This is a genomic window from Micromonospora sp. CPCC 205539 (assembly GCF_036906815.1).
Taxonomy (GTDB): Bacteria; Actinomycetota; Actinomycetes; order Mycobacteriales; family Micromonosporaceae; genus Micromonospora.
The window spans coordinates 1-57,471 of sequence record NZ_JBAKHW010000005.1; the positions used below are offsets into that span (position 1 = coordinate 1).

Below are 57,471 nucleotides of genomic sequence, written 5' to 3' on the forward strand. Positions count from 1 at the left end.
CGCGGAGGCCGACGACGCCCGGCGGCACGCCGAGCGGGCCGGGCAGCAGGCCGCCGCGGCCGACGAACGCGCCGAGCGCGCCGAGGCGGCCCGCGACCAGGCCCGCCGCGACACCAGCGCGGCCGAGGCGCTGCGCACCCAGGCCGAACGCGACCGCGACCAGGCCCGCCACGAGCTGCGCGACCTGCGCGCGCAGCTCGACGCCGAGCGGCAGCGAAGCGCCGACCTGACCGTGGAACGCGACGCCGGGCGCGCCGACGCCGAACGGGCCACCCGGGCCGCCGCGGAGGCGACCGAGCGGGCCGGACGGTGGCAGAGCGAGGTGCAGGACGTCCGCCGCCAGATCGACCAGGCCCGCGCCGACGCCGCGCGGACCCGGGCCGAGGCCGCCGACGCGGCGCGTGCCCGGGAGCAGGCCGACCGGGCCCGCGACCGCGCGCAGGTCGCCGCCCGCGAGGCCGACGACGCGCGGCAGGCCGCCGCCGAGGTGACCGCGCAGGTCCGCGCGGAGTTGGCGGCCACCGCCGCGCAGCGCGACGCGTCCGCCGCCGAACTGGTCACCGCCCGGCAGGCCGCGGCCACCGCCGAGGGCCGGCTCACCGCCCTGACGGTACGGCTCGACGCCGCCGAGGCCGACCGTGACCTGGCTCAGCGGCGGGTGGCGCAGCTCGGCGACCAGGTCAGTGACCTGGCGCTGGCGCTGGCCCGGCTCGGCGCCGCCCCGGCCGCCGAGCAGTGAGGTGCTTCGGGGCGGTCAGTGGATGCCGGCCATCAGCGCGCGGACGTGCCGGGCGAAGAGCACCGCGCCCAGCCCGAACGCCACCGACGCCAGGCCGAAGGTGAGGAAGTAGGTCGGCTCGGACCAGGTCTCGGCGAGCCGCGCCACCTGCCCGCCGAGCGCGTCGCCGACGGCGGTGGCGAGGAACCACAGACCCAGCATCTGGCTGGCGTACTTCACCGGCGCCAGTTTGGTGGTGGCGGACAGGCCGACCGGGCTCAGCGACAGCTCACCGGCGACCTGGATGGCGTAGACCGCCACCAGCCACCACGGAGACACCCGGTCGCCGCCGACGGCGGCCTGCGCGGCGGCGGCCATCAGCACGAACGACAGGCCGTTGAGCACCAGACCGACGGCGAACTTCGTCGGCGTGGACAGCCGGTGGCCCAGCCGCAGCCACAGCAGCGCGAACAGCGGCGCGCCGATGATGATCAGGATGGGGTTGACCGACTGCAGCCAGGACGCCGGGAAGGTGAAGCCGGCGACGTCGCGGTCGGTGCGTTCGGCGGCGAAGATGTTCAGCACCGACCCGGCCTGGTCGTAGATCAGCCAGAACGCGGCGGCGAACACGAACAGCCACAGGTACGCCTTCATCCGGGACCGTTCGGTCGCGCTGAGTTCCCGGTCGGTCATGATCCGGGTGAAGTAGCCGATGGTGACCAGCACGGTGACGGCGGTGAGCAGGTTGACCACCGTGTCGACGGTGAACAGGCCGGCCAGCGCGATCGCGGCGACGAGTACGACGAGCACCGCGACCGCCAGCCCGGCGCGGGTCAACGCCCGACGCAGGTCGACGCCGAGCAGCGGGTCGGCGGGGCGGTCCCCGGCGTCGCCCAGGTTGCGCCGACCCAACACGTACTGGATCACGCCGAGGGTCATCCCGACCGCGGCGACGGCGAACCCCAGATGCCAGTTGATCCTCTCGCCGAGGAAGCCGGTGATCAGCGGGGCGAGGAACGCGCCCAGGTTGATGCCCATGTAGAAGATCGAGAAGCCGGCGTCGCGGCGTGGGGAGTCCCGGTCGTACAGGGCGCCGACCATGGTGGAGATGTTCGGTTTCAGCAGACCGGTGCCCAGCACGATGAGGGTCATCCCGGCGAAGACGCTCCACCGTGTCGGCACCGCCATCACGTAGTGCCCGGCGGCGATCACCACCCCGCCCCACAGCACGCTGCGGCGCGCCCCGATCAGCCGGTCGGCGACCCACCCGCCGGGCAACGCCATCAGGTACACCATCGCGTTGTACGTCCCGTAGACCGCGGTGGCGCTGGATTCGCCCAGGCCCAGCCCGTCGTCGGCGGTTTCGGCGGTCAGGTACAGCACGAGGATCGCCCGCATGCCGTAGAAGCTGAACCGTTCCCACAACTCGGTGAGGAACAGGGTGGCCAGGGCCCGGGGGTGCCCGAAGAACGTCGGGGCGCCCCCGACCGCGACATCACGGGCCATCGCAACCTCCGGTGCGCTCGGGCGGTTAACATCCCCGGTGGCAGCCGAAACACTCCACCGTTCCCACCTGGCCGGGGATCACCTGGCCGGGTCACCGTCGTGGCCGGCTACCCTTGGTCGCGGCCCCACCCGTGGACGCCTCACGCCCTCGGGCGGGAATGGCTCACCGGGGACGCACCGTTACACCCAGAAGACCAGCACCACGAACGAGGGGAAGTCGATCATGGGCGAGCGTATGCTGCGCGGAAGCCGCCTGGGCGCGGTCAGCTACGAATCCGACCGCAACACGGAGCTCGCGCCGCGTCAGACCCGCGAGTACCTCTGTGCCAAGGGCCACCAGTTCGAGGTGCCGTTCGCCGTCGACGCCGAGGTCCCGACGACCTGGGAATGCAAGTTCGACGGCAGCGTCGCCCGACTCGTCGACGGCAGCGAGCCGGAGCAGAAGAAGGCCAAGCCGCCGCGTACCCACTGGGACATGCTGCTCGAGCGTCGCTCGATCGCCGAGCTGGAGGACATCCTCGCTGAGCGGCTGCAGGAGGTCCGTACCCGCCGCGGCCGCGCCTGAGCCGCACACCGCACGACACGGCGCCCCCGGGATGTCCCGGGGGCGCCGTCGTGTCTGTCGGTCAGTTGCGGCCCGGCTCGACGATCTCGCCCTCGATGGCGCGACCACCGTCGACCACCACCGGCTGCTCCGGCTGCTCGGCCTGCGGACGCGGCGTGGGTTGCGGCGCGCCCTGACGCACCCGCACCGTGCGGGGCCCGAACAGGTCACCGGCGACCATCGACGACACCCGCCGCTCCGTGGTGCGTTGCACCCCGACGCGGGCCAGGCGCCGCACCGGCGGCACCAGCAGCAGCAACCCGACCAGGCCGCTGACCAGACCGGGCACCGCCAACAGCAACGCGCCGGCCAACCCCACCAGGCCGTCGGTCACCTGCCGACCCGGCGGCTGCCCCGCGCCGGCCGCGGAGCGGAACCCCCGCCAGGCGCGCATCCCCTCCCGGCGCAGCAGCACCAGCCCGAGCAGCGACGCCGCGAACACCAGCAGCACCGCCGCACCGAACCCCAGCGCCCGCCCCACCAGGACGAACACCGCCAACTCCAGCACCACCGCCAGCAGCAGTGCCAACGGCACGAACCTCAGTCCTCGGCGCATCTCACCTCATCGCACTCGCCGGCACCCCACACGTGCCCCGCCTTCCCAGCATGACACGACCGCGCTCACGGCCACCGCGCCTGACCGGTGGGGGTGCCGTGCAGGCTGCGGCGTACCGCCTGCCGCCGGTCCTGCACACCCCACGCGGTGATCCGCCACAACGCCTCGGCCACGATCCGCGGGCTCATCTTGCTGTCCCCGTGCTCCCGTTCGGCGAACGTGATCGGCACCTCCACGATCCGCACACCGGCCTGGTGCGCCAGCCGGGACAGCTCCACCTGGAACGAGTAGCCCTGCGAGCAGACCGACGCCAGGTCGATGGCCTCCAGGGCGGTGAGCCGGTACACCCGGTAGCCGCCGGTGGCGTCCGCGACCGGCATGCCCAGCGCGAGGCGCGCGTACAGGTTGCCGCAGCGCGACAGCAGCAGCCGCCGCAGCGGCCAGTTCACCAGCCGCGCCCCGCTGGCCCACCGTGACCCGATCACCACGTCCGCGTCGCGGGCGGCCTCCAGCAGGGCCGGCAGGTCCTCCGGGGCGTGCGACCCGTCGGCGTCCATCTCCACCACCGCGTCGAAGCCGCGCTCCCGCGCCCACCCGAAACCGGCCAGGTACGCCGCGCCGAGGCCCTGCTTGCCCTCGCGGTGCAGCACGTGCACCTGCGCGTCGCCGTCAGCGAGGGCGTCGGCGAGCGCGCCGGTGCCGTCGGGGCTGTTGTCGTCGGCGACGAGGATCTCCACGCCCGGGGCCGCGCGGCGGACCCGGGCCACGATCGCGGCGACGTTGTCGGCCTCGTTGTAGGTGGGGATCACCACCAGCACCCGGCCCACGCCGGGCACCCCGGTCGGCCGTCGGACCGTATCGGTCGCCTGGATCACGGTTCCTCCGCTCCCGCCGGCGTACCGGCTGCTGCTATCCGAGCTCGACCCGCTGCCGTCGACGCAGCACCGCCGCGCCGACCAGGGCCGCCACCGCGAGGGCCGCGAGGGCCGCCTCCGGCCACCACCCGAGCCGGGTGGCGAGGGTGCGTCCGTCGCCGAGGCGGAGCTGCCGCACCACCACCTCCCGGGTGTTGAACCCGGTGGCGTCGCTTACCCGCCCGTCGGGGGCCACGAACCCGGACACGCCGACCGTGGAGGCCATCAACGCCGGCCGGCCGTGCTCCACGGCGCGCAGCCGCACCATGGCCAACTGCTGGCGGGCCTCGGCCACGTTGAAGGTGGCGTTGTTGGTCTGCACCACCAGCAGTTGCGCGCCGCCGGTGACGGTGTCGCGGACCACCTCGTCGTAGGCGACCTCGAAGCAGATGACGTCACCGAGCACCGCCGGGCCGGCGCGTACCACGCCCGGGGTGCTGCCCGGCACGAAGTCGGTGCGGATCAGGTCGACCTTGTCGCTGACCATCCGCGCCACGTCGCGCAGCGGCACGTACTCGGCGAACGGCACCGGGTGCCGCTTCGTGTACAGCTGGGGCAGGTCCGGGCCGGTGCCGGGCCGCCACAGGATGCCCGCGTTGCGGACCTGCCCGGCGTCAGGGCCCAGCAGCACCGCGCCGACGAGAATCGGCGCGCGCACGGCGTCGGCGGCCTGAGAGATCCGGGCCCCCGCGGCGGGGTTGCGCAGCGGGTCGATGTCGCTGGAGTTCTCCGGCCACACCACCAGGTCGGGTTGGGGTTGCTCGCCGGCGACGACCCGCGCGGCCAGCAGCAGCGTGGCGTCGACGTGGTTGTTCAGCACGGCCTGCCGTTGGGCGTTGAAGTCCAGCCCCAGGCGCGGCACGTTGCCCTGCACGATCGCCACGGTGACCGGGTGGCCGCCGCCGGCGCTGGCGACGGGGACCAGCAGCCCCACCACGCCCACCGCCACGGCCACGGCGGCCGGTACGGCCACCGGCAGCCACCACTCAGCTTGGGCTGCCCGGCGGGCGGTCCAACCCCACCAGGCGGCGCTGACGAGCAGACCACCGACGAGCGCCACCGCGAACGTGACCAGCGGCGCGCCGCCCAGCGCGGCCAGCCGCAGCAGCGGCGAGGAGTCCTGGCTGAACGCGAGCCGACCCCACGGGAACCCGCCGAACGGGGTGCGGTCGCGCAGCGCCTCCTGGCCCGCCCACAGCAGCCCGGTCAGCGCCGGCCACGCCCAGCGGCCGCGGTCGGCCAGGGGCGACACCCAGGCGGTGGCCGCGCCGAGCAGCGCCAGGTAGCCGGCCTGCAGCAGCGACAGCAACACCCACGGCAGGTAGCCGGTGTGCAGGTTCGTCCACGACAGCATGGGCGCGAACAACGCCACCCCGGTGAGGAAGCCCAGCCCGGCGCCGGCGCGCAGCCGCCGCCGGTGTGCCGCGGCGGCCAGCAACGCCACCCCGACGGGCGCGAGGGGCCACACCCCGTACGGCGGGAACGCCGCCAGCAGGGCCAGCCCGGCGACGACGGCCATCGGCGCGGCCACCCGCAGCGGCAACGGCGCGGCGGCGGCCGGGATGGGCGCCACCGGCGGGGCCTGCGTCTCGTCGCGGTCCAGCGTCGTCACCGCAGCTTCACCTCGATCACGGGGCGAAGGCTACCTGGCCGGCGGGTGAACCGGCCGGTGAGACCGGGCAGCCGGGGACGCGCCGCTCAGCGGACATGAAATCGGGGCGCGGCTCGCGCCGCGCCCCGATGCTCCCAGGCCCTCCCCGGCCGGTGCGGCGAGGATGCGGCACGCCGACCTTCGGACCGACCGGACGCGGACTGGCTGCCCCCGCCGGGCCGTTGTCTACTGGCCGTGCACCTCACCCTGCCCGTACACCGGTAACCGCGACCGGTTCGCGCCGCCCCGCCGACCCCCGCCCGCTGGACCTGGCCGCCGCGACGATGACGCTGAAAATGTCGCTCGGCCAGCGGACGAAGGGACGAAGCGAACAACAGCCGCTTCCCGTGGTAGGACTCAAAGACGGTACGTGTTGCACCCCGCCTCCTGTCAACCCGCCCCCGGCCTGTCGTGTGATGCGCCACGGCGTGTCGGGTCGGCGTGTCTCACTGCGTGGTCAGGTGGTGGCGCAGCAACGCCCCCGCCGCCGCCCGGTGGTCCTCGGCGAGCAGCCCCCCGGCGGCCAGCACGTAGTCGACGTCGACGACCGGGCGGGCGGCGCGCGGCAGCGCCCACCCGCCCGCGTGATCGCTCAGGACGGCCGCCAGGACCCGCCCCGCCGCACCCTCAGGCGCGTGCCGCAGCACCCCACCGGAGCCCACCATGAGCCGCACGTCGCGCAGGTCCCGCCCACCGCGTTCCCCGGTGGCGCCACCGCGGGCGTGCCGCCGCAACGCCACCGTCGCGGCGAGGGTGGCGATCCGGGCGTCCACGGCCCGCTCGGCGTCGTCGACGGCCAGGAACGCGGGGTCTTCGGCGCGCCGCACCGCGGCGGCCGCCAGGTCGTCGGCTTCACCGGCGGCCAGCAACCGCTCCTCGGCGGCGGCACGAACGACCCCGGGGGCGCTCCACCGCATACCCAGGTCCCCCTCCACCGTGCGAGCCCGCCACAGGCTCCCGGCGACCTCCCGGGCGGGCCCCGTGGCCCGCTCGTCGGGGGTGAGCACCGAGTACACATCCGTGGTGGCCCCACCCACGTCCACCACCGCCAGGTCCCCGCCGAGGGTGTCGGCGAGGACCTCCACGCCGGTGAGCACCGCGTCCGGGGTGGCGGCCCGCACCAACCGCGCGAAGCGGCTGCCCCGCGACAGCCGCTTACCGCCGATGACGTGGCGCAGGAACACCGAACGGATCGCCGCCCGCGCCGACGCGGGCGCGAGGACCCCGATGCGGGGCAGCACGTTGTCCGCGGCCGTCACCGGCACCCCGCCGCCCGTCAGCAGCCCGGTCAGCTCGCCGCGCACGTCCTCGTTGCCGGCGAGCACCACCGGCACCCGCCAGCGGGCCCGCGCCAACCGGGTCGCGTTGTGGGTGATCGTCTCGGCGTCACCGCCGTCCGTGCCGCCGACCAGCAGCACCACATCGGGCCGGGCCGCGCGCAGCGCCGCCAGGTCCGCCCCGCCGAGGCGCCCCGCCGCCACGTGCACCACATGCGCGCCAGCGGACAACCCGACGCGGCGGCCCGCCTGCGCGGTCACCAACGCCTCGAAGCCGACCACCGCCAGCCGCAGCCCACCACCCGCCGACGAACACACGTACCACGGCACGTCGCGCGCACCGAGCCCGGCGGTGGCCGCCGTGACCGCGGCGTCCAGGCCGTGCAGCACGTCGCTGCCCACCGTGGTCGGCGCGGCCGCCGCGCCGACCAGGACACCGGCGGCCAGGTCCACCACCGCCACCTTCGTGTACGTCGACCCGACGTCCGCGCAGACCGCCAGGCTCACGACGCGGCGGGAACGACCACGGTGCCGGTGGCGGTGACCGCCACGATCGGCGGGTCCAGGACCTCGGCGGCGGACTCGGAGCGATCCGGGCGGCCCCGGCACACCACGGCGCAGGACAACTCCAGCGTCCGGCTGCGGGTGCCGACCCGCGACACCCGCGCCGTCACCTCCACCACGTCACCGGCCCGGATCGGCGCGTCGAACCGCACGTCGGAGTAGCCCGCGAACAGCCCCTCGTCGCCGTCGGTCCGGATGCACACCTCGGTGGCGACGTCACCGAACAGACCGAGGGCGTACGCCCCGTCGACCAGGTTCCCCGCGTAGTGGGCGTGCGAGTACGGCACGTACCGCCGGTGCGTCACCGTCAACCCGAGCCTGACGTCGGTCATGCGTTCACCTTCCGCTGCGTGATCAGGGCGTGCACCAGATAACTGGCGACCTCACCGGGCGTCGTGCCGCGACCGAAGATCCGGTCCACGCCCAACTCGTCGGTCATCGTCTCGTCGAAGCGGGGACCACCGACGATCAGCAGCGGCCGACGCCCCGCCGGCATCGCCTCCCGGAACGCCGCCGACATCTCCCGCGTGTTGTGCAGGTGCGCGTCGCGTTGCGTGACAACCTGCGACACCAGCACCGCGTCGGCCTTCTCCACCCGGGCGGCCTCCACCAACTCCGGCACGCTCACCTGCGCGCCCAGGTTGGTGACCTTCAACTCCCGGTAGTACTCCAGGCCCTTCTCCCCCGCGATGCCCTTGACGTTGAGGATCGCGTCGATGCCCACGGTGTGCGCGTCCGTTCCGATGCACGCCCCGACCACGGACAACTTGCGCCGCAACCGCTGCTTGATCACCGTGTTGATCTCCTTGGCCGGCAGCAACGCGAAGTCCCGCTCCACCACCTGCACCGCGTTCAGATCCACCAGGTGGTTCACCCGCCCGTACACGACGAAGAACGTGAAGCCGTCCCCCATCGGCTTGGCGTGCACCAACATCGCCGGGTCGATGCCCATCCGGTTGGCCAACTGCACCGCCGCACCCTCGGCCCGCTTGTCATGCGGCACCGGCAGGGTGAACGACACCTGCACCATCCCGTCCCCGGTGGTGTCCCCGTACGGCCGCACGATCGCCTTGTCACTCACGCCGCCGCCTCCAGGATCTCCGTGGCCGGGTTGCAGTAGTCGGACTCGTGCGCGGCGACCCCCGCGAGACCCTTACCGCGATCCGCCGGCCGCTTCATGATCCCGAACGTGCCCTCCGCGATGGCGGTCAGCAGCGTCTGCTCCCCGATGCGCTCCAACAGGTCCAACGCCTCACCGAGGACCTGGTTGGCGCGCCGCCGGATCAGCCCGCCCGGCGCCGGCACGAAGTCCTCGTGCAGCCCACCGGCGGCACCCAGCACGTACCGCACGTTCTGCAGGGCGATGTCCCGGTCCGACAACCACGGCGTCACCACCGCCTCGGTCATCATCCCCACCAGCAGGATGCTCTGCCCGGTCAGCGCACCCGCCAGGTTGAAGAACCCGTCGAGCAGGTTGCCCCGGAACACGTCGCCGGTCATGTGCTTCGTCGGCGGCATCCACTTCAGCGGCGCGTCCGGGAACAACTCCCGCGCCAGCAGCGCGTGCGCCAACTCCAACCGGAACGACTCCGGCACCTCCGGGTTGATCTCGAACGCGTGCCCCAACCCCAACTGCCAGTCCGCCAGACCCGCCTCGTGCGCGAAGAACTCGTTGAGCAGCTGCGACACCGTCACCGTGTGCGCCTCGTCGACCGCGTCGGCCGTGGTCAGGTAGTTGTCCTCACCGGTGTTGATGATGATCCCGGCGCGCGCGTGCACCTGCCGGGAGAACCGCTGGTCCACGAACGTCCGGATCGGGTTGATGTCGCGGAACAGAATCCCGTACATCGAATCGTTCAACATCATGTCGAGGCGTTCCAACCCCGCGAGGGTCGCCATCTCCGGCATGCACAACCCGGACGCGTAGTTCGTCAACCGCACGTAGCGGCCCAACTCCTTCGACGACTCGTCCAACGCCGCCCGCATCAACCGGAAGTTCTCCTGCGTCGCGTACGTCCCGGCGAACCCCTCCCGGGTCGCACCCTCCGGCACGTAGTCCAACAACGACTGCCCCGTCGAGCGGATCACCGCGATCACGTCCGCCCCGGCCCGCGCCGCCGCCTGCGCCTGCGGAATGTCCTCGTAGATGTCCCCCGTCGCCACGATCAGGTAGATCCACGGCCGCTGCGCCGGATCCCCGTACCGCTTGACGAGCCGCTCGCGTTCCGCGCGCCGCCGATCCACCCGCCGGATACCCGCGCCGACCGCCTTACGCGCCGCGGACCGGGCGGCCGTCGCTGCCCGACCCGTCGGCACGGCGAAACGCACCGACCCGGCCGCGGCCTTCTGCGCCAGCAACGTCACATCCGTCAGACCCTCACGGACCAACGCGTCGAACACCGGCACCGCCACCCCGTGGCCCAACCCCACATCCGCGACGACCGCGTCGACGAGACGGTTCACCCACGGAATGCCATCCGGGTCGGCACCACTCACCCCCGCCAGGCGCAACACCGCCCGCTCCACCGACACCGTCGTATGGCTGCGCGCCAGATCCACCACCGGCTGCCCGGCGCGGCGCGCCAACTCCCGCGCCCGCGCCACCAGCACCGGATCAAGGTCAAGTTTCCCGGTCACGACGACCCTTCCTCATAGATGACCTCACCGCGCAGCACCAGGCTCCGACACACCGGCAACGGCGTCGGATCCCCCGGACCCCGCAACTCCGGATCCTCGGCCAGCAGCACCGGCAGACCCCGCTCCACGCCGGCCGGCGTGGACCACACCGCGAACGTCGCCGGCGCACCCAACGCGAGGACCCCCTCGACGTCCAGATGCACCGCCCGCCACCCACCACGGCTGTGCGCCGCGAACGCCGCCCGCACACTCATCCGCTGCGCCGGGTTGTGATGCGCCGCCGCCGCCCGCACCGACCCCCACGGATCCAACGGCGTCACCGGCGAATCCGACCCGAACGCCAACGCCACCCCCACCGAGTGCATCGCACCCATCGGGTTCGACTCCAACGACCGGTCCAGACCCAACCGCGACTCGTACATCCGGCCCGCGCCACCCCACAGCCGGTCGAACGCCGGCTGCATGCTCGCCACGATCCCGTACTCCACGAACCCGGCGATCAACCGCTTACTCATGATCTCCGCATGCTCGATCCGGTGCCGGGCGGCCCGCAGCCGCTCCACACCCACCGTCCGCGCCGCCGCCGCGAAACCGTCGAGGACCGTGGAGATCGCCGCGTCACCGATCGCGTGGAACCCGCCCTGCACCCCATGCGCCGCGCAGTCCACCAGGTGCGCCCGCACCTGCTCCGCGCTCAGGTACCCGTGCCCACACCCGTCGCCGTCGCCGTACGGCACCGACACGTGCGCCGTGCGCGACCCCAACGCCCCGTCGGCGAACAGGTCACCACCGGCACCCACCGCGCCCAACTCCCGGGCCCGTGCCGCGCCACCCAACTCACCCCAGTACCCGTACACCTCCGGCAACCCCGCCCCGGAGATCCCCAACAGGCCGGTGAAGTCCTCCTCGTCGGAAATGTCCGGACCACCACACTCGTGCACCGCCGCGATGCCCAACGACGCCGCGTGGGCGAGGGCCACCCGCTGCGCGGCGACCCGCTGCGCCCGACTCACCGATCCCTGCGCCGCCGCCCGCACCACGTGATGCGCGTCGCGCCGCAACCACCCCGACGCGTCGAAACCCGCCGCGTCCGCCGCCTGCGGGCACGCCGCCAGCAACGCCGACGACACCAACGCCGAGTGGATGGAGGCCTGCGACAGGTACACCCGGCGGCCACCGGCCGCGCGGTCCAACGCCGCCGCGTCCGGCAACGCCGGATCCGACCAGCCCGATTCGTCCCATCCGTGCCCCAGCACCACCGCGTCCGCCGGCAGACCGGCCGCGAACGCCGCCACCGCGTCCAGCAACTGCGCCGCCGACCGCACCCCGGACAACGCCAACCCGGACAACGCCAACCCGGTGTCCGTGGCGTGCACGTGCGCGTCCACGAACGCCGGCGTCACCAACGCACCGCCCAGATCGACCACCCGGTCGGCGGCCGGCGCGTCACCGTCCGCCCCCAGCCAGGTGATCCGCCCACCGGCAACCAGCAGCGCCGTCGCGCTCGGATCGGCGGGGCAGTGCAGCACACCACCGCGGTACAACGTCGAGGGGTTCGTCATGACCTCAGTGTGCCGCCAACCGCGCCGCGAACAGCCGACGCACCCCCGGCTCGGCCCGCAACAACCCCAACGCCAACTCCGCGTGCCCCGGCACGTACCCGTTGCCCACCAGCATCGTCACGTCCGCGGCCAACCCCTCCGCGCCCAACGCCGCCGCCGAGAAGCTCGTCGCCATCGAGAAGAAGATCACCGTGCCGCCGTCCGCGGTGGCCAACACCGCCCCATGCTCACAGCCCGGCACGTCCACGCACACCACCGTGACATCCGCCGGGGCGCTCAGAGCGGTGGTCACCGCCGTGGACAACGCCACCGGGTCCCGCGCGTCGGCCAACGCCACCACCGACGCCAGGTCGGCCGCCGTCAGCGCGTCGCGCTCCGCCTGCACCGGAACCACCCCGACGGTACGCGCGGCACCCGCACGCCGCGCCGCGGCCAGGGACAGCGACCCGCTCTTACCCGCCCCACCGATCACCGCCACCCGCACCGGCGTCGGATCACCGACACGGCGACGATCCTCGACATAACGCGACACCACCCGCGCGGTCAACGCCGGCGCCCCACACACGTCCAGCACCGCCAGGGACAACTGCGGATCCTCGTCCTCCGGCAGCACCGCCGCGATGGACCGGGCGAACAGGATCGCCCACCCCTCACACGGCACCTGCTCGCTGCGCCCGTCCCAGCGCGCCAACCCGTCCGTCACCACCAGCGGAGTCAGCGTCAACGACACCAGCGTCGCGACCCGCTCACCCGCCTTCAGCCCCAGCGGGGAACGCCGACCGGCCTCCTCGACCGTGCCGATCAGCATCCCGCCGGAGCCGGTCACCGGGTTCTGCATCTTCCCCCGGGTCGAGATGATCTCCAGCACCTCGGCGCGGACCGCGGCGCCGTCCCCGCCGTGCTTCTCCGACAACTGCCGGAAACTCGCCGCGTCCAGATTCAGCCGCTCCACCCGGATCCGCACCTCGTTCGGCGCGATCGCAGCGGACGCGTCCAACCGCCAGGCCGCCTGCGGCAACACCCCCGCCGGCTCCACGACACGGTGCAGTCCCACCGGTGACGTCACGCGACCTCCCCTGCTCAGCCGCCCGAAGCCCCGGTCAAGGCTCGCGTAACGGGAAAACTTACGGCAGACTAATTTCTTCGCCGGATATTTTCCAGTAGCCTTCGGGGCCGTTCACCAGCCGCAGCACCAAGGAGGGGCCATGACCCAGACCCAACAGGTCGAGACCATCCCCCAACCCCGCAACGCCCCAGTCGCCGTACCGACCGCAGGGCAGCCCTACGAATACCACCGCCGCCCCCTGGTCGAACCCGACTGGACCCGCTTCCCCGGCTGGCGTCACATCACCCGCGACCAATGGGAATCCGCCCAGTGGCAACGCGTCAACTGCGTCAAGAACACCAAGCAGCTCCGCGCCGTCTTCGGTGACCTCATCGACGAAACCTTCTACGCCGACCTCGAGGCCGACCAGAAGGCCCTGGCCACCATGTCCATGCTGGTGCCACCACAAATGATCAACACGATGGTGCCGTTCGAGCCCCTCACCACCGAAGCGCTGCTCGCCGACCCCATCCGCCGCTACATGATCCCCGTCGCCTCCGACCGGCGCACCGACTGGCCCTCACACCCCTACGCCAGCCGCGACAGCCTCCACGAGCACGACATGTGGGTCGCCGAAGGCCTCACCCACCGCTACCCCACCAAGGTCCTCGCCGAACTGCTCTCCACCTGCCCCCAGTACTGCGGCCACTGCACCCGCATGGACCTGGTCGGCAACTCCACCCCCGCCGTCGACAAACTCAAACTCACCCTCAAGCCCGTCGACCGCTACGACGCCCACATCGCCTACCTCAAGGCCCACCCCGGCGTCCGCGACGTCGTCGTCTCTGGCGGCGACGTGGCCAACGTGCCCTGGCGCAACCTCGAGGCGTACCTCATGCGCCTGCTGGAACTGGAGACGGTCCGCGACATCCGCCTCGCCACCAAGGCCCTCATGGGCCTCCCCCAGCACTGGCTCCAGCCCGACGTCGTCGAAGGCCTCGAACGCGTCGCCCGCACCGCCGCCCGCCGCGGCGTCAATCTCGCCATCCACACCCACGTCAACCACGCCCAGTCACTCACCCCACTGGTCGCCCGCGCCGCCCAGACCGCCCTCGACGTCGGCGTCCGCGACGTCCGCAACCAGGGCGTCCTCATGCGCGGCGTCAACGCCACCACACCCGAGCTGCTCGACCTCTGCTTCGCGCTGCAAGGCGAAGCCGGGATCCTGCCGTACTACTTCTACATGTGCGACATGATCCCCAACGCCGAACACTGGCGCGTCCCGGTCTGGCACGCCCAGCAGCTCCAGCACGACATCATGGGCTACCTCCCCGGCTACGCCACCCCGCGCATCGTCTGCGACGTCCCCTTCGTCGGCAAACGCTGGGTGCACATGCTCACCGACTACGACCGTGAGCACGGCATCTCCTACTGGACCAAGAACTACCGCACCTCCATCGAGTCCGCCGACCTCGCGGCCCTCGACAAGCGCTTCGCCTACTACGACCCGATCGACACCCTGCCCGACAGCGGGCAGCGGTGGTGGGCCGAACACCACGACGACTGACCCACCACCACGGCACCCCGGGAATCCTCTTCCCGGGGTGCCGCCCGTTCGGGGCCGCTACCGTCCCCACCATGCGACGCCCGCGGCCCGCCCCCGCCCCTGACCACGACACAGCCGGGCGGGTCACCCCCATCGAGATATTCTTCGACGTCGTCTTCGTCCTCACCATCACCCAGCTCACCCACGCCCTGGAGGCAGACTTCAGCTGGGCCGGCCTCGGCCGCACCGTACTTATCTTCGGGCTGCTCTGGTACCTCTACACCGGCTACGTCTGGCTCACCAACCACGTCCCACCCCGGCAGAGCACCGCCAAGCTGCTACTCCTCGCCGGCATGGCCAGCTTCCTGCTCACCGCCATCGCACTGCCCGACGCCCTCGCCGAGACCGGCCTGATCTTCGCCATCGGCTACCTGGCCGTGGTCGTCGTCCACCTCATCATGTTCATGCACTCCGACGCCCGCGCCGGCGTCCGCCGGCTCGCCCCCTACAACCTCAGCGCCGCCCTGCTCATCCTGGCCGCCGCCGCCCTCAACGGCCCCGCCGTGCCCGCCCTCTGGACCGCAGCCGTGCTCACCCAGGCCGTCCTGCCCTACCTGCTCCCCCGCCACTCCTGGATCGGCGTCGCCGCCACCTTCCACCTCGCCCCGGCCCACTTCGTCGAACGACACGGCCTGATCGTCATCGTCGCCCTCGGCGAATCCGTCGCCCTCATCGGTGTGGGCGTCCCCGCCGACGCGGTCACCGCCGAGAGGGCCAGCGCGATCCTGCTTGCGCTCGCGTTGTCCGCCGCCCTCTGGTGGACCTACTTCGCCGACACCCGGCCCGCCGAGGCCGCACTCACCGACGCAGCGCCCGCCGACCGCGCCCGGATGGCCGCCCGCGCCTACGTCCTCCCCCACTTCCTGCTACTGCTCGGAGTCATCCCCACCGCCGCCAACCTGCAGGCCACCGCCGCGCACCCCGACCACCCCGCCGACCCCGGCGCCGCCCTCGCCCTCAGCGGCGGCGTCGCGCTCTTCCTGACCGGCGTCTCCGCCGCCCGCCGCGCCCTGGGCCTGCCCATCCCCCTCACCCGGCCCACCGCCGCGCTCGTCGTGCTGGCCACCATCCCCGTCGGAGTCACCCTCCCGGCCACCGCGCAGCTCGTCACCGTCACCGCCGTGCTGGTACTGATGCTCGTGACCGACACCCGGCGACCATGGCCTGTCGTCGGCCGCCGCGGCGAGGCCCCGGTCGGTCCCGGAGAGGCCTGATGACTCAGCGGTATCGTGAAGGCGAGCGTTGTCCCGTGGCTGGCTGCCGGCCGGGCCCAATGGTCGCTCCCACGAAACTGGCAAGTCCTTGCACGATCCTGCCGCTGACCAGCGGTCACCGCGGGACTCGTGCTGCACTCGGGGCATGCCCCTCGACGAGCTACGCGACCTGTTGGAACGGCACGTGCGCCTCGACCTGACCACCGGCATCGAGGGCGTACGGGTCTGCCGGATCGACCACACCGCCTCCCCGGTCTCCTCGATGTCCGGCAAGGTCCTGGCGGTCATCGCCCGGGGCGGCAAGCGACTCGCCCTCGGCGACCAGGTCTACGAGTACGGCCCCGGTCAGTACCTCGTCGCCTCGATCGACCTCCCGGTGACGGGGCACGTCATCGACGCCGCCCCGGGCGACCCCGCGCTCGGCTTCGGAATGACCCTGGACCCCTCCACCATCGCGGAGCTGCTGTTGCAGGCCGGTCCGGGCGATCTGCCACGCTCCCCCAGCACCGCGCGGCCCGGAATCGCGGTCAGTGACGCCCCGGACGAACTGCTCGACGCCATCGTGCGGCTGCTGCGCCTGCTCGACCGGCCACAGGACCGCAAGACACTGGCACCCCTGTTCAAGCGCGAGATCCTCTGGCGGTTGATGACCGGCGAACAGGGTGACATCGTCCGGCAGATCGGCCTCGCTGACAGCAGCCTGAGCCACATCGCCCAGGCGGTCCAATGGATCCGGGAGAACTACACCCGGCCGTTCCGTGTCGACGAGGTGGCACAACGTTCCGGAATGAGTGTCTCCGCGTTCCACCGGAACTTCCAGGCGGTGACGGCGATGAGCCCCATCCAGTTCCAGAAGCACATCCGCCTGCAAACGGCGAGACTGCTGCTGGCAAACAGCCCCAACGAAATCACCCGCGTCGCCCATCGCGTCGGATACGACAGCCCATCCCAATTCAGCCGCGAATACCGGCGGCTGTTCGGTGCTCCGCCCAGCATCGACGCGCTGCGCATCCGCACCGGATCCGAAAATGCCGGCGCCGCACTCCCCTGACTCCAGCGAAGAGGATCGTGCAACCACACGAGACGATCTCGCTAGTTGCCCCCCTGCTGTGGTGCTTCCATGGAGTCATCGGAACAAGAGCAGGAAAGGCCGGTGAAGTGGACGACGCCATCGCACGAGCCCTCGCCATCGGACCGGACTCCACCCCGGCCGAGCGCACCATCGACATCACCACGCTCGGCGCACGCACCGGCGTCCCTGGCCGCATCGAAATTTGGTTCCACCGAGTCGACGGTCACTGGTACCTGACCGGCATGCCCGGACCCCGGAGTTGGTACGCGAACGTGCGCGCCCACCCACGGTTCACGGTGCATCTCAAGCACGGGATCACGGCCGACCTGCCCGCGACAGCGGTGCCGGTCGACGAGCCCACACGACGGCGGGTGATCACCGCGGTCCTCGACCTGCAGAACCGACCCGAGATCGCGGCCCGGGTGCGCCAGCGCCAGACGTTCGGCGACTGGTTCGCCCACAGCCCGCTCGTCGAAATCGTGTTCGACGTCGAGGAGCGGCCCACCGCGTCCTCGACGCACCACGACCAATCACCGAACCAATCCGAAGGACTAGAGTGAAATACCGCAACCTGGGCCGGACCGGTATCCAAGTCAGCCCGTACTGCCTGGGCGCCATGATGTTCGGCGCCATGGGAAACCCCGACCACGACGACTCGATCCGCATCATCCATAAGGCGCTGGACGCAGGAATCAACTTCGTCGACACCGCCGACGTGTACTCCGCTGGCGAATCGGAGGTGCTCGTCGGTAAGGCCCTCAAGGGAGGCCGCCGCGACAACGTCGTACTCGCCAGCAAACTGCACTACCCGATGGGCGACGACCCGAACCACCGCGGGAATTCGCGGCGCTGGATCACCACCGCGGTCGAGAACTCCCTACGCCGATTGCAGACCGACCACCTCGACCTCTACCAGGTCCACCGCCCCGACCCGTCGGTCGATCTGGAGGAGACGCTGTCCGCCCTGTCCGACCTCATCCACAGCGGCAAGGTGCGCGCGATCGGCGCCTCGTCCTTCCCCGCCTCGGACATCGTCGAAGCGCAGTGGGTCGCCGACCGGCGCGGCCTCGAACGCTTCCGGACCGAGCAACCGCCGTATTCGATCATCAACCGGAGCATCGAACGCGAGGTGCTGCCGGTTTGCCAGCGCTACGGGATGGGCGCGCTGGTGTGGAGCCCGCTGGGCCAGGGCCTGCTCACCGGCCGGTATCGCAAGGGTCAGGAGTTTGACAGCCACCGGTCGGGCTACACCCCTCAGCACTTCAGCGACGAGCGCAAGCTCGACGTCGTGGAGCAGCTCGTCCCGCTCGCCGAGCAGGCCGGCCTGCCGATGACCCACCTCGCGATGGCGTTCGCGATCGCGCACCAGGGCGTCACCTCGGCGATCATCGGGCCACGCACCATGGCACAGCTCGACGACCTGCTGGCCGGCGCCGACGTCACCCTGACCGACGACATCCTTGACCGGATCGACGAGATCGCCCCGCCCGGCACCGACGCCGGGCCCAACGACGTGGCCTACGTACCGCCGGCCATCTCGAGCGTGGGCCTGCGCCGCCGACCGGTCCCGGAGCGTTCCGCGGCCTGAACGACGACCGCTGACGCCGCGTACGGGAGTCGCGTCGCGCTAGGCAGAAGCACCGCGCGGGGCGTACATGATGACCGCGACACCGAGCAGGCACAGCGCCGCGCCGGCCAGGTCCCACCGGTCCGGACGGAAGCCGTCGACCAGCATCGCCCAGCCCAGCGAACCCGCCACGAACACCCCGCCGTACGCGGCCAGGATCCGGCCGAAGTGTGCGTCCGGCTGGAACGTGGCGACGAAGCCGTAGCAGCCCAGCGCGACCACCCCGGCGGCGATCCACCAGAGGCCCCGCTGCTCCCGCCAGCCCTGCCAGATCAGCCAGGCGCCGCCGATCTCGGCCAGTGCGGCCAGCGCGAACACCACCAGCGAACGGAGCACGGTCACCCCGCGACCCTAGCCGGACGCCACGACGGGTCCCCGGGCCGTGTACCGCCCGGGGACCCGTGGACCGTTCAGGGTCACTTCGTGAAGGCGTCCTTGGCGTTGCGGCCTGCGTCCTTGACGTTCTGACCAGCCTGCTTGGCGCGCGCACTGCCCTGCTGGCTGGCGCCCTCGCCACGCATCTGCTCGTTGTCGGTCGCGTCGCCGAGCCGCTCCTTGGCGGCACCGGCTACCTGCTCGACCTTGTTCCGTGCCTTTTCGGTGAAGCTCATGGCGCCTCCTCCGTCTGGCGAGTGTCCAGGTCGGTTGCCCGGCTGACCGGTGCCGAAACGTGTGTCACGGTGCGCACACCCCGTAAAGCGTCCTAGGACGATAGTTGTGTGGCGGGAGCGGTTGGGGTGCCGGGCGGCACGACCGCTGGCGCGTCCTAGGAAGATAGGTTGAGAGATGGAGCGGCGGGCGTCCGACCCGGCCTGGTTAACTGGCCGCATGGGAGAGCTCCTGTTGATCCGGCACGGCGAGACCACCTGGAGCGCCAGCCTGCAACACACCTCGTACACCGACCTGGAGCTGACCCCCGGCGGCGAGCGACAGGCCCGCACCCTCGCCGCCTTCCTGGCCGACCGACGCTTCGTCACCGTGCTGTCCAGCCCCCGCTCCCGGGCGCTGCGCACCGCGCAACTGGCCGGCCTCACCGTCGACGCCGTCGACGAGGACCTCAGCGAGTGGGACTACGGCGAATACGAGGGGATCACCACCGCCGACATCCACCAGGAGCGGCCGGACTGGAACATCTGGACCGACGGCTGCCCCGGCGGGGAGTCACCCGACGAGGTGGGTGAGCGGCTCGACCGTGTGCTCGCCCGGGTCACCCCCCTGCTCGACCAGGGCACCGTAGCGCTGGTCGGTCACGCGCACAGCCTGCGCGTGCTCGGCGCCCGCTGGATCGGGCTGCCACCGGCCGACGGCGGACGGCTGCGGCTGGACACCGCCACGGTGAGCGCGCTCGGTCACGAACACGGCCGGCAGGTCATCCTGCGGTGGAACCAGCCGGCTCCTCCGGCGCCCGGGACCGCGACCGACTCGGTGGCCCAGCGCTGATCTTCGGCGGCCGGTTCTCGTAGGGCGTGGACAGCACCACCGTGGTGCGGGTGGTGACGTTCGCCGACGTGCGGATCTCCTGGAGCAACCGCTCCAGGTCGACCGGGCTGGCCACCCGCACCAACAGCAGGTAGAAGTCCTCCCCCGCCACCGAGTAGCACGACTCGATCTCGGGCAGGTGGGCCAGCCGGTCCGGCGCGTCGTCCGGCTGCGACGGATCGAACGGCCGGATCGCCACGAACGCGGTCAACGGCAGGTCCAGAGCCTCGTAGGAGACCCGGGCGGCGTACCCCTTGACCACCCCGCGCTGCTCCAGCCGGCGCACCCGCTGGTGCACGGCGGACACCGACAGGCCCACCTTCTCGGCGAGGTCGGTGTACGACAGCCGGCCGTCAGCGGTCAGCGCGGCGACGATGGCGCGGTCGATCTCCTCCACGGCGAGCAACCTACCGGTTAACCCGCCAAACTGCGACGAGGGACCCGGCACGCACCATCAGTCCTTCGCCAACGCCCGGGCGATCACCAGTCGCTGGATCTGGTTGGTGCCCTCCACGATCTGCAACACCTTGGCCTCCCGCATGTACCGCTCCACCGGGTGGTCCGCCACGTAGCCCGCGCCGCCGAGCACCTGCACGGCGTCGGTGGTCACCCGCATCGCCATGTCGGTGGCGAAGAGCTTCGCCTTGGCCGCCTCGATCGAGTACGGCCGGCCGGCGTCGCGCAGCCGGGCCGCGGCGAGGGTCAGCGCACGGGCGGCCGAGATCTGGGTGGCCGCGTCGGCGAGGCTGAACCCCAGCCCCTGGAAGTCGATGATGGCCCGGCCGAACTGCTGCCGTTCCCGGGCGTAACCGACCGCATAGTCCAGGGCGGCCTGGGCCAGCCCGACCGCGCAGGCCGCGATGCCCAGCCGGCCGGAGTCCAGCGCGGACATCGCGATGGTGAAGCCCGCCCCCTCGCCGCCGATCAGCCGGTCGGCCGGGACGCGCGCCGCGTCGAAGGCGATCTGCGCCACCGGCGACGAGCGCAGGCCCATGGTCCGCTCCGCCGCCTGCGGGGTGATGCCCGCGGTGCCCGAGTCGGCGAGCAGGCAGGAGATGCCCTTCGGGCCGGCGCCGCCGGTGCGGCAGAAGACGTTGTAGAAGTCGGCGGTCCGGGCGTGGGTGATCCACGCCTTGGTGCCGGAGACGACGTACGCGTCGCCGTCCCGGACCGCCCGGGTGCTCAGCGCCGCCGCGTCGGAGCCGCCCTGCGGCTCGGAGAGGCAGTACGCGCCGAGCAGTTCGCCGCCGAGCATGTCGGGCAGCAGTTTGCGCTGCTCGTCGTTGCCGAACGTGGCAACCGGGTAGCAGGACAGCGTGTGCACGCTGACCGCCTCGGCGACCGCGAGCCAGCGGCTGGCCAGGATCTCCAGCACCTGCAGGTACACCTCGTACGGCTGGGCCGCCCCGCCGTGCTCCTCCGGGTACGGGAGGCCGAGCAGGCCGGCCCGGCCGAGGGTACGCAGCACCTCGCGGGGGAACTCGGCGCGCTCCTCGAAGCCGGCGGCCTTCGGCGCGAGCTCGCGGTCGGCGAGCTCGGTGGCGAGGTCCAGCAGGTCGTGGGCCTCGTCGGTGGGGAGGATCCGGTCGACAGTCATAGCGCGATGAGCTCCGTGGGGGTGGTGTTGAGCCGTTGCACGCCGCCTGTCGTGCAGACGACGATGTCCTCGATGCGGGCGCCGTGGCGGCCCGCCAGGTAGATGCCCGGTTCGATGGAGAACGCCATCCCCGGTTCCAGTGCGCGCGGGTTGCCGGCCACCACGTACGGCTCCTCGTGGCCGTCCAGGCCGATGCCGTGCCCGGTGCGGTGCAGGAACGCGGCGCCGAAGCCGGCGTCGGCGATGGGCTTCCGGGCGGCCGCGTCGACGGCCTCGGCGGTGACTCCGGGCCGGACCGCCGCGACGGCCGCCGCCTGGGCGTCGTGCAGCACCGCGTAGTAGTCGAGGAACTCGGCCGGCGCCGGAGCAGCGGCGACGTACGTGCGGGTGCAGTCCGAGCGGTAGCCCGACGCCATGGTGCCGCCGATGTCCACCACGACCGGTTCGCCGGCGCCGATCGGCCGGTCCGAGGTGCCGTGGTGCGGGCTGGCGCCGTTCGGGCCGGCGGCCACGATGACGAAGTCGACGCTCACGTGCCCGGCGGCCCGGATCGCCGCCGCGATGTCGGTGGCCACCTCGGCCTCGGTGCGCCCGGGGCGTAGCCACTCCCCCATCCGTCGGTGCACCTCGTCGATCGCCGCGCCGGCCTCGGCGAGCGCCGTGACCTCCGCCGGTGACTTGCGGATCCGCAGCTCGCGCAGCACCTCGCCGGCGAGCCGCTGTGCGGCGGCGGGCAGCGCGGCGCGCAGCGCGAGGACCTGCTCGGCCCACATCCGGTCGGCCAACCCGACCGCCGCGACCGGGCCGTCGAGGGCGGCCACGACCAGGGGGTACGGGTCGGTGCCGTCGGGATGGTCGACGATGCGTACACCGGTCGCCGGTGCCGGGGACGCCTCGGCGGCGGGGCGCTCCAACCTCGGCACGATGAGCGTCGGCTCGCCCTCGACGGGCAGCACCAGGCAGGTCAGCCGCTCGCCCGCGTGCGCGTCGTAGCCGGTCAGGTAGCGCAGATCCGAGCCGGGGGTGAGCAGTAGGGCGTCCAGGCCGGCGGCCGCGGTGGCGTGCCGCGCGGCGGCCAGCCGGTCCGGCGGATACAGCTCGTCGCTTCCCATTCCGTCAGCTTAACGGTCGTTTGGGGATGGTCGGGTCGCCGGGTCGTCTTCCCGCGTGGGCTGCGGGAAATCCATCAGCATTGATTGACGCAGATAGTTAACACTCTTTAAGATTTGGCTGCCTCGAGGCCCCACCCGTTCCTGCGTCCCGCACCGCCCGCCCGCGACAACCCTGCGCGAGCGGGCACCGTCCCCCGCCCACGGGAAGGCCCCCCGATGTCCTCACCACTGCGCCGCGCCCTCGCCGCCGGCACGCTCGCGCTGGCCACGGCCACCGCCACCCTCGCCATCGTCCCCACCGCCGCGCAGGCCGTGGTGCTGCCCAACAACTTCAAGAGCGTCGGCTACATGCCCTCCTGGGCCGGCAACATCAACACGATCCAGTACAACAAGCTCACCCACATCAACTACGCCTTCATCCTGCCCAACAGCGACGGCAGCCTGCAGGGCGTGGACGGTGGCCGGCTCTCCTCGCTGGTCTCCCAGGGGCACGCCAACAACGTCAAGGTGTCGATCGCCGTCGGCGGCTGGAACGACGGCAACGACTCGGCGTTCGAGGCTCTGGCCGCCAACGCCGGCAGCCGCACCAACTTCGTCAACAACCTGGTGAACTTCGTCAACCAGTACAACCTGGACGGCGTCGACATGGACTGGGAGTACCCGGACCCGGGCGCCTCGGCCAACAACTACACCGCGCTCATGACGCAGCTCGGCAGCGCCATGCACAGCCGCGGCAAGCTGCTCACCGCCGCCGTGGTCTCCGAGGGCGGCAGCGTGCAGGGCGTGCAGACGGCCGTGTTCGCCCAGGTCGACTGGCTCAACATCATGGCGTACGACGGTGGCAGCCCGCACTCCAACTACGACTGGTCGATCAACAGCGTCAACCTGTGGAAGGCCCGTGGCCTGCCCGCCAGCAAGGCGGTGCTCGGCATCCCGTTCTACAGCCGCCCCGTCTACTACAACTACTCGTACCTGGTCGGCCTGGACCCGGCGAACGCCAACCGGGACTGCGCCACCGTCAACGGGTCCCAGCAGTGCTGGAACGGCATCCCGACGGTCAAGCGCAAGACCCAGTGGGCGCTGGCCAACGCCGGCGGCGTGATGAACTGGGAGCTGTCCCAGGACACGTCCGGCTCGACCTCACTGCTCAGCGCCATGTACGACACCATCATGGGCGGCACCACCCCGCCGCCCACCGGCCGTACCGGCCCGATCACCGGCATCGCCGGCAAGTGCGTCGACGTGGCCTCGGCGAGCACCGCCAACGGCACCGCCATCCAGCTCTGGAGCTGCAACGGCACCAACGCGCAGACCTGGACCGTGTCCAGCGACAGCACGCTGCGCGCCCTCGGCAAGTGCGCCGACATCACCAGCGGCTCCACCGCCAACGGCGCCAAGGTCCAGCTGTGGGACTGCAACGGCAGCGGCGCCCAGGTCTGGCAGGCGCAGTCCAACGGCACGCTGCGCAACCCGCAGTCGAACAAGTGCCTGGACGCCAGCGACAACAGCTCGGCCGACGGCACCCGGTTGCAGATCTGGGACTGCTTCGCCGGCGCGAACCAGCGCTGGACCCTCCCGGCCTGACCGCGTCGAGGGGCCCCGGTACCGGGGCCCCTCGTTCGCGCGGCGGTTCAAGCCGGGCGGTGCTCACGGACCAGGTCGAGCATTTCGTCGACCGAGCCGGCCGGGTCGTCGACCGGGAACTGCACCGCCCGCACCACCGCCTGCGGGTCGACCAGCAGGGTCAGCCGCTTGAACCGCGCCACACCGCCCGCGCGGAACGTGGGCAGCAGCAACCCCGCCGCGAGCCGGCCGTCCTGGTCGGACAACAACGGAAACGGCAGCTCGGCGTACGCCGCGAAGGCGGCGAGCTGGTCCGGCCGTTGCGTGCTGATGCCGTACACCCGCGAACCGGCGGCCCGGAAGTCTCCGTGCCGGCCGGCGTAGGTGGTCGACTCCAGGGTGCAGCCACGAGCGCCGGGAATCTCCGCCCAGCCCAGCGGGAGGTCACCCAACCCCGGCGGGTACGCCCCGGGAAAGAAGTAGAGGACGCTCCACGAGTCGGCGGCGTACGGCGCGACCAGACGGCCGTCCGGCGCCGGCAGCGTCACCTCGGGCAGGTGCCGCCCGACCAGGTCGTGCACCCGCCGCGCCTCCGCCGAGGCGGCGTCCGCGGTCGCGGTCAGCTCTCCGTCACCCATGAGATACCGGGTCCCCCAATCCTGTAGGGCGATCAGCACCGGCAGCAGGCCGTCGCCCCTGCTGGTGAGCACGTAGTCGTACCGAGGTGGGCGCGGGGAGTACTGCCGGCGCTCCAACACAGCGTGCTCGACGAGCGCGGCGAGGCGTTCGGTCAGCGCCCGCCGGCTGACGCCCAGCTCGCGCTGGAGCGCGTCGAAGCGGGTCGTCCCACCGGCGACGTCGCGCACGATGAGGAACGTCCACCAGTCGCCCAGTACGCCGAGCGCCTGCGCGATGCCGCAGTCCGCGTCGGCGAGATCAGCACGCCGCACCCGCCACCTCCTCGTCGTCGCGCCGCCGACTGTAGTCCGTTCCAGATCGGAACTGACACGCCGGGTCGAACGAGGGGACGAGATGATCACGTGGCTGGAAAGGAGTGGACGAGGTACCGCGCGAGCTTGTAGCTTGCGGTTGACCGTGACACCACCCGAGGAGGTGAGACCCATGACCGCTGTATCGATGTGGGTGCTCCCCCTTCCCGTCACGGGCGGGCGATCGACGTAGGTGTCGCCGGGAGCGCCTCGCCACCACGGCACTCCCGAAGGGCAACACCTATGCGCTCTCTACCGTTCACCCCCGAGCCGTCCTCGGCTTCCGGCGCCGATCCCGCGCCCCCCATCTTCGACGTGATCATCGCCGGGTGCGGGCCGACCGGTGCGATGCTGGCCGCCGAACTGCGGCTGCACGATGTGCGGGTACTCGTCCTGGAGAAGGAGACCGAGCCGACGTCGTTCGTCCGCATCGTCGGTCTGCACATTCGCAGTCTCGAGCTGCTGGCGATGCGCGGCCTGCTGGATCGCATCCTCCCGCACGGGCGGCAGCGTCCGGCCGCCGGTTTCTTCGCCGCCATCCCCAAGCCCGCGCCCACGGGCCTGGACTCCGCGTACGCCTATCTGCTGGGCATCCCGCAGCCGGTCATCGAACGTCTGCTCGCGGACCACGCGATCGGCCTGGGTGCGCAGGTGCGGCGCGGTTGCGCGGTGGCCGGTGTCGAGCAGGACGACGAGGGTGTGACCGTCGAGCTGGCCGACGGGGAACAGCTGCGTTCGCGCTACCTCGTCGGCTGCGACGGCGGGCGCAGCACGGTCCGTAAACTGCTCGGTGTCGGCTTTCCCGGCGAGCCCGCGCGGACCGAGACCCTGATGGGCGAGATGGCAGTGGGCGTGCCGCAGGAGGAGGTCGCCGCCAGGGTGGCCGGGCTCCGCGAGACCCACCACCGATTCTGGCTCCGGCCCGCAGGCGTCGGGGTCTACAGCGTCGTGGTGCCCGCAAGAGGTGTCAGCGACCGCGCGACACCGCCCACCCTCGAGGACTTCCGACAGCAGTTGCGCGCCGTCGCCGGGACCGATTTCGGCGTGCACTCCCCGCGCTGGATGTCCCGTTTCGGGGACGCCACCCGACTGGTCGACCGTTATCGGGTCGGGCGGGTGCTGCTCGCCGGCGACGCGGCACACATCCACCCGCCCATCGGCGGGCAGGGCCTCAACCTGGGTGTTCAGGACGCGTTCAACCTCGGCTGGAAACTGGCCGCCCAGATCCGCGGCTGGGCCCCCGAGACACTGCTGGACACGTACCAGGCCGAACGTCGTCCGGTCGCCGAGGACGTGCTGGACAACACCCGCGCCCAGATGGAGCTGTCGTCCAGCGAACCGGGCGCACAGGCCGTGCGCAGGCTGCTCACCGAACTGATGGACTTCGACGAGGTGAACCGCCACCTGATCGAGAAGATCACCGCGATCGGCATCCGCTACGACTTCGGCGCGGGCCCCGACCTGCTCGGCCGCCGCCTGCCCGACATCGACGTGAAGCAGGGCCACCTCTACGGTCTGCTGCATCGTGGCCGCGGCCTGCTGCTGGACCGCACCGAACGCCTGACCGTCGGCGGCTGGTCAGACCTGGTCGATCACCTCGCGGATCCCACCGCGGCGCTGGACGTACCGTGCGTTTTGCTGCGCCCCGACGGTCACGTCGCCTGGATCGGCGACGACCAGCAGGACCTGGACGACCACCTGTCCCGCTGGTTCGGCAAGCCCGCCAACTGACGTCGCCCGCACAGCGTCGTCATGCGCCTGCGCTGGCATGGCCGCACGGCCATGCCAGCGTCGGGCGCCGGTGACCGTGCCGGCCGGGCCTCTCCCGGATCGTCGGTGGCCTGTGCCAGGCTGTCGGGCGTGGCACACCGATCCCCGATCCTGCTGATCGACGCACCCAGCCTCTACTTCCGGGCCTACTTCGGCATTCCGGAGTCTGCCGCGCGAGCCGAGGACGGCTCGCCGGTCAACGCGGTGCGCGGCTTCCTCGACATGCTCGCCACCCTGATCCGAGGGCGCAATCCGGACCGGATGGTCTGCGCAATGGACTACGACTGGCGCCCGGCGTGGCGGGTCGACCTGCTGCCGTCGTACAAGGCGCACCGGGTGGCCCCCGAGGGCGGCGAGGTCGTGCCGGACACGCTCTCCCCGCAGGTGCCGCTGATCCTGGAGGTGCTGGCCGCGATCGGCATCCCCGTCGTCGGCGCGACCGGCTACGAGGCCGACGACGTGCTCGGCACGCTGTCGGTGACCCAGCCCGGCCCGGTCGAGGTGGTCTCCGGCGACCGGGACCTGTTCCAGCTCATCGACGACGAGCGCGCGGTGCGGCTGCTCTACATCGGGCGGGGCGTGGCCAAGCTCGACGACTGCGACGACGCGGCGGTCCGGGCGCGCTACGGCGTGCCGGCCGACCGGTACGCCGACTTCGCCGCGCTGCGCGGTGACCCCAGCGACGGGCTGCCCGGTGTCCCGGGCGTCGGCGAGAAGACCGCCGCCCGGCTCATCGAGCGGTACGGCACGATCGCCGGCATCCTGGCCGCCCTGGACGACTCGGACTCGTCCTTCGCGCCGGGCCTGCGGGCGAAACTGGCCGCCTCCCGCGACTACCTGGCCGTCGCGCCGACGGTGGTGCGCGTCGCGCTGGACGTGCCCCTACCGGAGCTGCCCACGGCGCTACCGAGCGCACCCGCCGACCCGGACCGGCTGCTCGAGCTGGCCGAGACGTGGAACCTGGCCGGCTCCGCCCGCCGCCTGGTGGACGCCCTCGCCGCCCGCGCCGACGCCTGACCGCTGGCCCCGCGGCGGGGCTATTTAATCTTGCGCGTCGACCGGGCCACGATGCCCTCGTACTCCGGGTGCTTGACCAGCCATTCGGCGAGAAACGGGCAGATGGGCACGACGGTCCGCCGCTTGGCCCGCGCATCGTCCATCACGGCGCGGGCCAGCGTCGACCCGACACCCTTGCCCTCGAACGCCGGATCGACCTCGGTGTGGGTGTAGGCGATGATGGGGCCGGTCAGCTGGTAGGTGACGAGCCCGGCCACCACACCCGCCTCGTCGCGCGCCTCGAATCGCTCTCGTTCCGGCGCGTCTGTCACGGTGAACTGCACAGGGCCATCCAACCACCCGACCTCGCGGCGGTGACTCCGAGACCGGCTCCCGCGCATTGTCGCCGCCGTACGGGGAAAGGCTGGGCGGTCGGCCGGAACGGGAGGAGACGCGCCAGATGACGAACCCTGCGCCGGACGGCGGCTTCGCCGTCGTCGAGATGTTCACCTCTCAGGGCTGCTCGAGCTGCCCTCCCGCCGAGGAGGTGCTGACCGAGATCGACCACGACGGCCGGGAGCGGGGGCAGCCCGTCTTCGCCCTCGGGTTCCACGTCGACTACTGGGACGACCTGGGCTGGCCCGACCGATTCGCGGCCCCGGCGTACACGGCGCGGCAGGAGGCGTACGCCCGCGCCTTCGGCACCGGCCGTCTGTATACCCCACAGATGGTCGTCAACGGCACCGTCGAGTTCGTCGGTTCCGACCGTCGACGGGCGGCGGGCGCGATCGCGTCCGCCCTGGCGTCGAGCGCCACCACGCCGGTCGCACTGTCCGAGCCGGAGATCGACGACAGTGGTGGTGGGCAGCGGGTGCTGCTGGACTACCGGATCGAGCGACCGGCAGCTGGCGCGGTGCTGAACGTGGCGATCGTGGAACGCGGCCTGGACAGCGAGATCGCCCGCGGGGAGAACGCCGGACGGACGCTCCGGCAGGACAACGTCGTACGCGCCTTCACGTCGGTGGGCCTGGACGCCGAGCGCGGACGGGTGGAGTTGGGGGCGCCGCCTGACCTCGATCCTCGCAACGCCGCGGTCCTCGGCTACGTGCAGCAGGACGGCAACCGGGCCATCGTCGGCGCCGCGGCCGTCGACCTCTCCACCGCGTGATCTCGGCCCCGCGGCGGGACCCACCGGCCAGTAGGATCACGGGCACCTCGGCGAAGACAGTCGCCTCCCTGCGCCCGGAGTCCGCGTGGCCGATCGTCCGTCCCGATTCCTGCGCCGAACCATGGCCGTCGGTTGCCTGATCGCCGCCGCCGGACTGCCGGCCGCACCGCCGGTCGCCGGATCCACGGACACTTCCGGACCCACGATCCTGCGGGTGCTGCAGATGAACCTCTGCAACAGCGGCCGCGCCGGCTGCTACACCGGCCGAGCGGTGACCAGAGCCGCCGAGGTGATCCACGCCGAGGCACCCGACCTGGTCACCCTCAACGAGATCTGTCAGGACGATGTGCCCGCCCTGGAGCGCGTGTTCGCCTCCGTCCACGCCGGTCGGAGCGTCGTGGCCGCGTTCCAGGCCGCCGGCGACCGCACCAGCGGCGCCGACACCCGGTGCCGCAACGGCCAGCCGTACGGCGTCGGGCTGCTGACCCACGTGGGGTCACCCGACACCGCGCACGTCGTACACCGGGGAATCCACCCGACGCAGGACGTCGCGGACCCCGAGGAACGCCCCTGGCTCTGCGTCCGCGTCGACGGCGCCCTGCTCGCGTGCACCACGCACCTGGCGGCCACCGGCTACCGCGTCGCGCTGACGCAGTGCGCCCACCTGCTCGACACGATCCTGCCGACGATCCGCAGGAGCACCGGGTACGTGCCCATGGTGGTGAGTGGTGACCTCAACCTCCGGGACGGCGGCGACCCCGACGTGCGATCCTGCACGCCGTCGGGCTATCAGCGGATCGACGACGGGGCGCTGCAACACATTCTGGCGACCGCCGACATCACGCTCTGTTGCCGCAGGTCGGTGGCGATGCGCGGGGCGACCGACCACCCCGGGCTGCTGGCCACCCTCACCATCGACGGCAGCCGGCCAGCGGGCGAACCGGGCTTCGCGCACGGCTGAGCGCGGAAGGGCGGGGCACCGGGGGCGCCGGCCGGACCGTCCCGCCCCCGGACCACCGCAGGGGTCAGCGGGGCGGGTTCTCCCGCCGGGACGGGAACGGGGTGCCGGGCTGGCCGAGGGTCGAGCGGGCCCGCCGCCCGGCCGGGTCCGCGGTGGCCGGCTGGGCGAGGGTGGTGCGGCCACGCAGTCCGACCGGGTCCGGGGCGGGAGTGGGCGCCGTCGCGGCCGGCTCGGGGATGCGCCGCGCGTCCAGGTACGCCGCGGCTGCCCGGTCGTCGTCCGTCGGCGCGGCGATCAGGGCGTAGACGAGCCCGACCACCCCGAAGATCACCGCCAACACGATCGGCACGAGCAGGGTGCTCACCCCGGCGCCGCTCACCTCACGCTGACCCTCGTGCGCGTGCACCGAGAGGGCGCTCATCCCGGTGAAGTGCATGCCGTTCACGGCCACACCCATGACCAGCGCCGAGGCGGCGATCGCCAGCGCACCGCGAACGGTCATCGCGAGCCACAGCGCCACGGTGGCCGCCACGACCGCGATGATCACCGAGAGCGCGACCCGGAGCGCGTCGTAGCCGAGGCTGCCGTTCAGGCGCATCGCGGCCATGCCGGTGTAGTGCATGGCGGCCACACCGGCACCGGTGAAGACGCCGCCGGCGATCAGCCGGACCGGGTTCAGCCGGCCGGTGCCCACGATGGCCAGACCGATGCCGACCGCCACCACGGCGATGACCGTGCTGGCCGCGGTGAGGGGCACGTCGTACCGGATCCGGGTGCCGCTGACGGCGAAGCCGAGCATGGCCATGAAGTGCATCGCCCAGATGGCGGTGCCGCCGAGCGCCCAGGCGGCCAACAGCCCCCACAGGGCGCGCTGACCGGCGGTCTTGGCCGTACGGATGCGTCCGGCGCAGATCAGCCCGAGGACCGAGCCGAGCACGGACAGGGCGTAGCTCAACGCGGGCGTGATCCACCCGTATTCGAAATGATTGATCTCCGCCACGACGGCCTTCTCTCCCGTTACGTTACCGGCGCGTTAACCACGCCCCGGCAATGATCAGGGGTACGGCGTACAGGCGCAACAGCGCCCCCCGGCCTTTCCGAGGGTGCCGCCGCCGTGACCGTCCGATGCGTCGGTTCGCCGACGACGACGGCCGAAAATGGTGATCAGGCGGTGGTGTGGTACGCCAGCACACCCCGGTTGACGGCGGCGATCGCCTGCCGGGCGGTGGAGCGCAGCTCCGGACCCGTACCGCCGGAATCCGCCAGTTGGCCGAGCAGGTCGACCACCTGCCGCGCCCACCGGACGAAGTCACCGGCCGGCATCTCGCCGTCGATCTCGTGGCCGCTGCCGAGCACCTTGGCCAGCGACTCGCCCCGGGCCCAGCGGTAGACCGGCCAGGCGAAGCCGAAGTCCGGTTCCCGGGTCGCGGTCAGCCCGCGCGCCGCCTCGTCGGCCTCGATCTCACCCCACAGCTTCAGCGTTTCGTCCACCGCGTCGGCCACCGGCCCACGCGGCAACGACGCCCGCTCGTCGACGTCGCGGCGCGCCTCGAAGACCACCACGGACACCGCGGCGGCCAACTCGGCCGGGGACAACCCGTCCCACACACCCCGCCGCAGGCACTCGGCGACCAGCAGGTCCGCTTCGGTCCAGATCCGGCCGAGCATCCGACCGGCGTCGGTGACCGTGCCGTCGCCAGCGAGGTAGCCGCGGTCGGTCAGCAGCGCGACGATCCGGTCGAAGGTCCGCGCGAGAGATCCGGTCCGCCCGGAGACCCGCTCGCGCAGCTCCTCGGTGTCACGCTCCAGCCGCCGGCGCCGCTCCGCCCACCGGGCGTGCTCCTCCCGCTCCGGGCAGGCGTGGCAGGGGTGGCGGCGCAACTCGGAGCGGAGCTGGGTGAGCCGGCCGTCGTCGCCGGTCGTCTGCCGGGAGCGGCCACCGCGCCGGCCACCGTGCCGGTCGAGCCCGGTGCCGCTGACCTCGGCCGCGAGGTCACGCCGGGCGGCGGGTGAGCGGTGGTTGAAGTGCTTGGGCACCCGGATGCGGGCCAGCACCTCCGCCGGGGTGGTGAAGTCACCGGGGCTGACCCGCCCGGCCCAGCGGTCCTGGGTGAGCACCAACGGCCGGGGCTCACCGAAACCGCCGGTCGCCGGGTCCAGCACGACGGCCAGGCCGGCGCGCCGACCCGCCGGCACCCGGATCACGTCGCCGACTCGCAGCCGCTCCAGCGAGGCCACCGCGGCGGCCTTGCGCTGGGTCTGCCCCTGCCGGGCGATGGCCTTCTCGCGGTCGGCGATCGCCACGCGCAGCGCGAAGTACTCGTCGAAGTCGCCGTGGTGGCAGGCGGCTTCCGCGCCGTACGCGTCGATGGTCTCGGTGTTGCGCTGCACCTGCCGGGCCAGGCCGACCACCGACCGGTCCGCCTGGAACTGGGCGAACGAGGACTCCAGCAGGGCCCGGGCTGGCTCCGCGCCGACCGTGCCGACCAGGTTCACCGCCATGTTGTACGAGGGCCGGAAGCTGGAGCGCAGCGGGTAGGTGCGGGTGGAGGCGAGGCCGGCCACGTGCCGCGGGTCGGTCTCCGGGGACCACACCACCACGGCGTGCCCCTCCACGTCGATGCCGCGCCGACCGGCCCGACCGGTGAGCTGCGTGTACTCCCCCGGGGTCAGGTCGACGTGCGCCTCGCCGTTGTACTTGACCAGCCGTTCGAGGACCACGCAGCGGGCCGGCATGTTGATGCCCAGCGCGAGGGTCTCGGTGGCGAACACCGCCTTGACCAGGCCGCGGACGAACAGCTCCTCGACGATCTCCTTGAAGACCGGCAGCATGCCGGCGTGGTGGGCGGCGAGGCCGCGCTCGAGGCCGTCGAGCCACTCCCAGTAGCCCAGCACCGACAGGTCCTCGCCGGGGATGGCGGTGACCCGGGACTCGACCACCCGGCGGATCTCGGCCCGCTCCTCGGGCGAGGTGAGTCGCAGCCCGGCGGCGAGGCACTGCTGCACGGCGGCGGCGCAGCCGGCTCGGCTGAAGATGAACAGGATCGCCGGCAGCAGGCCCTCCCGGTCCAACCGGTCGACGATGTCCGGGCGCATCGGGCCACGCCAGCGGGGGCCGCGTCGGCCGCCGCCGGGACCGCTGCTGCGGCCCTCGCCCAGCTCCAGCCGGCGCATGCTCTCCCGGGTGTAGCGCAGCAGCTCCGGGTGCACGTCGTGCTTGCGGGCCGCGTCGGCGTCGTGGAACAGGTCGAACATCCGCTTGCCGACCAGCATGTGCTGCCACAGCGGGACGGGCCGGTGCTCGCTGACCACCACCGCGGTCTCGCCGCGCACGGTGACCAGCCAGTCGGCGAACTCCTCGGCGTTGGAGACGGTCGCCGACAGCGAGACCAGCGTGACCGAGGCGGGCAGGTGGATGATCACTTCTTCCCACACCCCGCCGCGGAACCGGTCGGCGAGGTAGTGCACCTCGTCCATCACCACGTAGGCCAGCCCCTCCAGGGTGCTGGAACCCGCGTAGAGCATGTTGCGCAGCACCTCGGTGGTCATCACGATCACCGGGGCGTCGCCGTTGATGGCGTTGTCGCCGGTGAGCAGGCCGACCTGCTCGGCGCCGTACCGGTCGACCAGGTCGTGGTACTTCTGGTTGGACAGCGCCTTGATCGGCGTGGTGTAGAAGCACTTGCGCCGGGCCGGTGGCGGCGCTGCGTCGTCGGCCGCCGGCGGCTGGTCGGGCCGTCCGCGCAGCGCCAGGTGTACGGCGAACTCGCCGACCACGGTCTTGCCGGCGCCGGTGGGAGCGCAGACCAGCACACCGCTGCCCCGCTCCAGGGACTGACACGCCTCACGCTGGAAGTCGTCGAGGTCGAACCCCAGGTCAAGGGCGAACTCGTCCAGCGCCGGGAACTCGGAGGCCTGCGCGGCCCGGCGGCGCGCCGCTGCGTACCGCTCGGCGGGACTCGACATGGCACCAAGATTAGTGCGTGCCAGGACACGGCACCCCACAAGGCCGTCCGGCGGGGCCGTCGGCGGCGGTCGGTAGGGTGCACGGCGTGCCGGACCATGCCGAACCGCCCCAGACTCCTCCGCCGGGCAGCGCCGAGGACGCCACCGCCCCCCGCGCGTCCCGCCGGCCCGTCAAGGCGGTGCTCTTCGACTTCCACGGCACCCTGGCACAGGTGGAGGAGCCCCGCCAGTGGGTGCTGGAGGCCGCGGCGGCATGTGGGGTCACCCTGGATCGGGTCCGAGCCACCTCGCTGGCCGACCGGCTGTTGACCGCCGGCCGCGCCGGTGGGCCGCTGCCGGCCCGGGTGCCGCCCCGACTGGCCGAGCTGTGGGCCGACCGGGACCTCTACCCGTACGCCCATCGGGGTGCCTACACCGGGCTGGCGGAGACCGTCGACGCTGGCATCGAGGGGTTCGCCGACGCGCTCTACGAGCGGCTGCTGGTCGCCGAGGGCTGGGTGCCGTACCCGGACGCCGCCCCGACCCTGAGCGCGCTGCGCGACGCCGGAGTGCGGGTGGGTGTGGTCAGCAACATCGGCTTCGACCTGCGGCCGCACTTCGACGCCTGGGGGCTGACCGGGCTGGTCGACGCGTTCGCGCTCTCGTACGAGGTGGGTCGCTGCAAGCCCGACCCGGCGATCTTCTGGCGGGCCTGCGGGATGCTCGGCGTCGAGGCGGAGCAGACCCTCATGGTCGGCGACACGCCGGCGGACGCGGGCGCGGTGGCGGCCGGGTGCGCGGTGCTGGTGCTGCCGGCCGCCGACCCCGGCCGGGAAAATGGGCTGGGCGCCGTGCTGGACCTGGCCCTGTCGGACGAGGGTTGACCAGCCGTAAGCGCAAGAAGCTGCACCAGCGGTTCATGGTGGCCGTGAGCTTCGGCTCCCCGAAGCAGGTGGCGGCGCTGTTGCGGTCGGGAGCGGACCCGAACCAGCCCGACCGGTCCGGCACGACGCCGCTCTACCTGGCCAGCGTGCAAGGCGCGGCCGGCACCGTCCGGGTGTTGCTGGCCAGTGGGGCGCGACCCAACGCGGAGAGTGGCGCTGGAGATGAGGGTCTCCCGCTCTGCGGTGCCGCTGTCTGGGGGCATGACGACTGTGTGCGTGAGCTGCTGGCGGCTGGTGCCGATCCAGACCTCCGGGAGGACGACGGCCAAGGGCGCACCGCGTCGGAGTGGGCAGCGCGTGGTGGTCACCGCTCCACTCTTGCCCTCCTGCAGGCCATGGAGCAGTGACGCAAGAGCAGCCCTCCGAACCCGCGATCTTGCACTTCCTGCCCCGACAAGTCGGGCATCTCACCCAAATCAGCGTCCGCAAGTGCACGATCGCGGAGAGCGGCGCCGCGGTCTGGGGGCATGACGAGACCGCGCGGGAGCTTCCGACGGCCTGGGCGCGGTCAGACGGCGGCGAGGAAGGCCAGCACCCGCGGCCAGGCCGCCGCGGCGGCTTCCGCGTCGTGCTCGGGCAGGTCCGGGTCGGTGAACAGATGTCCCGTGTCCGGATAGCGGTACACCGTCAGGTCGGCGCCCGCGTCGGCCATCGCCCGCTGCCACTCGTCGACCTCGTCCGGCGCGTCATACGGGTCCGGGTCGGCGAGGTGCAACTGCACCGGGAGCCCGGCCCGGGCCGCCGCCGGCGCGCCGCCGGTGCCGTGCAGCAGGAGCAGACCGGCGGTGTCGGGGCGCTCGGCCAGCAGCGCCCCGGCCACGCCAGCGCCCATCGAGAACCCGCCGAGCACGGTCTCCGGCGGCAACTCCCGCAGCGCGGCCCGGGCCCGATCGAGCACCACCTCGTGACCGATCTTGTCCAGCAGCGCGAAGCCCTCCTCGACGCTGTCGGCGGCGGGCACGCCGTACAGGTCGGGGGTGACGACCCGGTGCCCGGCGGCGCGCAACTGGTCGGCGGCGGCCCGGACGGCGGGCCGCAGCCCGTACACGGAGTGGAACAGCACGACGTGGCGCATCCGGTCATCCTGCCCCAGCCCGACGGCCACGCGGGCCGGCCACGCGGAGCGGGGGTCAGACCAGCGCCGCCAGCCGGGCCACCAGCTCCGTCGGTGCCGGCATGTCGGCGATCTCCCGACTGACCTGCCCGGCTGCGGTGCGCAGGGCGTCGTCGGTCAGCAGCCGGGTCAGCGCCTGCGGAGTGATGTCGCGCGGACGCAGCGCCAGGCCCGCGCCCCGGCGGGCCACCAGCTCGGCGTTGTGCCGCCGGTCACCCGGGCCGACGGTGGCCAGTTGCGGCAGGCCGGCGGCGAGGGCGCCGAACACGCTGCCCGCCCCGCCGTGATGGACCAGCGCAGCGCTCGCCGGCAACGCCTCGTCGAGCGGGATCCAGTCCACCACCCGGACGTTGTCGGGCAGAGCACGAGCCGCCGTACGCCGGTCCGGCCGGACCAGCACGAACTCGGCGTCCACCTGGGGGGCGGCCGCCACCACGGCGGGCATCGGCCCCTCGTCACCGGGACCGGTGAGGGTGCTGCGGGTGACCAGAATCCTCGGACGGTCGGCCGGCTCGCGCAGCCAGGCCGGCAACTCACCGCCGCCGACGTAGGAGGTGTAGCGCATCGGCCAGCCGTCCTGAGTGGTCACGCTGGGCGGGGCCACGGCGATAGCCGCGGCGGGCGGCGGCAGCTCGGTCAGGCCGTGCCGGCGCAGCGCGGGGCCGAGCCGGGCAGTGGTGGCGCGCACCAGGTCTCGACCGTCGAAGAGGGAATTTTCCTGCCGGACCGCCGGCACGCCCAGCCGGGCAGCGGCCACCGCGCCGGCCACCGCGAACGGCTCGTGCAGCACCAGATCCGGTCGCCACTCGGTGGCCAGCGCGACGACCGGGTCGGTGAGCTGATCGTTGAGCGCGCCGAAGAGGAGGCCGGCCCCCCGGGTGCCGGCGGTGCCGGCCAGCTCGGCGCGGGCGATCAGCGGATGGCCGAGGGAGACCCGGAGTGCGATGCGGCCGAAGTTGAAGCCCGGCGCCACGTCCCGCATGGGCAGGCCGGCGTCGGCGGCGGCCAGGCCACCGTCGCCGGTCGCCACCAGCACGTCGTGGCCCGCGTCGCGCAGCGCCACGGCGAGCGGCACGAGCGGGAAGACGTGCCCGACGAGCGGCGCCGAGACCACCAGGACACGCATGGCCCCGATCCTATGTCGACGGCGTCGACCTCGGTGCCCCTAGGATCGTGCCGCTATGGCCGGTCAGCCGGCCCGGCGCTGGTCGACGATCCGGCGCATCTTGCCCACCGACCGCTCCACCGAGTCCGGGGCGAGCACGTCGACCGCCACGCTCACGCCGATGGTGTTCTTCACCAGCTCCGCCAGGGCGGCGCCGGCCCGCTCGGCGGCGTCCCCGGCGACCCCGGTCCGCCGCTCCACCCGGACGGTCAGGGTGTCCAGTCGACCCTGCCGGTCGAGGACGCACTGGAAGTGCGGCGACAGCTGCGGGGTGCGCAGGATCAGTTCCTCGATCTGCGTCGGGAAGATGTTCACCCCACGCACGATCATCATGTCGTCCGCACGGCCGGTGATCTTCTCGATCCGGCGCATCGGACGCGCGGTGCCGGGCAGCAGCCGGGTCAGGTCCCGGGTGCGGTAGCGGACGACCGGCATCGCCTCCTTGGTCAGCGAGGTCAGCACCAGCTCGCCCTGCTCGCCGTCGGGCAGCACCGCGCCGGTCAGCGGGTCGATGATCTCCGGATAGAAGTGGTCCTCCCAGAGGTGCAGCCCGTCCTTGGTCTCGACGCACTCGGTGGCCACGCCCGGGCCCATCACCTCACTGAGCCCGTAGATGTCGACCGCGTGGATGTCCAGCCGGTGCTCGATCTCCCGACGCATGTCCTCGGTCCAGGGCTCCGCGCCGAAGATGCCCACCCGCAGCGAGGTGGCCCGTGGGTCGATGCCCTGCCGCTGCATCTCGTCCACGATGGCCAACATGTAGCTGGGCGTGACCATGATGACCTCGGGTTCGAAGTCGCGGATCAGCAGCACCTGGCGTTCGGTCATGCCACCGGAGACCGGGATGACCGTGCAGCCCAACTCCTCGGCCCCGTAGTGCGCGCCGAGCCCACCGGTGAACAACCCGTAGCCGTACGCCACGTGCACGCGATCGCCGGGCCGGCCGCCGGAGGCGCGGATCGACCGGGCCATCAGTCGCGCCCAGGTCCGCAGGTCGTCACGGGTGTAGCCGACCACGGTCGGCCGGCCGGTGGTGCCCGAGGAGGCGTGCAGTCGGGCGACCTGCTCGCGGGGCACGGCGAACATGCCGAACGGGTAGTTGTCCCGCAGCTCGGCCTTGCCGGTGAACGGGAAGCGGGCCAGGTCGGCGAGGTCCCGGCAGTCGTCGGGGTGCACCCCGGCCGCGTCGAACGCCCGGCGGTAGTGCGGCACGTTGTCGTACGCGTGCCGCAGCGACCAGCGCAACCGTTCGCCCTGTAGGGCGCGCAGCTCGTCGACACCGGCCCGCTCGATCGGTTCCAGGGTGTCGGGATGAGGGGTGCGATCCTGCATCGGGTGCCTCCTGTCCGCCGCCGGTCCCACACCAGGCCGATGCCGGGCCGACCCGGGTACCGTACGCCCGTCTCGGAGGCTGCTTCCCTGGGCCGCGGGCCCGCGCGGAGGCGCTCGGCGACGAGCGGTCAGCCCGAGCGGACGCTCGGCGACGAGCGGGTCAGCGGGTCGCCGGCAGCCGGTGCAGCGCGGCCACCAGCGGGGCCAGCTCCGGGGTGGCCTCGGCCTCGGCGAGGGCCCGGGTGAGCACCGCGTCATGGCTGGGTCGGGCACGGGCCAACAGCTCGGAGCCGGCCGGGGTCAGCTCGGTGTAGATGCCCCGCCGGTCGTCGGCGCAGAGGATCCGGGTGAGCAGGTTGCGCTGCTCCAGCCGAGTGACCAGGCGGGTGGTGGCGCTGCCGGAGAGCGCGGCGGCTCGGGCCAGCTGGCTCATCCGCATGTGCCAGCCGTCCTGCCGGGAGAGCGCGTCGAGCACCGTGTATTCCACGACGGAGAGGTCGTGGTCGGCCTGCAGCGCGCGTTCCAGGGCGGTCTCGATCAGCCCGTGCAGGGCGGCGAGCGTGCGCCAACCCTGCGCGCGAATCTCGACCGCGTCGTCGCCGATGCCCATGCCGGCCTCCTGGAATGTGACCCGAACAGCGCCAAGACTAGCACGCTTGCGCCGGTATAACGCTCGTGCAACTATCTGGTTGCCGACGCGTGTAGTTGCACACGCTGGCTATTCGATCCCTCCGCGTTAGGAAGACCATGTCCGTACGCCAACACTCCCTGCCGCCCGGCCTGATCGCCCTGGCCCTCGGCGCCTTCGGCATCGGGCTCACCGAATTCGTGATCATGGGCCTGCTGCCCGAGGTGGCCGCCGACTTCGCGGTCACCGAGCCGGTCGCCGGCTGGTTGATCTCCGGCTACGCGCTCAGCGTGGCCGTCGGCGGGGTGGCCCTCACCGCCGCCGTCACCCAGCTGCCGCGCAAGCCGGTGCTGCTCGGCCTGATGGTGCTCTTCATCATCGGCAACCTGCTCTCCGCGGTCGCCGGTGACTACGCCGTGATGCTGGCCGGCCGGATCGTCGCCGCGCTGTGCCACGGCGCGTTCTTCGGCATCGGCGCCGTGGTGGCCGCCGGGCTGGTCGCACCGGCCCGCCGGGCGGGCGCGATCGCCATGATGTTCGTCGGACTGACCATCGCGAACGTGCTCGGCGTACCCTTCGGCACCCTCCTCGGCCAGCACTTCGGGTGGCGGTCGACGTTCTGGGCGATCACCGGAATCGGGGTGGTCGCACTGGTCGGGCTGGCCGCGCTCGTCCCCGGCCGCGGCAGCGTCGACGCCCAACGACCGGCCGGCGGGCTGGTCGGCGAACTGCGCGCCTTCACCCATCCCCAGGTCTGGCTCTCCCTGGTGATCACGGTGCTGGGCTTCGGCGGCATGTTCGGCGCGTTCACCTACATCGCCTACACGCTCACCGAGGTCAGTGGCTTCGCCACCGGCACGGTGCCGTGGCTGCTGGTGCTCTTCGGGGTGGGACTGTTCGCCGGCAACCTGGTCGGCGGACGGGCGGCGGACGTGTCGCTGTCCCGCACCCTGGTCACCGTCCTGGCGGTGCTCACCGTGGTGCTCGTCGGGTTCGCCCTGACCGCGACGAGCCCGGTGCTGACCATCGTCTCGCTGGTGCTGATGGGCGCGTTCGGCTTCGCCACCGTGCCACCGCTACAGATGCGGATCATGCAGTACGCCCAGCAGGCGCCCACCCTCGCGTCCGGGGCGAACATCGCGGCGTTCAACCTCGGCAACGCCCTGGGCGCGTGGGTCGGCGGGGTGACCATCGCCGCCGGGCTCGGCTACACGGCCCCGATCTGGGCCGGCGCCGCCATCACCCTGGCCGGCCTTGTCGTGCTGCTCGGGGCACTGCGGCTGGCCCGCCGCAGCGCGCCGGCGACGGTCGACGACGACCTGGTGGGCACCGCGGCCTGAGCCGGATCGTGCCGCTCGTGCGGATGGCGCCGGGCCGGGCGGATGACCCGGCCCGACGCCACTCTGGATCATCGCCCTGCCATCTTCTCGCAATTGCAAAATATGTGCAACAAGGTCTGGACAGGCGACTCCACCTGTAACTAGCCTCCTTGGCATGACTCCTTACATCGTGGATTCGTCGGCCTGGCAGGAGAGCTGGGACCGCCAGCAGGAGGCGTACCTGCCGGACCGGGAGCACCGCTTCGCCGCGATGCTCGACGCGGTCGACGCGACCGTCGACGGCCGACCCCCTCGCGTGCTCGACCTGGCCGGCGGCACCGGCACCATCTCGCTGCGGGCGTTGGCGCGCTTCCCCACCGCCGAGGTGACCCTGGTGGACCTCGACCCGGCGCTGCTCGCCATCGCCAGGGCCTCGCTGGCCGACCGGGCCACCATCGTCACCGCCGACCTCAGCACCCCGAACTGGCGGTCCAGCCTGCCGCACCGCGACTACGACGCCGTCCTCACCGCCACCGCGCTGCACTGGCTGCCGGCCGACCGGCTCAGTCGCCTCTACGGCGAGATCAACGACGTGCTGCGGCCGGGCGGCATCTTCGTCAACGCCGACCACATGCCCGACGACACCCTGCCGGAGCTGACCAAGCGGCTGGCCGCCCGGGCGCACTCCCAACGCGCCGCCCGGTACGCCGCCGGCGCGGCCCTCTCCTGGTCGCAGTGGTGGGAGCGAGCCGGGGCGGACCCGGTGCTCGGCCCCCTGGTCGTGCAGCGTCAGGCCATCTACCCGACCGGTCACAGCCCGGAGTGGACCCCACCCGTCTCCTGGCACCTGACCGCGCTCGGCACGGCCGGCTTCACCGAGGTCGGCACGCTCTGGCGCGGGGGCGTGGACGCCGCTGTCACGGCGGTGCGCTGACGCCGCTGTCACGGCGGTGCGCTGACGCCCCTGTCACGGCGGTGCGCTGACGCCCCGGTGATCGCGGCCGCGCCGTCGGGCCGTAATCCCGCCCGATCATCGGGCACGAGCAGCCCGGTGGGCCGGGTCGGCGGTCGGCGCTGAGAGCCGCACCGGCGGCGATATGCTGGCGGCGGAACCGGGTGGTTCCCGGCGGTGGGGCCCGCCGTCCCGCCGGGAAAACCGCGAGCCGTTCGCCAACGGTCCCTGCCAGTGACACCTGTGCTGGTGGGAGGACCCGTGTCAGGACCAGTCGAGCCCCGCACCGACCCCGACGTCGACCTGCGCGTGCCCGGCGACCGCCGGGAGCTGACCACCCGTCCGGCCACGGTGCTCGCCGCGATCGCCGTCGGCGGGGTGCTCGGCGCGCTGGCCCGGGCCGGCCTGCAACAGGCTGTGCCGCACGGGCCGACCGGCTTCCCGTGGGCGACCTTCGGCATCAACCTGACCGGCTGCCTGCTGATCGGCGTGCTGATGGCCGTCCTCGGGCACCTCGGTGGTGGGCATCCGCTGGTCCGTCCCTTTCTCGGGGTCGGGGTGCTGGGCGGTTTCACCACCTTCTCCAGCTACGCGGTCGACGTCCAGCAGGCGGTGGTCGCGGGCGCCCCGGCCACCGCGCTGGCGTACCTGGCCGCGACCGTCCTCGGTGCGCTGATCGCGGTCGCGCTGGGTGACGCCGCCGCCCGGATGCTGAGCCGCACCCGCCGCGCCGACCACCAGGCCGCCCGATGACCGTGCTGCTCATCGCCCTGGGCGCGGCCGTCGGCGCGCCGCTGCGCTACCTCACCGACCGGGCCGTGCAGTCCCGGCACAGCTCGGCGTTCCCGTGGGGCACTTTGACCGTGAACGTGCTCGGGTCGTTGCTGCTCGGCGTGCTCGTCGGGCTGCCGGCCGGCCCGGCTGTCACCGCGCTGCTCGGCACCGGCTTCTGCGGGGCGTTGACCACCTACTCCACCTTCAGCTACGAGACACTGCGGCTGGCGCAGACCGGCAACCGGCTCCTCGCACTGGCCAACGTACTGGCCAGCCTGGCCGCCGGGCTCGCCGCGGCCACCGCCGGCTACGCCCTGACCCGAGCCCTGACCGGCTGACCGCCACGGTACGAGGGCGCGCGGCCGATGGCCGCGGCCGGAGCCGCCGCCGTCGGCCGCACAACATCCTGGTTGTAGTGGCCTCCCTCACCAATGAGGCCACTACAACCAGGATCGAGCGCGATCATGGGGCAGACGACGCGGCCGGGGTCGACGTCGGGGCCGCGGCGGACGGCGAGGCCAGGGCGACCACCGGGCCGAGGACGAAGACGGCGGGTGGGCCGATGCCCTCTCGGGCGGCGACGGCGCCGATCTCGTCCAGCCGGGCCGGCACCGACCGCTGATCGGGCTGCCCGGCGTCCTGCACGGCGAGCACCGGAGTCTCCGGGGCGCGGCCGTGCTCGACCAGGGCTGCGGCGATCTTGGCGATGGTGTCCACCGCCATCAGCAGCACGAGCGTGCCCCGGGCCCGACCCAGCGCCGCCCAGTCGACCAGCGAGTCGGGGTGCCCGGGCGGCAGGTGCCCGGAGACGACGGTGACGTCGTGCGCCACCCCTCGGTGGGTCACCGGCACCCCGGCCAGCGCCGGCGCGGCGATCGCGCTGCTCACTCCGGGGACCACGGTCACCGGTACGCCGGCGGCCCGGCATGCCTGCACCTCCTCGTGCCCCCGACCGAAGACGTACGGGTCGCCGCCCTTGAGCCGGACCACCCGCCGACCGGCGCGGGCGTGTGACACCAGGACCGCGTTGATGTCGTCCTGCGCCATCGACGGACCACGGGGCACCTTGGCGGCGTCGACCACCAGCACGTCGGGGCGCAGCCCGGCGAGCAGCCCCTGAGGGGCCAACCGGTCCACCACGACCACGTCCGCCGCGTCGAGCAGCGCCTTCGCCCGTACCGTGATGAGATCGTCGGGCCCGGGCCCGCCGCCGACCACCGCGACCGACCCGAGGTGGTCGTGGTCGTGGTCGTGGTGGTCGTGGTCGTGGTGGTGATGGTGGCCGCCGACCGGGTCGTCGGGGTGGTCGTGTGGGCGTTGCGGGCGGCCGACCTTGTCGGCGAAGCCGGGCATCAGCACCCGGTACGCGCAGGTGTCGCAGTTCATCCGGATGTCCCCGCCCAGCGCCTCGGCGTGCCGCTCGAGCACCAGGTCGGCAAGCTCGTCGCAGTCGCCGATCAGGTCGGCCACCCGCACGTCCAGATCGGGGTGGGCGGCCGCGAAGTCCGCCGCCTGCGCGACGATGCGGTCCGGCAGCACCCCGGCGAACAGGAAGTACGGTGCGACCACGATCCGCCGCGCGCCGAGCCGGCGCAGCCGGTCCAGCACCGCCGGCACCGACGGCTCGGCGAGGGAGATGAAGCCCGGTTCCACGCCGGCGTAGCCGCGCCCCTCCCAGAGCAGCCGGGCCACCTTGGCCACCTCGGCGTTGGCGTCCGGGTCGGTGGAGCCCCGGCCGATGAGCGCGACCCAGGTGCCGGCCCGGTCGGCGCCATTCAACGCCGCGTCGATCCGCTGTTCGAGGGCGTCGTGCAGCAGCGGGTGCGGCCCGAGCGGGCGGCCGTAGCGGTAGCTCAGCCCCGGATGCCGCTGCTGTTCGCGCCCCATCGCGGCGGGGATGTCGCCCTTGCCGTGCCCGGCGCCGGTGAGCACCAGCGGCAGCGCCACCAGCGCCCGGTGCCCGCGGGCGACGAGCGCGCCGACCGCCTCGGTCAGCGGCGGGCGGGACAGCTCGATGAAGCCACCCTCGACGTCACCCACGCTGCCTCGGCGGCGGACCCGCTCAACGAGCGCGGCGAACTGGTCCACCCCGGCCGCGCTGCGCGTACCGTGCCCGACGATGACCAATCCGGTCATGGCATCTCCTCGACATAGAGCAGGGCGTTGAGAGCGGCCGCGGCGACCGCCGAGCCACCCTTCTCCCCCACGTTGGACACTCCGGGTCGTCCGCTGGCCCGCAGCGCCGCCTTCGACTCGGCGGCGCCCACGAAGCCGACCGGCAGGCCGACGATCAGCGCGGGCGCGGCGTCCAGGGTGAGCAGTTCGACCAGCGCGGTCGGCGCGCAGCCGACCACCCAGACCGCGCCGGGGCCGACCCGGTCCAGCGCGATCCGGACGGCCGCCGCCGAGCGGGTGATCCCGGCCTCCCGGGCCAACTCGGCGGTGGCCGGCTCGCCGACCGGGCAGACCAGCTCCAGGCCGGTCCGGGTGATGCCGGCGGCGACCATCGCCACGTCGGTGACCACCGGTGTACCGGCGCGCAACGCGGCCAACCCCGACTCCAGGGCGGCCTCGTCGCAGACCAGCTCGTCGACGTACGCGAGGTCGGCGCTGGCGTGCACGACCCGCTCGGTCACGGCCCGACTCAGTGGCGGCAGGTGGGACAGGTCGACCCGGTCGCGCAGGATGCGGTACGACTCCACCTCGATCGGGTGCACCACCCGGCTCATCGGGCTCCTCCACGTTCGTCGGGCTCGACGCGGAACGCGTCCAGCGGCTGGGCGACGGGGACCGCGGCCTCGGGCTCGGCGACGCGGATCGCGTCCACCGGGCAGATCTCCAGGCACTCCAGGCAGCCGGTGCAGCGGTCGGCGAGGACCGTGAGCCCGCCCGCGACCGGCCGGATCGCGTGCGTGGGGCAGGTGCGCAGGCAGGCGCCGCAGCCCTGGCAGGCACCGATCGTCACGATCGCCATCGGTACCCCCGAGGGGTCACCATCCGGCCCGCGACCAGCCGGGTGTCGCTGCTGCCGACCACCACCACGCTGTACATGTCGACCACCTCCGGGTCGAGGGTGGCCAGCGTGGCCAGGTGCACCCGTTCCCCGGGGCGGCTGGCGTTGCGCACCACGCCGACCGGGGTGTCCGGCGGCCGGTGCGCGGCGAGGATGCCGAGCGCCTTGCCGAGCTGCCAGTCGCGGGCCCGGCTGCGCGGGTTGTAGAACACCGCCACGAAGTCACCCTGCGCGGCGGCGGTCACCCGGCGTTCGATGACCTCCCACGGAGTGTGCAGATCGGACAGGCTCAGGTAGGCGTGGTCGTGACCGAGCGGGGCACCGAGCAGCGCGCCGGCGGCCAGCGCGGCGGTCACCCCGGGCACGCCGACCACGTCGATCCGCTCGTCGGCGTACTCCAGGGCGGGGCTGGCCATCGCGTACACCCCGGCGTCGCCGGACCCGACCAGCGCGACCGCGCGGCCGGCGGTGGCCTCGGCGACGGCGGCGCGGGCCCGCGCCTCCTCCGCGCCGAGCCCGCTGGAGAGCACGCGGGTGCCCGGCCGGAGCAGGTCGCGGACCTGATCGAGGTACTGGTCGAGGCCGACCACCACGGCGGCGCGGCGCAGCTCGGCCACCGCGCGGGGAGTACGCAGGTCGGCGGCGCCCGGGCCGAGCCCGACGACGGCCAGCCGACCACGCGGCGCGTGCCGGGCCACCGCCACCGTGGCCATCGCCGTCGCGGTCTTCGGCACCAGCAGCGTGGCGTCGCCGGGCCGCCCGGCCGGGCCGAGCAGCGCGGCGGCCTCGGCCACGCTGGGCGTGCCGACCGCGGCACGGACCACCTCGCTGGGGTGCGGCACGTCGACCGCCGCCAGGTCCGCCGCCGGCCAGGTCACCAGGGGTACGCCGAGAGCGTCCGCGGTGCTCAGGATGCCCGCCTCGTCGGCCTTGACGTCGGCGCTGGCCAGGCAGCGCAGGCTGGCTGAGCTGAGGCCGGCCTCGGCGAGCACCCGGTGCAGCAGCTCGGCCACCTCGGCGGCGGGTACGCCACGGCTGGCGCCGACCCCGGCGACCAGCGACGGAGGACGCAGGACGGCGGTCCGCTCGTCCAGCGCTACCAGCCGGTCGGTGACCAGCAGCCGGTACCCGGTCTCCGCCACCCCGCCGCTGCCGCCGTCGGGGTCGGCGCTGCCGACGCTGCTGGCCCTGTCGGCGGGGTCGGCCCTGTCGGCGGGGTCGGCGGCGTCTGGGTGGACGTTCGGTGGTAGGGCGGGCAGCGGCCAGTCGGCGTCGACGATCAGCCGGACCGGTGCACCGTCCAGGATGGCCCGGGACACCGCGGCGACCGCGCCCTGCACCGGCCAGCCGAGGGTGTCCAGCCCGGGCAGGCCGACCGCGTCGGTGGCGGTGGTGACCACCGGCCGGGCGTCGAGCAGCGCGCCGACCCGCTCGGCGAGGTCGTTACCGCCACCGGCGTGCCCGCCGAGCAGCGCCACCGCGTGCCGGGCCGCCTCGTCGACGACGACCACGGCCGGGTCGGTGCGCTTGTCTGCGAGCAGTGGGGCGAGGATGCGTACCACCGCTCCGGTGGCCAGGAAGGCGATCACCGCGTCGCACTGCGCCCAGGCGGTACGTAGGGCGTCGGCGACCGTCTCCCCGTCGACCAGCCGGGCGTGCGGCCAGGCGGCGGCGACGGTGTGGGCGTGCCGGCGGCCGGCGGCGGTGGCCGCGACCAGCCCGATCCGGGCAGGGGACGTCAGGTCGTTCATGGGCGCTCCCCGGTGAGGACGACCACCGGGTTGGTGGCCGCGAGGCGGATCGACCCGCCGGGCAGGTCGGCGAGGCGGGCGGCGGAGAGCTGGGTGCCCTCGACCGTGTAGCCGGCGGCGCGCAGCAGGTTGACGGCCGGCGCGACCCGGTCCAGGGCCGCCAGGGTGAGCACCACCCGGTCGGGCCGGCGGGCCGCCACGGCGGCGAGGACCTCGGCGCCACCACCCCCGACGAAGACGGCATCCGGCGCGGGCAGGTCGGCCAGCGCCGCGGGGGCCGGCCCGGAAACCAGTCGGATGTCGACCGCGTGCGCGGCCGCGTTGGCGCGGATCGTGTCGCTGGCGCGGGGATCCTGCTCGACGGCGAGGACGGCCGCACCGAGCAGCGCGCACTCGATGCCGACCGAGCCGCTGCCCGCGCCGACGTCCCAGATCAGCCGCCCGAGACGGGGGCGCAGTCGGGCCACGGCGAGCGCCCGCACCTCCGACTTGGTGATCATCGAGTGCCGGTGGGCGTAGCTGCTCTCCGGCAGCGCCCAGCCGCCGGCCGGCGCGGCGGCCGGTTGGTTGTCCCACCGCATCCCGTCCGCCACGGCCGGGTCGGCGAGGCTGAGCAGCACGTGCGGGTCGGACCAGGTGCCGGCGGCGGCCTGGGCGGGCGTCACCTCGCGGATCCGTTCGGCGTCGGTGCCCAGGTGCTCGGCGACCAGCAGGCGGCGGGACCAGCCGACGAGCCCGGCACCCAGCTCGGCGGCACCGGCGCCCGGTGCGGTGAGCACGGCGACCAGCGGCAGCGCCCGGCAGGCGTTCAGCGCGGCTCGTGGGTCGCGGCCGTGTGCGGTCACCACGGCGGCGCCGTCCCAGGGCAGCCCGGCGCGGGCGAAGGCGGCGGCCACACTGGACACCGCGGGCACCACCCGCAGCGGCAGTCCGGCCGCGCGCAGCCGCCGGACGATGCCGAACAGGCCCGGATCGCCGCTGGCCAGTACCACGGCCGGCACCCCGGCGGCGACGGCAGCGGTCAGCCGGTGGACGGCGGGGTCGAGCGGCCCGAGGGCGACGGTGGCCGCGTCGGCCGGGACGGGCACCGCGGCCAGATGCCGGGCGGCCCCGACCACCAGCCCGGCGGCGGCCAGCGCCGGCGCCAGGGCGGGATGGTGTGGTGCTCCGGCGGCGTCCAGGCCGACCACGGTCACCGGGGCCGTCGCCGCCGCCGCCACCGCCGCCGTCGGCGTCATCGCGGCCACCGGCCCGAGGAGGCGACCACCTGGGCGCCGGCGAAGTCGACCATCGCCACGTCCACGGTGACAGTCGGCCCGGCGAAGCGCCGCAGCACCTGGCCGACCCGCTGGCAGAGCAGGTCACCCGCCGGGGCGAGCAGCCCGGCGGCCTCCCACAGCTCGTACGCGTGCCGCCCGGTGTTCGCCTCGGTCACGGCGGTGACCAACTCCGGGTCACCACCGGCCTCGGCGGTCACGGCGCCGAGCAGCGACAGGTCGACCTTCGAGCGGGTGTAGTGGGTCATCAGGATGCCGGCGGCGAGCTTGGCCAGCTTGCCGGCCATGCCGACGAAGACCACCCCGGTCATCCCGTCCTCGACGGCAGCGGTGACCGCGGCCCCCGTGAAGTCGCCGACCTCGACGAAACAGACCTCGGGCAGATCGGGCAGCAGGGCGCGGGCGGCCCGTTCGGTACGCCCACCGGTGCAGAGCACCACGGTCCGCTCCCCCTGGGCGGCCATCACGTGCACGGCCTGCACGACGCTGGCCCGCCAGGAGGCGGTGGAGAAGGGTCGGACGATCCCGGTGGTGCCGAGAATCGAGATGCCGCCCAGGATGCCGAGCCGACGGTTGGTGGTCTTGTGGGCCATGACCTCGCCCCGGGGCACACTGATCACCACGTGGACGCCGACCTCGGTGAGGTCGACGACCTCGGCCACCGCCTCGGTGATCATGCGGCGTGGAGTGTCGTTGATCGCCGGGCCGCCGACCGCGAGCCCGAGGCCGGGCTTGGTGACCGTACCGACGCCGGGACCGCCGGCGAGGCGCAGGCCGGGGGCGTCGGCCCAGTCCACGGTGGCGGTCAACTCGGCGCCGTGGGTAACGTCCGGGTCGTCGCCGGCATCCTTGACCACGACCGCCTCCGCCCGCACCGGCGGGTCGCCGGTCAGCTCACAGCGGGCCACCGGGAAGCGCACCCGACGCCCGGCCGGCAACCCGATCTCCACCTCCGGCGGGGCCGTGCCGCTGACCAGCGCGGTGACCGCGGCCTTGGCCGCCGCCGTCGCGCACGCGCCGGTGGTCCAGCCGGTACGCAGCGCGGTGGGCCGGACCTTCGCCGTACGCGGCAGGTCCGGCTCCCGCAGCGGCGGCTCGGCGTACGTCACGGGGTGGTTGTCCCCCCAGTGCGACCACCGGTCTGCCGGCGCAGCTCGGCGCGGGCGGCCGGCTCGGCCCGACGGAAGGTGTGGAAGTGCCCGGGGTGGTACAGGTGTGAGCGGGTGCCTTCGGCCGCCAGGGCCGGCCCGACCAGGAACAGGGTGTGCTTCCAGAGCCGGTGCTCCTTGACCGTCGCCTCGAGGGTGCCGACCGTGCAGCGCACGACCAGTTCGTCCGGCCAGGTCGCCTGGTACGCCACCACGGCCGGAGTGTCCGCCGGGTAGCCGCCGGCCAGCAGCTCGGCCTGCACCTGCCCGGAGCGGGCGGCGGACAGGAACAGCGCCATGGTGGTGCCGTGCCGGGCGAAGTCCCGGACCCGTTCCCCGGGCGGCATCGGGGTCTTGCCGCCTTCGAGGCGGGTGAGGATCACCGACTGGGCCACCTCGGGGACGGTCAGCTCCCGCCCGACGATCGCCGCGACGGCGGTGAACGAGGAGACCCCGGGCACGATCTCGACGGCCAGGTCGAGCGCCCGGCACAGGTCGAGCTGTTCCTGCACCGCACCCCACAGCGCGGGGTCTCCGGAGTGGATCCGGGCCACGGTCAGCCCCCGCTCGGCGGCCCGCCGGTAGAGCGGGAGCACCCCCTCGATGGGCAACTGCGAGGAGTCGACGATCTCGGCGCCGGGCCGGGCGTGAGCGAGCACGTCGGCGTGCACCAGGCTGGCCGCCCAGATCACGATGTCCGCCTCGGTGATCACGCGGGCGGCCCGCAGGGTCAGCAGGTCGGCCGCACCCGGGCCGGCCCCGACGAACCACACCTTGCCGGTGCTGGTCACAGCTTTCCTCCTCGGCGGTCCCGGCGGGCCGGGACCAGCAACGTCGACAGGTACGGCAGGTCCGGCTCGGTGTCGTCGACCGGGCCGATCCGTTCGCCGGGCAGCCCGAGGCTCCGGCCGAGCACCGCGTCGGCGAGCCGGCCCTGCCGACGCAGCTCGGCGAGCAGCTCCGGATGCCGCCGCCAGCCCTTGTAGGCGACCACGGTGCCCGGCCCGGCCAGCGCGTCGGCGAACAGGGCAAGGCCGGCGGTTGCCGGCAGCAGGGTCAGCGGCTCGCGTCCCTCGCAGAGCGGGGTGCCGCTGCGGGCGGCCAACTCCTGCATGGCGGTGACGCCGGGCACGGTGGCCACCCGCACCGCCGGGCGCAGCGCCCGGACGCTCTGCGCCAGGTAGCCGAAGGTGGAGTAGACGTTCGGGTCGCCGATGGTGGCGAAGGCCAGCGCCCGGGCGCCCGCGTCGACCGCCGCGGCCACGGCGCGCGCGGCGTCGTCCCAGGCCGCCGTCCGACGGTCGGTCACGCCGCCCCGGTCGTCCAGGGCGAACGGCAGCCGGCGCAGCCGGTCCGCCGCGACGTACGGGAGTACGGTCTGCTCGGCCCGACCGACGGTCGCGGTCGTGGCGGCCCGGTCCGCCATGACGGGTACGAAGACGACGTCCGCCTCGCGCAGCACCCGCACCGCCTTGACGGTGAGCAGTTCCGGGTCACCGGGCCCGACACCGACGCCGGTCAGCGTGGCGTGCGGCAGTTCGTCGCTCATCGGCACGCCTCCACCAGGCGGCGGGCCGCGCCGGGGTGACCGGCCCAGTGTGTGTGCAGGTAGGAGGCGTGCACCCGGCCGGCGACGAAGCCGTGCTCGGTGCCGTCCCAGCGCCACGCCGGCCGGTCGCCGTGCCCCGGGTCGGTGGCGGTGCGGTGGAACTCGTGGCCGCGGACGAGTTCGCCGGCCCGGGCCACCGGGGAGTCGGTGACCGCCACCGCCTCCCGATAGCCGAGGGTGAGCCGACCGGACATCCGAGCGGTCAGGTCCAGCCGGCCGCACATCGGCGCGTCGTCCAGCGAACGCCCGAGGTAGAGCAGCCCGGCGCACTCGGCCACCAGCGGCCCGTCGAACGCGGCCAGCTCGGCGCGGAGCGTGATGTTGTCGGCCAGCGCCTCCGCGTACGCCTCCGGGAAGCCTCCGCCGATCACCACCGCGCGGGTGCCGGCGGGCAGCGCCGGATCGCGCAGCGGGTCCACGGTCACCACGTCCGCGCCGGCCGCGGTGAGCAGCTCGGCGGTCTCCGCGTACGAGAAGGTGAAGGCGGGACCACCGGCGACCGCGACCGTCGGCCGAGCCGTGCCGGTCGGCCCGCCGACGGCAGCGACCGGGTCCCACTCCGGGGCGGTCAGCGGCGGGGCGGTCCGGGCCAGGTCGAGCACCGCGTCGAGGTCCACGGTGGCCTCCACCAGCTCGGCCAGGGCGGTCACGATGGCCAGAGACTCGGGTGCCCGCTCGGCGACCGGAATCAGCCCGAGGTGCCGGGCCGGGGCGGCCACCTCGGCGGCGCGGGTGACCGCCCCGAGCACCGGTACGCCCACCTCGGCCAGTGCGTCGCGCAGCAGCAGCTCGTGGCGGGGCGAGCCGACCCGGTTGAGGATCACCCCGCCGATCCGCACGCTCAGATCGAACGCGGCCATGCCCAGCGTCAGCGCGGCGGCCGAGCGGCCCTGCGCGGTGGTGTCCAGCACCAGCAGCACGGGGGCGTCGATCAGCCGGGCGACGTGGGCGGTGGAGGCGTAGCCACCGCGGCCGACCGCGCCGTCGTGCAGGCCCATCACGCCCTCCACCACGGCGATGTCGGCGGGCGTCGGCACGGCCGCACCGTGCCGCAGCAGCGGGGCGATCCGGTCCGCGCCGACCAGGAACGGGTCGAGGTTGCGGCCAGGCCGACCGGCGGCGAGGGCGTGGTAGCCGGGGTCGATGTAGTCCGGGCCGACCTTGTGCGGGCTGACCGTCAGGCCACGGCGGCGCAGCGCGGCGAGCAGCCCGGTGGCCACGGTGGTCTTGCCGTGCCCGCTGGCCGGCGCGGCGATCACCACGCGAGGCAGCGGCCACGCCTCGTTGCTCACCACTCGATGCCCTTCTGGCCCTTCTGGCCAGCGTCCATCGGATGCTTGACCTTGGTCAGCTCGGCCACCAGGTCGGCGGCGGCGACCAGCCGTGGGTCGGCGTCCCGGCCGGTGATCACCACGTGCTGGAAACCGGGGCGGTCGGCCAGGGTGGCCACCACCTCCTCGACGTCCACCCAGCCCCACTTCATCGGGTAGGTGAACTCGTCCAGCACGTACAGCCCGTAGCGCTCGGCGGCCAGGTCGCGCTGGATCTGCCGCCAGCCCTCCAGGGCGTCGGCGGCGTGGTCGGCGTCGCCGCCGCGCTGGATCCAGGACCAGCCCTCGCCCATCTTGTGCCAGGCCACCGGGGCGCCCTGGCCGGTGAGCTCGTGCACCTCGCCGAGCGCCCGGAAGGCGTTCTCCTCGCCGACCCGCCACTTGGCGCTCTTGACGAACTGGAACACCCCGACCGGCAGGCCGGCGGTCCAGGCGCGCAGCGCCAGCCCGAAGGCGGCCGTGGACTTCCCCTTCATCTGACCGGTGTGGACGATCACCAGCGGTCGACGACGACGCTGCCGGGTGGTCAACCCGTCATCCGGCACCACATCAGGCTTTCCCTGCGGCATCAGCATGTCCTCCTTCTCGCCCCGACCCCGGCCCACATCCCCGCGATCTTGCACTTTCGGTCTGCCATTTATGCACTTCGTCCGCTATGCCGGGGCAGCAAGTGCAAGATCGCGGGGGCGGTCGCGGTCGCGGGAGCGATCGCGGGCGCGGGGGTGGGTGAGGGTCTCGAGGGGGTGGTGGGGGGCGTCGTTGAGCTGGGTGGCCAGGCGGGCTGCCAGGTGCAGTCGGACCGGGCCCTCTTCGCAGTCGATGACCACGCAGGGCGCTCCGGTCGCGGCCAGCACCGCCGCCGCGCCGGCCGCCCGGTCGAGCGGACGGTTGCCGGCGGTGGCCCGGCCGTCGGTGACGACCAGGACCAGGGGGCGGCGCTTCGGGTCGCGCAGCCGCTCCACCCGCAGCAGGTCGGCGGCCGCGAGCAAGCCTTCGGCCAGCGGGGTACGCCCACCGGTGGGCAGCTCCGCCAGTCGCGTCGAGGCCGCCAGCACCGATGAGGTGGCCGGCAGCAGCGTCCGAGCGCCGGCGCCCCGGAAAGCGATCACCGCGACCTTGTCCCGCCGCTGGTAGGCATCGGTGAGCAGGGCGAGCACCGCGTCCTTGACGGCGGTCATCCGCTGCCGGGCACCCATCGAGCCGCTCGCGTCCACCACGAACAGCACCAGGTTGCCCTCGCGGCCCTCCCGGACGGCCTCGCGTACATCGTCCGGGCGCAACCGCAGCGGCCCGGTGAGTCGCCCCCGGGCCGCCTGGTGCGGCGCGGCGGCGCGCACCGTGGCCGGCAGGTGCAGCACGCCGACCCGACCCGCCGGCAGCCGGGAGCCGGTGGTCCGGCCCCGCCCGGTGCGAGCGCGCGAGCGCCGGCCGGGCACCCCGTCAGCCACGCCGGGCGCGGTGAGCAACCGCGCCGTCAACCCACCCCGGGGTACGGCCACCCGCTCCCCGCCCTGCCCGGAGCGAACGCCGCCGCCGCTCGGGTCGTCGTCGGCCGAGCCGCTGTCGCGTCCGTCGCCACGCGCGCGAGCATCCTGCCCCCGGCCGGCGTCGCTACCGGTGTCGTGCTGCGGCCCCTCGCCGTCGGGCCCGCGATCGGCCCGTCCGTCCCGGTCGGTCGCTCCGTTGCCCGTCGGTGCTGGCTCGGCGTGCGCGTCGCCGGGGTCGCCCCCGCCGGAGCCATCCCCGTCCGGGCCGCCGTCGCCGGCCGGCCCGCCGCCAGCGGGCCCACCGTGCGGGCCGTCGTCCGGGCCCTGGTCGGCGGGGCCGCCGTCCGGGTCGTCGTCGGGGTGGGCGTCCTCGGCGCGCTGCAACGCCTCGTCGAGGCGCTTCTCGTCCAGCCCGGGGGTGTCGAACGGATCGCGGCGACGGCGGTGCGGCAACGCCAGCCGGGCGGCCACCCGTACGTCGTGGATGGTGACCCGGTCCCGGCCGTGCCAGGCGGCGTGCGCCAACGCGGTACGGGCTGTCACGATGTCGGCCCGCATCCCGTCCACGTCGAACGCGGCACAGACCTCGGCGATCTGCCGCAGGGCGGCGTCGGGCAGCCGTACCCCGGGAAGCCGGTGTCGGGCGGCGGCCACCTGTCGGGCGATCTCCGCGTCGGCGTCGGCCCAGCTGGCGGCGAAGCCGGCCGGATCGGCGTCGGCGGCGAGCCGGCGGCGGACCACCTCGACCCGGACCTCGGGATCACGGCTGGCGCCGACCTCGACGGTGAGCCCGAACCGGTCCAGGAGCTGCGGGCGCAGCTCCCCCTCCTCCGGGTTCATGGTGCCGACCAGCAGGAACCGGGCCGCGTGACTGACCGAGACGCCCTCCCGCTCGACGTGGCTGCGACCCATGGCGGCGGCGTCCAGCAGCAGGTCGACGAGGTGGTCGTGCAGCAGGTTGACCTCGTCGACGTAGAGCACGCCCCGGTGGGCGGCGGCGAGCAGCCCAGGCTCGAAGGCGCGTACCCCCTCGCCGAGGGCCTTCTCGAGATCCAGTGCGCCGACCACCCGGTCCTCGGCGGCGCCGACCGGCAGCTCGACGAGGCGGGCCGGCCGGGTCTCGGCGGCCGCACCGGCGGGGTGTGGGCCGTCCGGGCAGGCGGGGTCTGGCTCGGCCGGGTCACAGCCGAACCGGCAGCCGGCGACCCGGGACACCGGGGGCAGCAGCGCGGCCAGGGCGCGGACGGCGGTGGACTTCGCGGTGCCCTTCTCGCCCCGGACCAGCACCCCGCCGATCGCCGGCGAGACCGCGTTGAGCAGCAGCGCCAACCGCATGTCGGCCATGCCGAGCACGGCACTGAACGGGTAGGTCACGGTCACTGGGCCTTCTTTCGATCGCGACTGCGGGGCTCGCAGAACCGGCTCACTCCTCGCGCTCACACCCGGTCCTCCAGGTCACCCTCGCTGGCCAGGTACGTGTCGCGCAGCCGGTCGAGGGTGGTCTGCTCGGGTTTGGCCCACAGCCCCCGGTCGGCGGCCTCCAGCAGCCGCTCGGTGATGCCCCGTAGCGCCCACGGGTTGGACCGCTCCAGGAACTCGCGGGTGGTTTCGTCGAAGAGGTACGCGGCGGCCAGGTGCTCGTACATCCAGTCGTCGACCACGCCGGCTGTGGCGTCGTAGCCGAACAGGTAGTCCACGGTGGCGGCCAGCTCGAACGCGCCCTTGTAGCCGTGCCGGCGCATCGCGGCGATCCACTTCGGGTTGACCACCCGGGCCCGGAACACCCGTCGGGTCTCCTCGCCCAGCGTGCGGGTGCGCACGTCGTGGGGCATCGCCGAGTCACCCACGTACGCCTCCGGCGAGGCGCCCGTGAGGTGCCGGACCATCGCCACCATCCCGCCGTGGTACTGGAAGTAGTCGTCGGAGTCGACGATGTCGTGCTCGCGGGTGTCCTGGTTTTTCACGGCCACCGCGATCCGGGCGAAGGAGCGTTCCATGTCGGCCCGCGCCTCCCGCCCGTCCAGCCCTCGGCCGTAGGCGTAGCCGCCCCAGACCGCGTACACCTCGGCCAGGTCGGCGTCGCTGCGCCACGTCCGGGCGTCGATCAGCGGCAGCAGCCCGGCCCCGTACGCCCCGGGTTTGGAGCCGAAGATCCGGGCGGTGGCCCTTCGCTCGTCGCCGTGCTCGGCGAGGTCGGCGCCGACGTGTGCCCGGACGTAGTTCTCCGCGTCCGGCTCGTCGAGGGCGGCGACCCGGCGTACGGCGTCGTCGAGCAGCGCCACCACGTGCGGGAACGCGTCCCGGAAGAAACCCGAGATGCGGACGGTGACGTCGACGCGGGGCCGGCCCAGCTCGGCCGTCGACACCACCTCGACCCCGGTCACCCGCCGGGACCGGTCGTCCCAGACCGGCCGGCAGCCCAGCAGCGCGAGCACCTCGGCGATGTCGTCGCCCTGGGTTCGCATGGCGCTGGTGCCCCACACGGTCAGACCGACCGAGCGGGGGTACGCGCCGGTGTCCGCGAGGTGCCGGGCCAGCAGCGAGTCGGCGAGGGCCACCCCCACGTCCCAGGCGTTGCGGCTGGGGATGGCCTTGGGGTCGACGGAGTAGAAGTTGCGGCCGGTGGGCAGCACGTTGACCAGGCCCCGGGTGGGTGACCCGGACGGCCCGGGCGGCACGAACCGGCCGTCGAGCGCGCCGAGCGTGTGGGTCAGCTCGTCGGTGGTCCGGTCGAGTCGGGGCACCAGCTCGGTGGCGGCGAAGTGCAGCACCGCGGCGACGTCCGGGATCGACCGGCCGGTGACCTCCTCGACGACCGCGTCGACGGAGTCGGACGCCCAGCCGAGGGTCTCCATCGCGAGGACCAGCCGACGCGCGACCGCCTCGATGAGGTCGACGGCGTCGGCGGCGGTGCCGGCCGGTCCGTCCACGACGTCGGTCAGCCCGGCTGGCGCGCTGATCCGGGCGCCCGGTTCCGCGAGCAGCTCCTGCTCGTTCAGCCCGTACGCGGCCGCGATCGCCTGCCGTAGGCCGGGCAGGGCGCGGGTGCCGCCCCAGATCTGCGGGGCGCGCAGCACCGCGAGGACCAGGTTGACCCGCGGTTCGCCGGTCGGTACGGCGGCGAGGATGTGCAGTCCGTCGCGGATCTGCACATCCTTGACCTCGCAGAGGTAGCCGTCGAGGTGCAGCACGAACTCGTCGAAGTCGTCGGCGGCCGGCATGGCGTTGGCGTGCAGGTCGTGGTGCAGCTCGGCGGCGCGGACGAGGTCCCAGATCTGCGCCCGTACGGTGGGGACCTTGGCCGGGTCGAGCGCCTGCACGGTCGCGTACTCGTCGAGCAGTTGCTCCAGCTTGGCCAGGTCGCCGTACGTCTCGGCGCGGGCCATCGGCGGCACCAGGTGGTCGATCACGACGGCGTGGGCGCGCCGCTTGGCCTGGGTGCCCTCGCCGGGGTCGTTGACGATGAACGGGTAGACCAGCGGCAGGTCGCCGAG

53 protein-coding genes and 1 pseudogene (1 of these 54 only partly in view) are annotated in these 57,471 nt (G+C 73.3%); 19 read left to right on the forward strand and 35 right to left on the reverse strand.

The features are described from left to right. A pseudogene (locus tag V6V47_RS06450) lies at positions 1–739 on the forward strand (hypothetical protein); the annotation flags it as partial. A gap of 15 nt (positions 740–754) precedes the next feature. On the opposite strand, the gene V6V47_RS06455 reads toward V6V47_RS06450, so the two are convergent. Continuing rightward, a complete protein-coding gene (locus V6V47_RS06455; RefSeq protein WP_334627086.1) occupies positions 755–2,224 on the reverse strand; it encodes a peptide MFS transporter in 1,470 nt (489 codons plus the stop codon). 223 nt (positions 2,225–2,447) lie between these two features. Here V6V47_RS06455 and V6V47_RS06460 point away from each other — a divergent pair, with 223 nt between their 5' ends. After that, the gene (locus V6V47_RS06460; protein WP_046564157.1) at positions 2,448–2,789 is read left to right on the forward strand and encodes an RNA polymerase-binding protein RbpA; all 342 of its coding nucleotides are present in this window, start codon (positions 2,448–2,450) and stop codon (positions 2,787–2,789) included. Positions 2,790–2,850: 61 nt separating this feature from the next. Here V6V47_RS06460 and V6V47_RS06465 read toward each other — a convergent pair whose 3' ends face one another. The 9 genes from V6V47_RS06465 to V6V47_RS06505 form a co-directional block, all read right to left on the reverse strand. Then, complete coding sequence (locus tag V6V47_RS06465; protein WP_334627087.1) at positions 2,851–3,384, reverse strand: FxsA family protein; 534 nt, start codon at positions 3,382–3,384, stop codon at positions 2,851–2,853. A gap of 65 nt (positions 3,385–3,449) precedes the next feature. Then, a complete protein-coding gene (locus V6V47_RS06470; RefSeq protein ID WP_334627088.1) occupies positions 3,450–4,259 on the reverse strand; it encodes a polyprenol monophosphomannose synthase in 810 nt (269 codons plus the stop codon). A 34-nt stretch (positions 4,260–4,293) separates the two neighbouring features. Then, positions 4,294–5,871: an apolipoprotein N-acyltransferase gene (gene lnt, locus V6V47_RS06475; protein WP_442934200.1), complete on the reverse strand. Its 1,578-nt coding sequence runs from the start codon at positions 5,869–5,871 to the stop codon at positions 4,294–4,296. Between the two features lie 524 nt (positions 5,872–6,395). After that, positions 6,396–7,733, reverse strand: coding sequence for a glutamate mutase L (locus V6V47_RS06480; RefSeq protein WP_334627089.1), 1,338 nt, complete (start codon positions 7,731–7,733; stop codon positions 6,396–6,398). Then, a complete protein-coding gene (locus tag V6V47_RS06485) occupies positions 7,730–8,122 on the reverse strand; it encodes a hotdog domain-containing protein (protein WP_334627090.1) in 393 nt (130 codons plus the stop codon). Before V6V47_RS06485 ends, V6V47_RS06480 begins: the two co-directional genes overlap by 4 nt. Beyond that, entirely contained in the window at positions 8,119–8,871 is a 753-nt protein-coding gene (locus V6V47_RS06490) for an OAM dimerization domain-containing protein (protein ID WP_334627091.1), read from the reverse strand. Before V6V47_RS06490 ends, V6V47_RS06485 begins: the two co-directional genes overlap by 4 nt. Beyond that, on the reverse strand, positions 8,868–10,427 hold the full coding sequence (locus V6V47_RS06495) for a lysine 5,6-aminomutase subunit alpha (RefSeq protein ID WP_334627093.1): 1,560 nt from the start codon (positions 10,425–10,427) through the stop codon (positions 8,868–8,870). The genes V6V47_RS06490 and V6V47_RS06495 overlap by 4 nt, the downstream gene beginning before the upstream one ends. Continuing rightward, complete coding sequence (locus V6V47_RS06500; protein ID WP_334627094.1) at positions 10,424–11,989, reverse strand: amidohydrolase; 1,566 nt, start codon at positions 11,987–11,989, stop codon at positions 10,424–10,426. Before V6V47_RS06500 ends, V6V47_RS06495 begins: the two co-directional genes overlap by 4 nt. A 4-nt stretch (positions 11,990–11,993) precedes the next feature. After that, a complete protein-coding gene (locus V6V47_RS06505; protein ID WP_334627297.1) occupies positions 11,994–13,043 on the reverse strand; it encodes a zinc-binding alcohol dehydrogenase in 1,050 nt (349 codons plus the stop codon). Between the two features lie 151 nt (positions 13,044–13,194). Here V6V47_RS06505 and V6V47_RS06510 point away from each other — a divergent pair, with 151 nt between their 5' ends. The 5 genes from V6V47_RS06510 to V6V47_RS06530 all read left to right on the forward strand — a co-directional run bounded on the left by V6V47_RS06510 (position 13,195) and on the right by V6V47_RS06530 (position 18,514). Next, positions 13,195–14,601 (forward strand): KamA family radical SAM protein, encoded by a 1,407-nt coding sequence (locus V6V47_RS06510; RefSeq protein WP_334627097.1) that lies wholly within the window; start codon positions 13,195–13,197, stop codon positions 14,599–14,601. Positions 14,602–14,672: 71 nt separating this feature from the next. Continuing rightward, the gene (locus V6V47_RS06515) at positions 14,673–15,854 is read left to right on the forward strand and encodes a low temperature requirement protein A (RefSeq protein ID WP_334627098.1); all 1,182 of its coding nucleotides are present in this window, start codon (positions 14,673–14,675) and stop codon (positions 15,852–15,854) included. Between the two features lie 145 nt (positions 15,855–15,999). Next, positions 16,000–16,905, forward strand: coding sequence for an AraC family transcriptional regulator (locus V6V47_RS06520; protein WP_334627099.1), 906 nt, complete (start codon positions 16,000–16,002; stop codon positions 16,903–16,905). Between the two features lie 17 nt (positions 16,906–16,922). Then, entirely contained in the window at positions 16,923–17,486 is a 564-nt protein-coding gene (locus tag V6V47_RS06525) for a nitroreductase/quinone reductase family protein (protein WP_334627100.1), read from the forward strand. Then, the gene (locus V6V47_RS06530) at positions 17,483–18,514 is read left to right on the forward strand and encodes an aldo/keto reductase (RefSeq protein WP_334627101.1); all 1,032 of its coding nucleotides are present in this window, start codon (positions 17,483–17,485) and stop codon (positions 18,512–18,514) included. Before V6V47_RS06525 ends, V6V47_RS06530 begins: the two co-directional genes overlap by 4 nt. A gap of 39 nt (positions 18,515–18,553) precedes the next feature. Here V6V47_RS06530 and V6V47_RS06535 read toward each other — a convergent pair whose 3' ends face one another. Then, positions 18,554–18,895, reverse strand: a complete 342-nt coding sequence (locus V6V47_RS06535) for a YnfA family protein (RefSeq protein ID WP_334627103.1) — start codon at positions 18,893–18,895, stop codon at positions 18,554–18,556. A gap of 74 nt (positions 18,896–18,969) precedes the next feature. After that, positions 18,970–19,164 carry a CsbD family protein gene (locus V6V47_RS06540; protein ID WP_334627105.1) on the reverse strand — a complete coding sequence of 65 codons (195 nt, stop codon included), beginning with the start codon at positions 19,162–19,164 and terminating at the stop codon, positions 18,970–18,972. A gap of 217 nt (positions 19,165–19,381) precedes the next feature. Here V6V47_RS06540 and V6V47_RS06545 point away from each other — a divergent pair, with 217 nt between their 5' ends. Continuing rightward, positions 19,382–19,993 (forward strand): histidine phosphatase family protein, encoded by a 612-nt coding sequence (locus V6V47_RS06545; protein WP_334627106.1) that lies wholly within the window; start codon positions 19,382–19,384, stop codon positions 19,991–19,993. On the opposite strand, the gene V6V47_RS06550 is transcribed toward V6V47_RS06545, so the two are convergent. Genes V6V47_RS06550 through V6V47_RS06560 form a run of 3 tightly spaced genes read right to left on the reverse strand, consistent with a single transcriptional unit; the run spans position 19,923 to position 22,741 of the window. Further along, on the reverse strand, positions 19,923–20,429 hold the full coding sequence (locus V6V47_RS06550; RefSeq protein WP_334627107.1) for an Lrp/AsnC family transcriptional regulator: 507 nt from the start codon (positions 20,427–20,429) through the stop codon (positions 19,923–19,925). The genes V6V47_RS06545 and V6V47_RS06550 overlap by 71 nt on opposite strands. A 57-nt stretch (positions 20,430–20,486) precedes the next feature. Next, positions 20,487–21,629, reverse strand: coding sequence for an acyl-CoA dehydrogenase family protein (locus V6V47_RS06555; protein ID WP_334627109.1), 1,143 nt, complete (start codon positions 21,627–21,629; stop codon positions 20,487–20,489). Further along, positions 21,626–22,741, reverse strand: a complete 1,116-nt coding sequence (locus tag V6V47_RS06560; RefSeq protein ID WP_334627110.1) for a M24 family metallopeptidase — start codon at positions 22,739–22,741, stop codon at positions 21,626–21,628. The genes V6V47_RS06555 and V6V47_RS06560 overlap by 4 nt, the downstream gene beginning before the upstream one ends. 216 nt (positions 22,742–22,957) lie before the next feature. Here V6V47_RS06560 and V6V47_RS06565 point away from each other — a divergent pair, with 216 nt between their 5' ends. Further along, the gene (locus V6V47_RS06565; RefSeq protein ID WP_334627111.1) at positions 22,958–24,325 is read left to right on the forward strand and encodes a glycosyl hydrolase family 18 protein; all 1,368 of its coding nucleotides are present in this window, start codon (positions 22,958–22,960) and stop codon (positions 24,323–24,325) included. 47 nt (positions 24,326–24,372) lie between these two features. Here the strand turns inward: V6V47_RS06565 and V6V47_RS06570 are convergent, their stop codons facing one another. After that, positions 24,373–25,254: a winged helix-turn-helix transcriptional regulator gene (locus V6V47_RS06570; protein WP_334627112.1), complete on the reverse strand. Its 882-nt coding sequence runs from the start codon at positions 25,252–25,254 to the stop codon at positions 24,373–24,375. Positions 25,255–25,599: 345 nt separating this feature from the next. On the opposite strand from V6V47_RS06570, the gene rox reads away from it, so the two are divergent. Next, a complete protein-coding gene (gene rox / locus V6V47_RS06575) occupies positions 25,600–27,024 on the forward strand; it encodes a rifampin monooxygenase (RefSeq protein ID WP_334627298.1) in 1,425 nt (474 codons plus the stop codon). A gap of 129 nt (positions 27,025–27,153) precedes the next feature. After that, entirely contained in the window at positions 27,154–28,080 is a 927-nt protein-coding gene (locus V6V47_RS06580) for a 5'-3' exonuclease (protein ID WP_334627113.1), read from the forward strand. 20 nt (positions 28,081–28,100) lie between these two features. Here the strand turns inward: V6V47_RS06580 and V6V47_RS06585 are convergent, their stop codons facing one another. Beyond that, entirely contained in the window at positions 28,101–28,403 is a 303-nt protein-coding gene (locus tag V6V47_RS06585; RefSeq protein WP_334627114.1) for a GNAT family N-acetyltransferase, read from the reverse strand. 116 nt (positions 28,404–28,519) lie between these two features. Here V6V47_RS06585 and V6V47_RS06590 point away from each other — a divergent pair, with 116 nt between their 5' ends. Together V6V47_RS06590 and V6V47_RS06595 are read left to right on the forward strand one after the other, a co-directional pair. Next, positions 28,520–29,227: a DUF1223 domain-containing protein gene (locus tag V6V47_RS06590; RefSeq protein WP_334627115.1), complete on the forward strand. Its 708-nt coding sequence runs from the start codon at positions 28,520–28,522 to the stop codon at positions 29,225–29,227. 85 nt (positions 29,228–29,312) lie between these two features. Continuing rightward, positions 29,313–30,188 (forward strand): endonuclease/exonuclease/phosphatase family protein, encoded by an 876-nt coding sequence (locus V6V47_RS06595; protein ID WP_334627116.1) that lies wholly within the window; start codon positions 29,313–29,315, stop codon positions 30,186–30,188. Positions 30,189–30,252: 64 nt separating this feature from the next. On the opposite strand, the gene V6V47_RS06600 is transcribed toward V6V47_RS06595, so the two are convergent. After that, positions 30,253–31,188 carry an MHYT domain-containing protein gene (locus tag V6V47_RS06600; RefSeq protein WP_334627117.1) on the reverse strand — a complete coding sequence of 312 codons (936 nt, stop codon included), beginning with the start codon at positions 31,186–31,188 and terminating at the stop codon, positions 30,253–30,255. 164 nt (positions 31,189–31,352) lie between these two features. Then, positions 31,353–34,154, reverse strand: coding sequence for a DEAD/DEAH box helicase (locus V6V47_RS06605; protein ID WP_334627118.1), 2,802 nt, complete (start codon positions 34,152–34,154; stop codon positions 31,353–31,355). A gap of 86 nt (positions 34,155–34,240) precedes the next feature. On the opposite strand from V6V47_RS06605, the gene V6V47_RS06610 reads away from it, so the two are divergent. Both V6V47_RS06610 and V6V47_RS06615 read left to right on the forward strand, forming a co-directional pair. Then, entirely contained in the window at positions 34,241–35,017 is a 777-nt protein-coding gene (locus tag V6V47_RS06610) for an HAD family hydrolase (protein ID WP_334627119.1), read from the forward strand. After that, on the forward strand, positions 35,014–35,424 hold the full coding sequence (locus V6V47_RS06615) for an ankyrin repeat domain-containing protein (RefSeq protein ID WP_334627121.1): 411 nt from the start codon (positions 35,014–35,016) through the stop codon (positions 35,422–35,424). Before V6V47_RS06610 ends, V6V47_RS06615 begins: the two co-directional genes overlap by 4 nt. 161 nt (positions 35,425–35,585) lie before the next feature. On the opposite strand, the gene V6V47_RS06620 is transcribed toward V6V47_RS06615, so the two are convergent. The 4 genes from V6V47_RS06620 to V6V47_RS06635 form a co-directional block, all read right to left on the reverse strand. Continuing rightward, positions 35,586–36,152, reverse strand: coding sequence for a dienelactone hydrolase family protein (locus tag V6V47_RS06620; RefSeq protein WP_334627122.1), 567 nt, complete (start codon positions 36,150–36,152; stop codon positions 35,586–35,588). Between the two features lie 55 nt (positions 36,153–36,207). After that, positions 36,208–37,317 carry a nucleotide disphospho-sugar-binding domain-containing protein gene (locus V6V47_RS06625; protein ID WP_334627124.1) on the reverse strand — a complete coding sequence of 370 codons (1,110 nt, stop codon included), beginning with the start codon at positions 37,315–37,317 and terminating at the stop codon, positions 36,208–36,210. A gap of 63 nt (positions 37,318–37,380) precedes the next feature. Then, positions 37,381–38,688: a phenylacetate--CoA ligase PaaK gene (paaK, locus tag V6V47_RS06630; RefSeq protein WP_334627125.1), complete on the reverse strand. Its 1,308-nt coding sequence runs from the start codon at positions 38,686–38,688 to the stop codon at positions 37,381–37,383. Positions 38,689–38,848: 160 nt separating this feature from the next. Then, positions 38,849–39,298 carry a MarR family winged helix-turn-helix transcriptional regulator gene (locus V6V47_RS06635; RefSeq protein ID WP_334627127.1) on the reverse strand — a complete coding sequence of 150 codons (450 nt, stop codon included), beginning with the start codon at positions 39,296–39,298 and terminating at the stop codon, positions 38,849–38,851. A gap of 137 nt (positions 39,299–39,435) precedes the next feature. On the opposite strand from V6V47_RS06635, the gene V6V47_RS06640 reads away from it, so the two are divergent. From V6V47_RS06640 to crcB, 4 genes are all read left to right on the forward strand, one after another. Next, entirely contained in the window at positions 39,436–40,656 is a 1,221-nt protein-coding gene (locus V6V47_RS06640) for an MFS transporter (RefSeq protein WP_334627128.1), read from the forward strand. Between the two features lie 154 nt (positions 40,657–40,810). Continuing rightward, the gene (locus V6V47_RS06645; RefSeq protein WP_334627129.1) at positions 40,811–41,569 is read left to right on the forward strand and encodes a class I SAM-dependent methyltransferase; all 759 of its coding nucleotides are present in this window, start codon (positions 40,811–40,813) and stop codon (positions 41,567–41,569) included. 279 nt (positions 41,570–41,848) lie between these two features. Continuing rightward, positions 41,849–42,340: a fluoride efflux transporter FluC gene (locus V6V47_RS06650; protein ID WP_334627130.1), complete on the forward strand. Its 492-nt coding sequence runs from the start codon at positions 41,849–41,851 to the stop codon at positions 42,338–42,340. Continuing rightward, positions 42,337–42,699 carry a fluoride efflux transporter CrcB gene (gene crcB, locus V6V47_RS06655; RefSeq protein WP_334627131.1) on the forward strand — a complete coding sequence of 121 codons (363 nt, stop codon included), beginning with the start codon at positions 42,337–42,339 and terminating at the stop codon, positions 42,697–42,699. Before V6V47_RS06650 ends, crcB begins: the two co-directional genes overlap by 4 nt. 124 nt (positions 42,700–42,823) lie before the next feature. Here crcB and cobA read toward each other — a convergent pair whose 3' ends face one another. The 12 genes from cobA to cobN form a co-directional block, all read right to left on the reverse strand. Continuing rightward, the gene (gene cobA / locus V6V47_RS06660) at positions 42,824–44,497 is read right to left on the reverse strand and encodes a uroporphyrinogen-III C-methyltransferase (protein WP_334627132.1); all 1,674 of its coding nucleotides are present in this window, start codon (positions 44,495–44,497) and stop codon (positions 42,824–42,826) included. Beyond that, positions 44,494–45,090 (reverse strand): precorrin-8X methylmutase, encoded by a 597-nt coding sequence (locus tag V6V47_RS06665; protein WP_334627133.1) that lies wholly within the window; start codon positions 45,088–45,090, stop codon positions 44,494–44,496. The genes cobA and V6V47_RS06665 overlap by 4 nt, the downstream gene beginning before the upstream one ends. Further along, positions 45,087–45,335 (reverse strand): DUF362 domain-containing protein, encoded by a 249-nt coding sequence (locus V6V47_RS06670; protein ID WP_334627134.1) that lies wholly within the window; start codon positions 45,333–45,335, stop codon positions 45,087–45,089. The genes V6V47_RS06665 and V6V47_RS06670 overlap by 4 nt, the downstream gene beginning before the upstream one ends. Then, positions 45,323–47,125, reverse strand: coding sequence for a precorrin-3B C(17)-methyltransferase (cobJ, locus tag V6V47_RS06675; protein ID WP_334627135.1), 1,803 nt, complete (start codon positions 47,123–47,125; stop codon positions 45,323–45,325). Before cobJ ends, V6V47_RS06670 begins: the two co-directional genes overlap by 13 nt. Beyond that, the gene (cbiE, locus tag V6V47_RS06680; RefSeq protein ID WP_334627136.1) at positions 47,122–48,363 is read right to left on the reverse strand and encodes a precorrin-6y C5,15-methyltransferase (decarboxylating) subunit CbiE; all 1,242 of its coding nucleotides are present in this window, start codon (positions 48,361–48,363) and stop codon (positions 47,122–47,124) included. The genes cobJ and cbiE overlap by 4 nt, the downstream gene beginning before the upstream one ends. Further along, complete coding sequence (locus tag V6V47_RS06685; protein ID WP_334627137.1) at positions 48,360–49,511, reverse strand: cobalt-precorrin-5B (C(1))-methyltransferase; 1,152 nt, start codon at positions 49,509–49,511, stop codon at positions 48,360–48,362. Before V6V47_RS06685 ends, cbiE begins: the two co-directional genes overlap by 4 nt. Next, on the reverse strand, positions 49,508–50,341 hold the full coding sequence (gene cobM, locus V6V47_RS06690; RefSeq protein WP_334627138.1) for a precorrin-4 C(11)-methyltransferase: 834 nt from the start codon (positions 50,339–50,341) through the stop codon (positions 49,508–49,510). The genes V6V47_RS06685 and cobM overlap by 4 nt, the downstream gene beginning before the upstream one ends. Continuing rightward, positions 50,338–51,099 carry a precorrin-2 C(20)-methyltransferase gene (cobI, locus tag V6V47_RS06695; RefSeq protein WP_334627139.1) on the reverse strand — a complete coding sequence of 254 codons (762 nt, stop codon included), beginning with the start codon at positions 51,097–51,099 and terminating at the stop codon, positions 50,338–50,340. Before cobI ends, cobM begins: the two co-directional genes overlap by 4 nt. Beyond that, a complete protein-coding gene (locus V6V47_RS06700) occupies positions 51,096–52,451 on the reverse strand; it encodes a cobyrinate a,c-diamide synthase (protein ID WP_334627140.1) in 1,356 nt (451 codons plus the stop codon). The genes cobI and V6V47_RS06700 overlap by 4 nt, the downstream gene beginning before the upstream one ends. After that, complete coding sequence (gene cobO, locus V6V47_RS06705) at positions 52,448–53,059, reverse strand: cob(I)yrinic acid a,c-diamide adenosyltransferase (protein WP_334627299.1); 612 nt, start codon at positions 53,057–53,059, stop codon at positions 52,448–52,450. Before cobO ends, V6V47_RS06700 begins: the two co-directional genes overlap by 4 nt. A gap of 84 nt (positions 53,060–53,143) precedes the next feature. Next, entirely contained in the window at positions 53,144–55,417 is a 2,274-nt protein-coding gene (locus V6V47_RS06710; protein ID WP_442934194.1) for a VWA domain-containing protein, read from the reverse strand. Continuing rightward, positions 55,414–57,471, reverse strand: the 3' portion of a protein-coding gene (gene cobN / locus V6V47_RS06715) for a cobaltochelatase subunit CobN (RefSeq protein WP_334627141.1). It continues 1,656 nt past the right edge of the window; 2,058 of the gene's 3,714 nt are visible here — the last part of the coding sequence; its start codon lies off the right edge, out of view; its stop codon occupies positions 55,414–55,416. The genes V6V47_RS06710 and cobN overlap by 4 nt, the downstream gene beginning before the upstream one ends.

Excerpts from the sequence above, each read along its gene's own strand:
- V6V47_RS06645 (WP_334627129.1), top strand. The coding sequence starts at position 40,811 with ATGACTCCTTACATCGTGGATTCGTCGGCCTGGCAGGAGAGCTGGGAC.
- V6V47_RS06635 (WP_334627127.1), bottom strand. The coding sequence starts at position 39,298 with ATGGGCATCGGCGACGACGCGGTCGAGATTCGCGCGCAGGGTTGGCGC.
- V6V47_RS06555 (WP_334627109.1), bottom strand. The coding sequence starts at position 21,629 with ATGACTGTCGACCGGATCCTCCCCACCGACGAGGCCCACGACCTGCTG.
- cobA (WP_334627132.1), bottom strand. The coding sequence starts at position 44,497 with ATGACCGGATTGGTCATCGTCGGGCACGGTACGCGCAGCGCGGCCGGG.
- V6V47_RS06460 (WP_046564157.1), top strand. The coding sequence starts at position 2,448 with ATGGGCGAGCGTATGCTGCGCGGAAGCCGCCTGGGCGCGGTCAGCTAC.
- V6V47_RS06665 (WP_334627133.1), bottom strand. The coding sequence starts at position 45,090 with ATGAGCCGGGTGGTGCACCCGATCGAGGTGGAGTCGTACCGCATCCTG.
- V6V47_RS06625 (WP_334627124.1), bottom strand. The coding sequence starts at position 37,317 with ATGCGTGTCCTGGTGGTCTCGGCGCCGCTCGTCGGGCACGTCTTCCCG.
- cobJ (WP_334627135.1), bottom strand. The coding sequence starts at position 47,125 with ATGAACGACCTGACGTCCCCTGCCCGGATCGGGCTGGTCGCGGCCACC.
- cbiE (WP_334627136.1), bottom strand. The coding sequence starts at position 48,363 with ATGACGCCGACGGCGGCGGTGGCGGCGGCGGCGACGGCCCCGGTGACC.
- V6V47_RS06510 (WP_334627097.1), top strand. The coding sequence starts at position 13,195 with ATGACCCAGACCCAACAGGTCGAGACCATCCCCCAACCCCGCAACGCC.
- paaK (WP_334627125.1), bottom strand. The coding sequence starts at position 38,688 with ATGCAGGATCGCACCCCTCATCCCGACACCCTGGAACCGATCGAGCGG.
- V6V47_RS06520 (WP_334627099.1), top strand. The coding sequence starts at position 16,000 with ATGCCCCTCGACGAGCTACGCGACCTGTTGGAACGGCACGTGCGCCTC.
- V6V47_RS06465 (WP_334627087.1), bottom strand. The coding sequence starts at position 3,384 with ATGCGCCGAGGACTGAGGTTCGTGCCGTTGGCACTGCTGCTGGCGGTG.
- V6V47_RS06455 (WP_334627086.1), bottom strand. The coding sequence starts at position 2,224 with ATGGCCCGTGATGTCGCGGTCGGGGGCGCCCCGACGTTCTTCGGGCAC.
- V6V47_RS06670 (WP_334627134.1), bottom strand. The coding sequence starts at position 45,335 with ATGGCGATCGTGACGATCGGTGCCTGCCAGGGCTGCGGCGCCTGCCTG.
- V6V47_RS06515 (WP_334627098.1), top strand. The coding sequence starts at position 14,673 with ATGCGACGCCCGCGGCCCGCCCCCGCCCCTGACCACGACACAGCCGGG.
- V6V47_RS06540 (WP_334627105.1), bottom strand. The coding sequence starts at position 19,164 with ATGAGCTTCACCGAAAAGGCACGGAACAAGGTCGAGCAGGTAGCCGGT.
- V6V47_RS06485 (WP_334627090.1), bottom strand. The coding sequence starts at position 8,122 with ATGACCGACGTCAGGCTCGGGTTGACGGTGACGCACCGGCGGTACGTG.
- V6V47_RS06620 (WP_334627122.1), bottom strand. The coding sequence starts at position 36,152 with ATGCGCCACGTCGTGCTGTTCCACTCCGTGTACGGGCTGCGGCCCGCC.
- V6V47_RS06640 (WP_334627128.1), top strand. The coding sequence starts at position 39,436 with ATGTCCGTACGCCAACACTCCCTGCCGCCCGGCCTGATCGCCCTGGCC.
- V6V47_RS06565 (WP_334627111.1), top strand. The coding sequence starts at position 22,958 with ATGTCCTCACCACTGCGCCGCGCCCTCGCCGCCGGCACGCTCGCGCTG.
- cobO (WP_334627299.1), bottom strand. The coding sequence starts at position 53,059 with ATGCCGCAGGGAAAGCCTGATGTGGTGCCGGATGACGGGTTGACCACC.
- V6V47_RS06590 (WP_334627115.1), top strand. The coding sequence starts at position 28,520 with ATGACGAACCCTGCGCCGGACGGCGGCTTCGCCGTCGTCGAGATGTTC.
- V6V47_RS06500 (WP_334627094.1), bottom strand. The coding sequence starts at position 11,989 with ATGACGAACCCCTCGACGTTGTACCGCGGTGGTGTGCTGCACTGCCCC.
- V6V47_RS06605 (WP_334627118.1), bottom strand. The coding sequence starts at position 34,154 with ATGTCGAGTCCCGCCGAGCGGTACGCAGCGGCGCGCCGCCGGGCCGCG.
- V6V47_RS06545 (WP_334627106.1), top strand. The coding sequence starts at position 19,382 with ATGGGAGAGCTCCTGTTGATCCGGCACGGCGAGACCACCTGGAGCGCC.
- crcB (WP_334627131.1), top strand. The coding sequence starts at position 42,337 with ATGACCGTGCTGCTCATCGCCCTGGGCGCGGCCGTCGGCGCGCCGCTG.
- cobI (WP_334627139.1), bottom strand. The coding sequence starts at position 51,099 with ATGAGCGACGAACTGCCGCACGCCACGCTGACCGGCGTCGGTGTCGGG.
- V6V47_RS06560 (WP_334627110.1), bottom strand. The coding sequence starts at position 22,741 with ATGGGAAGCGACGAGCTGTATCCGCCGGACCGGCTGGCCGCCGCGCGG.